The organism is Streptomyces sp. NPDC026575 (genome assembly GCF_055567415.1).
The window spans coordinates 112,113-167,834 of the sequence record NZ_JBVHQM010000019.1 but is presented as its reverse complement, the minus strand read 5'-3'; the positions used below and the strand labels follow the sequence as shown (position 1 = coordinate 167,834).

General features: G+C 71.1%; 54 protein-coding genes, 1 tRNA gene, 1 pseudogene and 1 riboswitch (1 of these 57 cut by a window edge). Of the genes and pseudogenes, 31 read left to right on the top strand and 25 right to left on the bottom strand.

The genetic code is table 11. The features are described 5' to 3' along the window. Positions 1 to 53, bottom strand: the beginning of a protein-coding gene (locus ACZ4NB_RS25865) for a glycine-rich domain-containing protein (protein WP_467665180.1). The gene continues 430 nt to the left of window position 1, outside the view; only the first 53 of its 483 coding nucleotides appear in the window; its start codon is at positions 51 to 53; its stop codon lies beyond the left edge, outside the window. A gap of 650 nt (positions 54 to 703) precedes the next feature. Here ACZ4NB_RS25865 and ACZ4NB_RS25860 point away from each other — a divergent pair. Next, positions 704 to 1,810 carry a helix-turn-helix domain-containing protein gene (locus ACZ4NB_RS25860; protein ID WP_467665178.1) on the top strand — a complete coding sequence of 369 codons (1,107 nt, stop codon included), beginning with the start codon at positions 704 to 706 and terminating at the stop codon, positions 1,808 to 1,810. On the opposite strand, the gene ACZ4NB_RS25855 is transcribed toward ACZ4NB_RS25860, so the two are convergent. Then, the gene (locus tag ACZ4NB_RS25855; RefSeq protein ID WP_467665176.1) at positions 1,807 to 2,262 is read right to left on the bottom strand and encodes a phage terminase small subunit; all 456 of its coding nucleotides are present in this window, start codon (positions 2,260 to 2,262) and stop codon (positions 1,807 to 1,809) included. The genes ACZ4NB_RS25860 and ACZ4NB_RS25855 overlap by 4 nt on opposite strands. A gap of 174 nt (positions 2,263 to 2,436) precedes the next feature. On the opposite strand from ACZ4NB_RS25855, the gene ACZ4NB_RS25850 reads away from it, so the two are divergent. Both ACZ4NB_RS25850 and ACZ4NB_RS25845 read left to right on the top strand, forming a co-directional pair. Beyond that, entirely contained in the window at positions 2,437 to 2,877 is a 441-nt protein-coding gene (locus ACZ4NB_RS25850; protein WP_467665174.1) for a phage tail protein, read from the top strand. 376 nt (positions 2,878 to 3,253) lie between these two features. Then, positions 3,254 to 3,457 (top strand): cold-shock protein, encoded by a 204-nt coding sequence (locus tag ACZ4NB_RS25845; RefSeq protein ID WP_467665172.1) that lies wholly within the window; start codon positions 3,254 to 3,256, stop codon positions 3,455 to 3,457. 39 nt (positions 3,458 to 3,496) lie between these two features. Here ACZ4NB_RS25845 and ACZ4NB_RS25840 read toward each other — a convergent pair. After that, positions 3,497 to 3,928: pseudogene (locus ACZ4NB_RS25840) on the bottom strand (recombinase family protein); the annotation flags it as partial. Between ACZ4NB_RS25840 and ACZ4NB_RS25835 the strand changes: the two are divergent. Both ACZ4NB_RS25835 and ACZ4NB_RS25830 read left to right on the top strand, forming a co-directional pair. Beyond that, positions 3,929 to 4,261, top strand: a complete 333-nt coding sequence (locus ACZ4NB_RS25835) for an antibiotic biosynthesis monooxygenase family protein (RefSeq protein WP_467665170.1) — start codon at positions 3,929 to 3,931, stop codon at positions 4,259 to 4,261. Between the two features lie 159 nt (positions 4,262 to 4,420). Further along, the gene (locus ACZ4NB_RS25830; RefSeq protein ID WP_467665168.1) at positions 4,421 to 4,957 is read left to right on the top strand and encodes a GNAT family N-acetyltransferase; all 537 of its coding nucleotides are present in this window, start codon (positions 4,421 to 4,423) and stop codon (positions 4,955 to 4,957) included. Between the two features lie 82 nt (positions 4,958 to 5,039). Here ACZ4NB_RS25830 and ACZ4NB_RS25825 read toward each other — a convergent pair whose 3' ends face one another. Further along, the gene (locus ACZ4NB_RS25825; RefSeq protein ID WP_467665166.1) at positions 5,040 to 7,127 is read right to left on the bottom strand and encodes an MDR family MFS transporter; all 2,088 of its coding nucleotides are present in this window, start codon (positions 7,125 to 7,127) and stop codon (positions 5,040 to 5,042) included. 380 nt (positions 7,128 to 7,507) lie between these two features. Here ACZ4NB_RS25825 and ACZ4NB_RS25820 point away from each other — a divergent pair, with 380 nt between their 5' ends. Beyond that, positions 7,508 to 8,623, top strand: a complete 1,116-nt coding sequence (locus ACZ4NB_RS25820; RefSeq protein WP_467665164.1) for a peptidoglycan-binding domain-containing protein — start codon at positions 7,508 to 7,510, stop codon at positions 8,621 to 8,623. Positions 8,624 to 8,963: 340 nt separating this feature from the next. Continuing rightward, positions 8,964 to 9,626: an HAD-IA family hydrolase gene (locus ACZ4NB_RS25815; RefSeq protein WP_467665162.1), complete on the top strand. Its 663-nt coding sequence runs from the start codon at positions 8,964 to 8,966 to the stop codon at positions 9,624 to 9,626. Between the two features lie 430 nt (positions 9,627 to 10,056). On the opposite strand, the gene ACZ4NB_RS25810 is transcribed toward ACZ4NB_RS25815, so the two are convergent. Further along, complete coding sequence (locus ACZ4NB_RS25810; protein WP_467665160.1) at positions 10,057 to 10,638, bottom strand: TMEM165/GDT1 family protein; 582 nt, start codon at positions 10,636 to 10,638, stop codon at positions 10,057 to 10,059. A gap of 189 nt (positions 10,639 to 10,827) precedes the next feature. After that, positions 10,828 to 11,586: an ABC transporter permease gene (locus ACZ4NB_RS25805; RefSeq protein WP_467665158.1), complete on the bottom strand. Its 759-nt coding sequence runs from the start codon at positions 11,584 to 11,586 to the stop codon at positions 10,828 to 10,830. 208 nt (positions 11,587 to 11,794) lie between these two features. Here ACZ4NB_RS25805 and ACZ4NB_RS25800 point away from each other — a divergent pair, with 208 nt between their 5' ends. From ACZ4NB_RS25800 to ACZ4NB_RS25770, 7 genes are all read left to right on the top strand, one after another. Beyond that, positions 11,795 to 12,439 (top strand): HNH endonuclease family protein, encoded by a 645-nt coding sequence (locus tag ACZ4NB_RS25800; RefSeq protein ID WP_467665156.1) that lies wholly within the window; start codon positions 11,795 to 11,797, stop codon positions 12,437 to 12,439. 192 nt (positions 12,440 to 12,631) lie between these two features. After that, positions 12,632 to 14,353, top strand: a complete 1,722-nt coding sequence (locus tag ACZ4NB_RS25795; RefSeq protein WP_467665154.1) for an alkaline phosphatase D family protein — start codon at positions 12,632 to 12,634, stop codon at positions 14,351 to 14,353. A gap of 205 nt (positions 14,354 to 14,558) precedes the next feature. Further along, the gene (locus ACZ4NB_RS25790; RefSeq protein WP_467665152.1) at positions 14,559 to 16,520 is read left to right on the top strand and encodes an FAD/NAD(P)-binding protein; all 1,962 of its coding nucleotides are present in this window, start codon (positions 14,559 to 14,561) and stop codon (positions 16,518 to 16,520) included. A 78-nt stretch (positions 16,521 to 16,598) separates the two neighbouring features. Further along, positions 16,599 to 17,063, top strand: coding sequence for a DoxX family protein (locus tag ACZ4NB_RS25785; RefSeq protein WP_467665151.1), 465 nt, complete (start codon positions 16,599 to 16,601; stop codon positions 17,061 to 17,063). 183 nt (positions 17,064 to 17,246) lie between these two features. Next, positions 17,247 to 17,891, top strand: coding sequence for a DedA family protein (locus ACZ4NB_RS25780; RefSeq protein ID WP_467665149.1), 645 nt, complete (start codon positions 17,247 to 17,249; stop codon positions 17,889 to 17,891). 77 nt (positions 17,892 to 17,968) lie between these two features. Beyond that, a complete protein-coding gene (locus ACZ4NB_RS25775; RefSeq protein WP_467665147.1) occupies positions 17,969 to 18,607 on the top strand; it encodes a GNAT family N-acetyltransferase in 639 nt (212 codons plus the stop codon). Between the two features lie 205 nt (positions 18,608 to 18,812). Further along, positions 18,813 to 19,988 (top strand): methyltransferase, encoded by a 1,176-nt coding sequence (locus ACZ4NB_RS25770; protein WP_467665145.1) that lies wholly within the window; start codon positions 18,813 to 18,815, stop codon positions 19,986 to 19,988. A gap of 22 nt (positions 19,989 to 20,010) precedes the next feature. Here ACZ4NB_RS25770 and ACZ4NB_RS25765 read toward each other — a convergent pair whose 3' ends face one another. Next, entirely contained in the window at positions 20,011 to 20,622 is a 612-nt protein-coding gene (locus ACZ4NB_RS25765; RefSeq protein ID WP_467665143.1) for a TetR/AcrR family transcriptional regulator, read from the bottom strand. Positions 20,623 to 20,716: 94 nt separating this feature from the next. Between ACZ4NB_RS25765 and ACZ4NB_RS25760 the strand changes: the two genes are divergently transcribed. Both ACZ4NB_RS25760 and ACZ4NB_RS25755 read left to right on the top strand, forming a co-directional pair. Then, on the top strand, positions 20,717 to 21,175 hold the full coding sequence (locus tag ACZ4NB_RS25760; RefSeq protein WP_467665141.1) for a cupin domain-containing protein: 459 nt from the start codon (positions 20,717 to 20,719) through the stop codon (positions 21,173 to 21,175). An 87-nt stretch (positions 21,176 to 21,262) separates the two neighbouring features. Further along, positions 21,263 to 21,919: a nucleoside/nucleotide kinase family protein gene (locus ACZ4NB_RS25755; protein WP_467665139.1), complete on the top strand. Its 657-nt coding sequence runs from the start codon at positions 21,263 to 21,265 to the stop codon at positions 21,917 to 21,919. Here the strand turns inward: ACZ4NB_RS25755 and ACZ4NB_RS25750 are convergent. Then, entirely contained in the window at positions 21,873 to 22,295 is a 423-nt protein-coding gene (locus tag ACZ4NB_RS25750; RefSeq protein WP_467665137.1) for a hypothetical protein, read from the bottom strand. The two genes, ACZ4NB_RS25755 and ACZ4NB_RS25750, sit on opposite strands and share 47 nt — an antisense overlap. A gap of 115 nt (positions 22,296 to 22,410) precedes the next feature. Between ACZ4NB_RS25750 and ACZ4NB_RS25745 the strand changes: the two genes are divergently transcribed. The 3 genes from ACZ4NB_RS25745 (at position 22,411) to nicT (ending at position 25,496) form a co-directional block, all read left to right on the top strand. Then, positions 22,411 to 23,001: a MarR family winged helix-turn-helix transcriptional regulator gene (locus ACZ4NB_RS25745; protein WP_467665135.1), complete on the top strand. Its 591-nt coding sequence runs from the start codon at positions 22,411 to 22,413 to the stop codon at positions 22,999 to 23,001. Between the two features lie 84 nt (positions 23,002 to 23,085). After that, a complete protein-coding gene (locus ACZ4NB_RS25740) occupies positions 23,086 to 23,934 on the top strand; it encodes an alpha/beta fold hydrolase (protein WP_467665133.1) in 849 nt (282 codons plus the stop codon). Positions 23,935 to 24,097: 163 nt separating this feature from the next. After that, positions 24,098 to 24,313, top strand: a riboswitch (cobalamin riboswitch). A 31-nt stretch (positions 24,314 to 24,344) separates the two neighbouring features. After that, a complete protein-coding gene (nicT, locus tag ACZ4NB_RS25735) occupies positions 24,345 to 25,496 on the top strand; it encodes a Nickel transporter NicT (RefSeq protein ID WP_467665200.1) in 1,152 nt (383 codons plus the stop codon). A 30-nt stretch (positions 25,497 to 25,526) separates the two neighbouring features. On the opposite strand, the gene ACZ4NB_RS25730 is transcribed toward nicT, so the two are convergent. The 3 genes from ACZ4NB_RS25730 to ACZ4NB_RS25720 all read right to left on the bottom strand — a co-directional run bounded on the left by ACZ4NB_RS25730 (position 25,527) and on the right by ACZ4NB_RS25720 (position 27,013). After that, complete coding sequence (locus ACZ4NB_RS25730; protein ID WP_467665131.1) at positions 25,527 to 26,027, bottom strand: VOC family protein; 501 nt, start codon at positions 26,025 to 26,027, stop codon at positions 25,527 to 25,529. A gap of 292 nt (positions 26,028 to 26,319) precedes the next feature. Beyond that, positions 26,320 to 26,547, bottom strand: coding sequence for a tautomerase family protein (locus ACZ4NB_RS25725; RefSeq protein ID WP_467665129.1), 228 nt, complete (start codon positions 26,545 to 26,547; stop codon positions 26,320 to 26,322). Positions 26,548 to 26,941: 394 nt separating this feature from the next. After that, positions 26,942 to 27,013: transfer RNA gene (locus ACZ4NB_RS25720), tRNA-Val, on the bottom strand. Positions 27,014 to 27,154: 141 nt separating this feature from the next. On the opposite strand from ACZ4NB_RS25720, the gene ACZ4NB_RS25715 reads away from it, so the two are divergent. The 7 genes from ACZ4NB_RS25715 (at position 27,155) to ACZ4NB_RS25685 (ending at position 33,654) form a co-directional block, all read left to right on the top strand. Continuing rightward, positions 27,155 to 28,540 (top strand): hypothetical protein, encoded by a 1,386-nt coding sequence (locus tag ACZ4NB_RS25715; protein ID WP_467665127.1) that lies wholly within the window; start codon positions 27,155 to 27,157, stop codon positions 28,538 to 28,540. Positions 28,541 to 28,698: 158 nt separating this feature from the next. Continuing rightward, a complete protein-coding gene (locus ACZ4NB_RS25710) occupies positions 28,699 to 29,445 on the top strand; it encodes a DUF4383 domain-containing protein (protein ID WP_467665125.1) in 747 nt (248 codons plus the stop codon). Positions 29,446 to 29,593: 148 nt separating this feature from the next. Beyond that, positions 29,594 to 30,298 (top strand): FadR/GntR family transcriptional regulator, encoded by a 705-nt coding sequence (locus ACZ4NB_RS25705; protein ID WP_467665123.1) that lies wholly within the window; start codon positions 29,594 to 29,596, stop codon positions 30,296 to 30,298. A 160-nt stretch (positions 30,299 to 30,458) separates the two neighbouring features. Then, positions 30,459 to 31,604, top strand: coding sequence for a galactonate dehydratase (gene dgoD / locus ACZ4NB_RS25700; protein ID WP_467665121.1), 1,146 nt, complete (start codon positions 30,459 to 30,461; stop codon positions 31,602 to 31,604). 127 nt (positions 31,605 to 31,731) lie between these two features. After that, positions 31,732 to 32,352 (top strand): bifunctional 4-hydroxy-2-oxoglutarate aldolase/2-dehydro-3-deoxy-phosphogluconate aldolase, encoded by a 621-nt coding sequence (locus ACZ4NB_RS25695; protein ID WP_467665119.1) that lies wholly within the window; start codon positions 31,732 to 31,734, stop codon positions 32,350 to 32,352. Between the two features lie 65 nt (positions 32,353 to 32,417). Further along, on the top strand, positions 32,418 to 33,413 hold the full coding sequence (locus tag ACZ4NB_RS25690; protein ID WP_467665198.1) for a sugar kinase: 996 nt from the start codon (positions 32,418 to 32,420) through the stop codon (positions 33,411 to 33,413). A gap of 25 nt (positions 33,414 to 33,438) precedes the next feature. Continuing rightward, a complete protein-coding gene (locus ACZ4NB_RS25685; protein ID WP_384427249.1) occupies positions 33,439 to 33,654 on the top strand; it encodes an FmdB family zinc ribbon protein in 216 nt (71 codons plus the stop codon). A 100-nt stretch (positions 33,655 to 33,754) separates the two neighbouring features. Here ACZ4NB_RS25685 and ACZ4NB_RS25680 read toward each other — a convergent pair whose 3' ends face one another. The 3 genes from ACZ4NB_RS25680 to ACZ4NB_RS25670 all read right to left on the bottom strand — a co-directional run bounded on the left by ACZ4NB_RS25680 (position 33,755) and on the right by ACZ4NB_RS25670 (position 36,411). Beyond that, a complete protein-coding gene (locus tag ACZ4NB_RS25680; RefSeq protein WP_467665117.1) occupies positions 33,755 to 34,414 on the bottom strand; it encodes an O-methyltransferase in 660 nt (219 codons plus the stop codon). A 207-nt stretch (positions 34,415 to 34,621) separates the two neighbouring features. After that, positions 34,622 to 35,281 (bottom strand): response regulator transcription factor, encoded by a 660-nt coding sequence (locus ACZ4NB_RS25675; RefSeq protein WP_467665115.1) that lies wholly within the window; start codon positions 35,279 to 35,281, stop codon positions 34,622 to 34,624. After that, positions 35,272 to 36,411 (bottom strand): sensor histidine kinase, encoded by a 1,140-nt coding sequence (locus tag ACZ4NB_RS25670; protein ID WP_467665113.1) that lies wholly within the window; start codon positions 36,409 to 36,411, stop codon positions 35,272 to 35,274. Before ACZ4NB_RS25670 ends, ACZ4NB_RS25675 begins: the two co-directional genes overlap by 10 nt. 109 nt (positions 36,412 to 36,520) lie before the next feature. Here ACZ4NB_RS25670 and ACZ4NB_RS25665 point away from each other — a divergent pair, with 109 nt between their 5' ends. Beyond that, entirely contained in the window at positions 36,521 to 37,159 is a 639-nt protein-coding gene (locus ACZ4NB_RS25665) for a DedA family protein (RefSeq protein ID WP_467665111.1), read from the top strand. Here the strand turns inward: ACZ4NB_RS25665 and ACZ4NB_RS25660 are convergent. From ACZ4NB_RS25660 to ACZ4NB_RS25650, 3 genes are read right to left on the bottom strand one after another with little or no spacing between them, the layout of a single operon-like run. Beyond that, on the bottom strand, positions 37,122 to 37,943 hold the full coding sequence (locus ACZ4NB_RS25660; RefSeq protein ID WP_467665109.1) for an HAD family hydrolase: 822 nt from the start codon (positions 37,941 to 37,943) through the stop codon (positions 37,122 to 37,124). The genes ACZ4NB_RS25665 and ACZ4NB_RS25660 overlap by 38 nt on opposite strands. Beyond that, entirely contained in the window at positions 37,943 to 40,480 is a 2,538-nt protein-coding gene (locus ACZ4NB_RS25655) for a phosphoribosyltransferase (RefSeq protein ID WP_467665107.1), read from the bottom strand. The genes ACZ4NB_RS25660 and ACZ4NB_RS25655 overlap by 1 nt, the downstream gene beginning before the upstream one ends. 15 nt (positions 40,481 to 40,495) lie before the next feature. Further along, entirely contained in the window at positions 40,496 to 41,668 is a 1,173-nt protein-coding gene (locus tag ACZ4NB_RS25650; RefSeq protein ID WP_467665105.1) for an HpcH/HpaI aldolase/citrate lyase family protein, read from the bottom strand. A gap of 217 nt (positions 41,669 to 41,885) precedes the next feature. Here ACZ4NB_RS25650 and ACZ4NB_RS25645 point away from each other — a divergent pair, with 217 nt between their 5' ends. Beyond that, positions 41,886 to 43,010: a TerD family protein gene (locus ACZ4NB_RS25645; protein ID WP_467665103.1), complete on the top strand. Its 1,125-nt coding sequence runs from the start codon at positions 41,886 to 41,888 to the stop codon at positions 43,008 to 43,010. 49 nt (positions 43,011 to 43,059) lie between these two features. Here ACZ4NB_RS25645 and ACZ4NB_RS25640 read toward each other — a convergent pair whose 3' ends face one another. The 6 genes from ACZ4NB_RS25640 to ACZ4NB_RS25615 form a co-directional block, all read right to left on the bottom strand. After that, on the bottom strand, positions 43,060 to 43,806 hold the full coding sequence (locus tag ACZ4NB_RS25640; protein ID WP_467665101.1) for a TerD family protein: 747 nt from the start codon (positions 43,804 to 43,806) through the stop codon (positions 43,060 to 43,062). Positions 43,807 to 43,900: 94 nt separating this feature from the next. Then, complete coding sequence (locus tag ACZ4NB_RS25635) at positions 43,901 to 45,025, bottom strand: DUF475 domain-containing protein (RefSeq protein WP_467665099.1); 1,125 nt, start codon at positions 45,023 to 45,025, stop codon at positions 43,901 to 43,903. Between the two features lie 53 nt (positions 45,026 to 45,078). Next, positions 45,079 to 45,654 carry a TerD family protein gene (locus tag ACZ4NB_RS25630; protein ID WP_467665097.1) on the bottom strand — a complete coding sequence of 192 codons (576 nt, stop codon included), beginning with the start codon at positions 45,652 to 45,654 and terminating at the stop codon, positions 45,079 to 45,081. A gap of 190 nt (positions 45,655 to 45,844) precedes the next feature. After that, the gene (locus tag ACZ4NB_RS25625) at positions 45,845 to 46,420 is read right to left on the bottom strand and encodes a TerD family protein (protein WP_467665095.1); all 576 of its coding nucleotides are present in this window, start codon (positions 46,418 to 46,420) and stop codon (positions 45,845 to 45,847) included. A gap of 169 nt (positions 46,421 to 46,589) precedes the next feature. Then, positions 46,590 to 47,048: a peroxiredoxin gene (locus ACZ4NB_RS25620; RefSeq protein WP_399150725.1), complete on the bottom strand. Its 459-nt coding sequence runs from the start codon at positions 47,046 to 47,048 to the stop codon at positions 46,590 to 46,592. A gap of 150 nt (positions 47,049 to 47,198) precedes the next feature. Next, positions 47,199 to 47,627: a DUF3052 domain-containing protein gene (locus ACZ4NB_RS25615; RefSeq protein ID WP_384427224.1), complete on the bottom strand. Its 429-nt coding sequence runs from the start codon at positions 47,625 to 47,627 to the stop codon at positions 47,199 to 47,201. Between the two features lie 518 nt (positions 47,628 to 48,145). On the opposite strand from ACZ4NB_RS25615, the gene aceE reads away from it, so the two are divergent. After that, entirely contained in the window at positions 48,146 to 50,878 is a 2,733-nt protein-coding gene (gene aceE, locus ACZ4NB_RS25610) for a pyruvate dehydrogenase (acetyl-transferring), homodimeric type (RefSeq protein WP_467665093.1), read from the top strand. Positions 50,879 to 50,955: 77 nt separating this feature from the next. Here the strand turns inward: aceE and ACZ4NB_RS25605 are convergent, their stop codons facing one another. Beyond that, positions 50,956 to 51,369 (bottom strand): peptidase inhibitor family I36 protein, encoded by a 414-nt coding sequence (locus tag ACZ4NB_RS25605; RefSeq protein WP_467665091.1) that lies wholly within the window; start codon positions 51,367 to 51,369, stop codon positions 50,956 to 50,958. A gap of 508 nt (positions 51,370 to 51,877) precedes the next feature. Next, positions 51,878 to 53,479: an MFS transporter gene (locus tag ACZ4NB_RS25600; RefSeq protein WP_467665089.1), complete on the bottom strand. Its 1,602-nt coding sequence runs from the start codon at positions 53,477 to 53,479 to the stop codon at positions 51,878 to 51,880. Positions 53,480 to 53,594: 115 nt separating this feature from the next. Between ACZ4NB_RS25600 and ACZ4NB_RS25595 the strand changes: the two genes are divergently transcribed. Together ACZ4NB_RS25595 and ACZ4NB_RS25590 are read left to right on the top strand one after the other, a co-directional pair. Beyond that, positions 53,595 to 54,254 (top strand): TetR/AcrR family transcriptional regulator, encoded by a 660-nt coding sequence (locus ACZ4NB_RS25595; protein ID WP_467665087.1) that lies wholly within the window; start codon positions 53,595 to 53,597, stop codon positions 54,252 to 54,254. Positions 54,255 to 54,473: 219 nt separating this feature from the next. Next, complete coding sequence (locus tag ACZ4NB_RS25590; protein ID WP_467665085.1) at positions 54,474 to 55,688, top strand: alpha/beta hydrolase; 1,215 nt, start codon at positions 54,474 to 54,476, stop codon at positions 55,686 to 55,688. Positions 55,689 to 55,722: the final 34 nt, after the last annotated feature.

Below are 55,722 nucleotides of genomic sequence, written 5' to 3'. Positions count from 1 at the left end.
GCGACGACACCCCCGAACGCGGCAGGGGTGAGTAACTCGCGTACATCTTGCATGTGCGTACCTCCTTGTTGTGGTTCGTCGATAGCCCGTCCCGGCTGCTGACCTGCCAGGGTTTCCCGCAGCTGGGGCGGGCGTTGGGTGCTCCGGCTGTCCTGGGACCGAAGCGGTTGCCCTCACCGCCCAGACGGCACCCCAGTGAAGGGGCGGACCGGGGCTTCAGCCTGAGCCCGTCAGCTCAGACCGGGCACGTCTGCCCGTGCTCGAAGGCTTGCCGGTCGGGGGGCTTCCGGCCGTCTGCCACTGGGCAGCAAGCCGGCGTATTCGGGCCGGATGGACTGGCTCGGCGAGCTTCACGACGCCTCGCCGTGCCCCCGGCGGTGATTCCTGATCTCCCGCGCCGCAGCGCAGGCGGAAGCCCAGTCGTTCCGCCTCCGGGCCTGGTTTCGTTGGAAGTCCAGGGCGGCGCACACCTTGCATCCGGGCGCCGGAGTGCCATCCAACAGCCAGGCATCTAACGGGAGTTCTACTGGCGGTTGGCTGTACCGAATCGGGTTGTTCATGCCTTCTCGCCGTCCCCTCGCGTGTCGGTGCACGCAGCGTCCCGCCACCCAATGGCACGCCGTAGGGGCATTCCCCGGGGCAAGTGAGCCACCAGCGGGAAAAGTTGATCCACTGGTGTCAGCCGTAGGGGCAAGATGGACTCATGGCCATCGGGGAACTGATCACGGACCTCCGGAAAGCGCGCGGCTGGTCGCAGGGACGGCTGGCGTCAGCGATCAACGATGCCTTCGGCACGAACCTGGACCGGGAGTACATCAGCCGCTGGGAGCGTTCCAAGGTGACGCCGGGGCCGTTCTACCTCCGGTGCCTCTCTGCCGTCCTCGACGTGCCCCTAGCCGTGCTGGAGGGTGAAGTGAAGCGACGTAAGTTCTTGTCCGACGTGGCAGCAACCGCCATAGCGCCTCTCGTGGCCTCGGACCTGCTGGCCGCAGGATTCAGCGCCCGACTCACCGGCGGGCCTTCCGGGGACGACTGGGAAGGCAAGTTGGCCACGTACGGAACCGAGTACATGAGTCTCGGTGCCGCTGACATTCAGCGGCGGGTCTCCGGTGAACTGGTCGTCGTCCAGCAACAACTGGACAACCCGCATCTTTGGTCCGTCGCCTCCCGCCTCATGACCCTGTACGCCAAGACGTTTCCCGGCTCCGACGGCTCCAAGGCCGTGAATTGGTACCGCATGGCCGCCAAGGCCGCCGACCAGTCCGGGGACGATCAGGCCCGGGTGTGGGTCCGGGGGCGGGCTGCCATCGCGCTCGGGTACGAGGGAGCGTCCCTCGGCGTCGCCGACGTACTCGCCGATCAGGCCATGGCCATCAGCGACAAACCGTCGCTGGGACTCCTCAACGCCATCATGGGCAAGGCCCATGCGGCGGCGATCCGTGGCGACGATGCAACGGCGCGGAGGCTGATGAACCAGGGACGCCGCGTCTTCGACAAGGCCGCATCGCATGAACAGACTTCGGACTACGCCGTGCCGTGGTGGCGCATGAACGTCTTCGTCTCGCTGCTGGCTGCGAGGCTCGGAGACGAGGGCACAGCGGTAGCGGCGCAGGATGCGGCCCGGCGGGAGCTGCCCGCCACACTTCCCCGGTTCGCAACGCACCTTGAGATGCATCAGGGGCTCATGCTCGCCCGGTCAGGAGACAAAGCCGGGGGCACCGCGTACGCAAAGGGAGCGCTGGACGCTTTGCCGCCTGAGAAGCATTCGCTGACGTTGCGGCTCCTTATGGCGGAGGTTGAGGCGACCTAAGCGAGCGGACGTACGTCCGAGCACGCGACGCTGCGCGCCGCCTTCCGGTACGCATCCATGAGAGTCACGCGGGCCGCCTCCGCCGGGTCCTCCCCGGCGTCGTCCCTCTCCAGCTCCACGCGGGCCCGACGCCGGGCGCCCTCCGTGGTGAGTAGGTCAGTCATGGCCGACATGACCGACTGAAAAAGTTGGGCACTGAACTTGCCCTGCCCCAGGTTCCGGCTCATGGCCTCCGCGACGTAGACCGCCGTGAGCCAATCCGACTGCTCGTAGAACTGGGCCTGGCCGGAGTCCTTCAGGGACTGGAACCACCGCTTCGCGATGGGGTGCCAGTGGCCGGATGCCCGGGGAATGGTCGGGGCCTTCCCGGCCTCCGCCTTCACCAGGGCCGGGCCGTCCGGCTCGTTGCGCCTCCGGCGCTGATCTGAACGCTTCGGGACAGGGCCCGGCATGGTGTCACCTCCAACAGCGGAGACAGGCAAGGGGGCGGAGTATGCGGGGCGTGGACGTTGCCCCCTTCGGGCGGTGTTGGTTTGTGGTGCGTGTGCCTGCCCGTCCTCGGGGTATTGCTCGGCTGCCCAACAGGTCCGCCAAGGGGCCGCACTAGCCAACAGGGAGTTAGGCCAATGGCCATCGGTGACTCATACTCCGCTAACCGCTTCTCCATCGAACTGGGTTCGTACCAGGTCGAAACGCTCCAGAGCGTCAGCGGCCTCGACATCGCTATCACGGAGATCGAGCAGGTCGCCGCTACCGGCGCAACCGTCACCCAAAAGCAGCCCGCCGGGCAGCAAGCCGCTGACGTCACCGTCACACGCGGCTTGGACAAGAGCACCGCGTTCACGGACTGGATCAACAAGACCATCCAGGAATCCCGCCCCGACGAGGCCCGCCAGAACGTCACCATCGTCATGCACGGCCCCAACAGCAAGCCCATCCGCCGCTGGCACCTGGCCAACGCATGGGCCTCCAGCTGGCAGCAAGCCGACCTCGACGCCACCAACGCCAGCCCGGCGACCGAGACCGTCACGCTCACCAGCGAAGAAATCACCATCGAGTCCTTGTAACACCAGCGGCACAGGCGGTCTGGAACCGCCTCTACCGCCATGTTCGGCACAGACGACCGACAGGGCCCAGTAGGGCGGGGTGCGCGCCTGCACTCCGCCCTTAACGACCTTGGAACCCGTACAGAATCCGAGCCGCTATCACGCTTCGGTCTTCCGGCCCGGCCGATGGGGGGCACCCCCAGGTCAATGCGCCGTCATCGCGGGGCGGGCGGACTCGAACCGCCCCTACCGCCGTGTTCAGCACCGACGTCCAGCCGGGCCTACTAGGGCGGGGGCGCGTCTGCGATGGAGTCCACAGGCCCACCCGTTCGGGTGGCACATGACTGCCTATGAAGAGGTGGGGGAACGGTAGCGGTAAACGAAAGGTGGTGCCGCGATGGCGCAGGGAACCGTGAAGTCATTCAATGCTGAAAAGGGCTTCGGCTGGATCACACCGGACGGTGGCGGCGATGATGTCTTCGTTCACTACTCCGAAATCCAGGGGAGAGGATTCAGGACGCTGGAGGATAATCAGCGGGTGGAATTCGAGATCGGGCAGGGGACCAAGGGGCCGCAGGCCACGGGTGTTTCCGTGATCTGAATTCTCCAATTGGGCGGGCCGCCAGCATGTCAGGGCGGCGATCAGGCCGAAGATGGCGACGCCCACGGGAGTGGAGGTGTCCAGGAACGGTTCCTCGACGGAGACCAGGAGGACGCCGTGCCTCTGTAGCTCCTCTTCGATCTTCATGGCTTCGAAGGCGCCTTGGCGCGTGAGTCGGGAGAGGGCGAACACCACGACGGCGTCCACGTGCCCCGCCCGGACGGCCGTCATCATCTCTTCGAACTCCGGGCGCTGCACATTCGGGTCCCAGCCGGAGCGGCCCACGTCCGCGAAGCTCCCCGCCAGATCCCAGCCCTTCGCCGTGATCAGTGCCTCGCACTTCTCACGCTGGGCCTCCGGACTGGCCTGGGAATCGTCCTCACGACGCTTTGACTGTCTGATGTAGGAAACTGCACGCACTTGGTCGAGATTACGACGCCAGTCCGGCGTCCGGTTTGCGAGAGGTGTCATGTGCCTAGTGTGGTAAAGATCAACGTTCTGACCGTCCCCACCGAGCAGCGTGAGGTCCTGGAGAAGCGCTTCGCGTCGCGCGCGGGCACGGTGGACTCCTCGGACGGCTTCGAGTGGTTCGAACTGCTGCGTCCCGTGGAGGGCACCGACCAGTACCTCGTCTACACCCGGTGGCGGGACGAGGAGTCCTTCCAGGCATGGATGGAGGGGCCGATGAAGGCCGCGCACCAGGGCGGCGGCTCCGAGGGCGGTGAGCGGCCCAAGCCGGCCGCGTCCGGTTCCACCCTCTGGTCCTTCGAGGTGGTGCAGCAGGCCGGCCCGAGGCAGGGCTGAGCGCAGGCGACAGCCCCGCGGAAGGGCCGAGCAGCCGCTACGGCCCAGAGGCAGGGTGAGGACCGGCTGCAGCCCCGAGGCAGGGCTGAGGACCGGATGCGGCCCGGTGTCCCGCAAATCCGTTGCGTGCCGGGCCGCACCGGCCGCGACAATGGCGCCATGAGTGACGCCGCCGCCCTCCGTCTCCCCTTGGCCGTCGCCGCGGAGCCGGTCGACTCGCCGGCCGCCGCGGCGCTGCTGCGCGAGTACTACACCGAGGTGGCGGACCGTTATTTCGAGTTGCACGAGGGCCGCCGGTCGACGCCGGAGGAGATAGCGGAGGGGCTGGCGGAGTACCCCAGCGCCGATCTGATGCCGCCGCACGGCGTGCTGCTGGTGGCCCGCCGCGGCGGGGCGGTGGTGGGCTGCGCCGGTGTGCGGCTGCTGGACGCGCGCACGGCGGAGCTCAAGCAGATGTACGTACGGCCCGCGTCGCGCGGCCTGGGCGGCGCGGGCGGGCTGCTCACGGCCGCCGAGACGGCCGCGGCGCGGCTGGGCGCGGAGCGGATCCGGCTGGACACCCGGCTGGATCTGGTCGAGGCCATCGCGCTCTACCGGAGGCACGGCTTCACCGAGATCCCGCCGTACCACCACGACGACGTCTACGCGGAGATCTTCTTCGAGAAGCGGCTGGACGGGGACCCGGCGGCGAACTAGGAGGTCAGGGGGTATCTCCCCGAACCTCCGTGGGCTCGCGACGCCAAGGACACCCCCAGGCGTCGCCCGCCGCCGGACCGGCCTATTTCGCGAGGTCCGGTGGTCGCGGTGGCCGCGGTGCGCGCGGTGGCGTACGCGGCACCGGCTCGCGGGCATCGCCGTCGCGCGGCTCCTCCGCGTCCGAGCCGCACAGCTCCGCCGTCAGCTCCTGGACGAGTTCGGTGAGGTCGGTCGGCCGGTCCCTGGTCCACCAGTCGCCGAGCATCTGCGCGAGCGACTCCTGACGGGCCGCCGAGAGCCGGTCGGCGACGTCCCGTCCGCTGTCGGTGAGCAGCATCAACAGCCCTTCGCGCGTGGCGAGTCCGCGCCCCTCGACCTGGCGGACGCTCTCGGAGATCACTCCGAGCGGTACGGTGCTGCGTTCGGCGAGCAGCCCCGGTTCCACCGAGCCGTAGCGGTGGATGCGCAGGAGCAGCCAGCTGGCGGCCGGTTTGAGGTCCAGGCCGGCGCGTGCGGTGATCTTCTCGTAGATGTCCTTGCGGCCCTCCATGCTGCCGAGTTTGGACAGTGCGCGGGCGCACTCGTCGCGAGAGGACCGCTCGACGGGGTTGGAGGAGAGCACCTCACTGGTGTCGGGGGCGGTCACGCTGCTGCGCAGCGGCTCCTCCCGGAGGAACCAGGCCAGGGCGAACGCCACCAGGACGACCGGGACCGCGTAGAGGAAGACGTCGGTGATCGAGACGGAGTAGGCGTTCAGGACACCGGCCGCCTGGTCGGCCGGCAACCGGGCGACGGTCCGCGGGTCCTCGGCGACGGTCGACGGGTCCATGCCGGGCGGCAGTTGCTGCCCGGCGAGGGCGTCGGCGATCCGCGGCCCCAGGTTGTTGGCGAAGATCGTGCCGAAAATGGAGACTCCGAACGCGGCGCCGATGGAGCGGAAGAACGTGGCGCCGGAGGTGGCGACGCCCAGGTCCTGGTAGGGGACGGCGTTCTGCACGATGAGCACCAGCACCTGCATGACCAGGCCGAGCCCGAAGCCGAAGACGAAGAAGCAGGCGCTCATCGCGGCGTTGCTGCTGGCCGGGTCGAGCTGGTGCAGAAGCAGCAGGCCGATCGCCACGACGCCGGTGCCGGCGATCGGGAAGACCTTGTAGTGGCCGGTGCGGCTGACGATCTGCCCGGAGCCGGTGGAGGCCAGCAGCATGCCGAACACCATCGGCAGCATGTGCACACCGGACATGGTCGGTGAGACACCGTGTACGACCTGCAGGAACGTCGGCAGGTACGTCATCGATCCGAACATCGCGAAGCCGATGACGAAGCCGATGACGGCGGTGAGCGTGAAGGTGCGGAGCCGGAACAGGCGCAGCGGAATGACGGGTTCGGCGGCCCGGCGCTCGACGAGGACGAACGCCCCCAGGAGGACGACGCCGAGGGCGCCGAAGCCGATGATCTGCCAGGAGCCCCAGGGGTAGGTGACGCCGCCGAGCGAGGTCATCAGGACGAAGCAGGCGGCGACCGCGGCGATCAGGGCGGTGCCCAGGTAGTCGATCCGGTGCGGGGTGCGGTGGCGCGGGATGTGCAGCACGGCGGCGATCACGGCGAGCGCGATGATGCCGACGGGGACGTTGATGTAGAACACCCAGCGCCAGCTGAGATGGTCCACGAACAGGCCGCCGAGCAGCGGCCCGAGGACGCTGGTACCGCCGAAGACCGCACCGAACAGACCCTGGTACTTGCCGCGTTCGCGGGGCGGCACGATGTCCCCGACGATCGCCATCGACAGCACGATCAGACCGCCGCCGCCCAGCCCCTGGACGGCGCGGAAGGCGATCAGCTCGCCCATGTTCTGGGCGACACCGCAGAGCACCGAGCCGATCAGGAAGATCCCGATGGCGGTCTGGAACAGCTTCTTGCGGCCGTACTGGTCACCGAGCTTGCCCCACAGGGGCGTGGCGGCCGTCGCGGCCAGCAGGTAGGCGGTGACCACCCAGGAGAGGTGGTTCAGGCCGCCGAGGTCGCTGACGATCGTGGGCAGCGCGGTGGCGACGATGGTCTGGTCGAGCGCCGCGATGAGCATGCCGAGCAGCAGCGCGCCGATCGCGACGAGGATCGTGCGCCGGGACCGGCCCTCGCCGGGGACGGCAGGAGCGCTGGTGTCCTGCGCCATGGGGCGTCTCCTCCTGTTCCGGGGTGTTCCAGTGCGGCACCGGGCAGTGCGGGGCGCGGTGCCGGGCGGCCGTGGCAGCCGTTGCCGGCCACCCGCGCGCGTCCTGGCTTCCGGCCACCGCTCCGTCCCGGCCATCGGCGACCGCGCCCGTTGCGGGCCGCCGTCGGGCTTATTCCATCCTGGGCGTTTCCATCGGATATGGCCCGCCGAGCGGTGCTCGTCATCCGCGATCGCGCGGTGCCGCGTGAGACGGCGGCCACCTGGGGCGTCGGCTGTGGACTCCCGGGGCATGCCGGACGGATGTCCGCGAGCGCCTGCGCGGGCGGGTGCGGCGTCTGGATAATCGCTGCCGGTTCGAGCCTCCAGGGAGGGGACCGCCCGTGACGGCATTACCGACGTGCCCGCACTGCTCCGCCCCGGTACGCAGCGGCGACCGGCCGACCTGCCTGTGCGCGGCGGCCGACGCGGAGGACTTTGATCCGCTGCGCATACGGCCGTACGTGTCACTGCCCGACGAGCCGTACGTGCCACTGCCCGACGGGGACGGGGACGACGGAGGCGACGCGGACGGCGGGGAAGACGGGCACGGCGACGGCCGTGCGGACGATGGCGGCCACCGGGACCACGACTACTGGGGCGGCGCCCCTTGGGGCCCCGGCGCCTCTTGGGGCGGCCGGGGCGACCACCTGGACGGCTTACCCGGCGAGGACGCGGCCGCCCCCGTAGCCGGAAGCCCGCTACGGTTCCCCGCCGCCCCCGCCCCGGTGTCCGCGACCGACCCCGACTCCGCACCCCCGACCCCCCGGGCGGGTCACGGCCACGGGCCGTCGTCCCGGACGGTCGGCTCGGCCCCCGAGGAACCGGCGGCCGGCGCCTCCGGGCGCTCCGCCCCCGCCTCGTCCCGCCGCAGGCGCGCCCTACCGGCCGCACTGGTGGCCGCCGGCGCGGCGGCGGCCGCCACCGCCGTCCTGATCGGCTCCGACGCGCTGTCCGGCGGCACCCAGGACCGGGCGGCACCCCCCGACGGCGGTCGGGCCTCCGCCACCGCCGCCCTCCCCACCGGGGGCGAAGCCACCCGCACGCCGAGCGGCACCCCCTCGCCGCCCGCCGCACGTCCCTCTCGTTCATCGGGCCCGACCGGCGCCGGCAGCCCGGCGGCCACCGCGCAGCGCCACCGGACCGCGACAGCGCCTCCGCCCGCCCCCACCCGGGCCTCCGGCAGCGTCACGGAGTCCCCCGACAGCCACGCCCCCAGCCCGGCGCCCACCGGGCCGATCGCACTGCGCGAGGGTTCCAGCGGCCCGGAAGTGACGGAACTCCAGGGGCGGCTGCGGCAGCTGGCCTTCTACTCGGGGGCGGCGGACGGCGAGTACGACGCGGAGGTGCGGGACGCCGTATCGCGCTATCAGCAGACGTACCAGGTGGCGGGTGATCCGGACGGTGTCTACGGCCCGCAGACCCGGGCGTCCCTGGAGTCGCGCACCCAGGAGCCGTAGACCGGGCGGGCCCTTCGACCCCTCCCTGGCACCGCGCCCCCGCCTCGGCCCGCCCCGGGACCGCGCGCCTGCCCGGCCCGGCACACACCGCGCCCCCGCCTCGACCTGCCACCCGGCACCGACCCTCGCCGGCCGGGCTCTGACCAGCTCTGACCAGCGCCGACCAGTCTTTGACCGGGGCCGGTTGTCGGCACCCGGAAACGTTTTGTATCGTAGGAGAACAAAGTGGTCCTGCCCGCACTCCCTGACCAGCGGGCGGGGCCACTTGTCCTTCTTGTCTGCCCTTCTCGTTCGTACGGCCCGTACCGTCCGTTCGCCCGTTGCGCACAGGAGCCCGCCGATGACGGCAACCACCACGCTCACTACCCGCGCCCTCCTGCTGGACATGGACAGCACGATCGTGAACTCCGAGGCCGTCGTCGAGCGGTGCTGGCGCCGCTGGGCGGCCGAGCAGGGGCTGGACGCGGACGAGGTCCTCAAGGTCGTCCACGGCAGGCAGGGCTGGGCCACGATGGCGGCACTGCTGCCGGACCGCCCCATGGAGCTCAACCTCGCCGACAACCGCCGGATGCTGGCCCAGGAGACGTCCGACGTGGACGGCGTGGTGCCGGTCCCCGGCGCACCCGCCTTCATGGCATCCCTGGCCGGGCTTCCGCACGCCCTGGTGACCTCCGCCGACATACCACTCTCCGACGCCCGGATGGGCGCGGCAGGGCTGCCCATGCCCGCCGTGCGGATCACGGCGGAGAGCGTGAGCGCCAGCAAGCCCGACCCGGAAGGGTTCCTCAAGGGCGCCGCGGAGCTGGGCTTCGCCCCCGAGGACTGCCTGGTCTTCGAGGACTCCGAGGCCGGCATCGAGGCCGGCCGGGCGGCCGGTATGCGAGTGATCGGCATCGGCGGGCGCGCGGCCGCGTTCGCCCCCACGGCGCAGGTGGCCGACCTGACCCAGGTCCGGGTCGAGGCGAGGCCGGACGGCGTGATCGCGGTACACATCGAGGGCTGAGCACCGCTCCCCCGGGGGCTGTGCCACGGGGCGCGGTACCACTGGCGCGGTGGCACGGGCGCGGCGCCACGGGCGCGGGGGCACAGGCGCGGAGGCACGGGCGCGGGCGCGGTGGCAGGTTGCCCCGCCCCGCAGGACAGTGACCCGCTACGCGCCCCGCCCCTCCCTGGCTCAGCGCTACGCGCCCCGGGCCACCACCTGGATCAGCGTCACACGCCCCGGGCCCCCCGATCAGCACCACACGCCCCGGGCCGCCCGCGCCCGGACCTGGCCGGGGCTGGCCCGAACCTCTCCTCCACACCCGCCCACCCCCCGTAGGGGGGTGGGCGGCGGGGAAAAGACCCCCCGGCGGGGAAAAGACCCCCGCGGAAAAGCGCCCCGCCCCGGGCAGAAGCCCCCACCCGGGAAGAAGCCCCCCAACGAAGCCCCCTCACCCCACGATCGCCTCATACAGGCTGAACCCCGCCAGCAGTGCCATCACGGCCGCCGCGATCTTGGTGATGAGCTTGAGCGGGACGTGCTTCATGAGGGTGCGGCCGCCCAGGATGCCCAGACCGGCCACCGCCCACAGGGCGAGTACGGCACCGACACCGACCGAGACGGGGTCGTCGTAACGGGCCGCGAGGTTGGCGGTCATGATCTGGGTCAGATCGCCGAACTCGGCGACCAGGATCATGGTGAAGCCCGCCCCGGCGACCTTCCAGAAGCTCTGGTCATCGGGCTTCTTCACCTCCTCCTCGCCGTCGTCCTTCTTGAACAGCAGCACGGCGGCGCCCGCCAGGAAGAGCACCCCGACCACGGCCTGGACCACACGGTGCGGGAGCAGCGTCAGCACGCTGCCGGCGGCGATCGCGAGTGCGACATGGACGAGGAAGGCGGCCGCGACACCGACGAAGACGTACGAGGCGCGGTAGCGGGTGCCGAGCATCAGGCCGGCCAGAGCGGTCTTGTCGGGCAGCTCGGCAAGGAAGATCACGCCGAAGACGACGGCGGCGATGGTGAAACTGAACACGGGGTGGGATACCTCGATCGGTCGGGCCGCGCCAGAGGGCCCGGGAAAGGCGTCGCTTCGGCACGGCAGCGTCGAACACTGCGGCCGAAGGTCTCGCTGGCGCCGTACGCATGCGTACCGCGCTCCGGGCGCCGGCTCACCTCGTCGTCGGGCGACGGGCGGGCAGTATGTCGACGGTCCGGCAGAGAGCTACTCCCCTTCTGCTGCCGACGAGGATACGCGGTGCAGACGTCCGCGCGCGACCAGCTCCAGCACCACCGCGCACGCCGCCGCCTGCACCGCCAGCAGGGCGACCAGCACGAACAGCTGTACCGCGCCTGCCTGGACGGGGGAGGCGCCACCCAGCAGCATGCCGACGAAGGCCCCGGGGAGCGTGACCAATCCCACGGTCCGGGTCTGGTCGAGCCCGGGCAGCAGCGCGTCGGATGCGGCCGGGCGGGCGACCTCCATCCGCGCGTCCCGGTCCGGCAGCCCGAGCGCGAGTCCCGCCTCGAACTCCCCGCGCCGCGTCTCCAGCTCGTCCAGCGCCCGCCGCCCGCCCAGGACGGTGGCGGTCAGCGCGCCGCCGATGAGGATGCCGGTGACGGGGATGACGGTGAGGCCGCGCGGCGGCAGCAGACCGGTCGCCAGCAGCAGACCGACGACCGGCGCGACCCCGGTGGCGATCGGTGCGGCGGCCCACCACCAGGTGCGGTTCCGGGTGATCCGGCGGCCGGCGGTCCGTACCGCCACCGCGAACATCAGCGCCAGGAAGCACAGCAGCCACGGGAGCGCGCGCACCACGACGCCGATGAGGGCGGAGACCGCGGCGAGTTGGGCGGCCGCGCGCACCCCTGCGACGGCGATGGCCCGGGCATGGCCGAGGTGCGCCAGCGCGGCGACGGCCACCGCGGCGACCAGTAGGACGGCGAGGACCACCCCGAGCGTGATGTTGACCGGCAGCAGCACACGCCCACTGTAGGACGGAGACGGGGTGCGCAGCTCCCGTGAGCGGGTCAACCGGAGTGCCGGAGAGTACTTCTGGCGCCCTGTCAACCCTTGAACTGACGTGGGCATGTCGTCACCCTGTTACCTGGTGCCCACCCCATGGAAACCCCACAACGCCACCATGGGCCCGCACCGCACGGCAACTTCCCCCCACATCAAGGGAGTTTCGATGGCAAAGGTCTACGCGCGTCGCGTCACCATCGCCGCGGGTTCGGCCGCGGCTCTGGTCTGCACGCTGGCGCTGAGCTGCCAGTCCGCCCAGGCTGCGCCGCCCAGCCCGCCGGACGCGGCCACCGCACGGACGTACCTCACCCAGATCAAGGAGCAGGCCGAGGGCCCGCAGGACGGCTACAGCCGCGACAAGTTCCCGCACTGGATCGACCAGGGGAACAACTGCAACACCCGCGAGGTGGTGCTCAAGCGCGACGGCACGGACGTACAGCAGGACGGCGGCTGTGCCGCGGTGAGCGGCAAGTGGGTCTCGGCCTACGACGGCGCGACCTGGACCCAGCCGGCCGACCTCGACATCGATCACGTCGTCCCGCTGTCGGAGGCATGGAAGTCGGGCGCCGCCCAGTGGACCACCGAGCGCCGCAAGGAGCTCGCCAACGATCTGACCCACTCCCAGCTGATAGCCGTCACCGACAACGTCAACCAGGAGAAGGGCGACAAGGACCCGGCGAAGTGGCTGCCGCCGAAGACCTCGTACCACTGCGAGTACGCCCGGATGTGGGTGTGGGTCAAGCACGAGTACGGCATGACCGCGGACTCCGCCGAGAAGGCCGCGCTGAAGAAGATCCTGGACGGCTGCTGAGCGGCCGCCGCCCCCGCTAGAGCGTTCACCCGTGGCCTGCCATCGGACTCCGCGCACCGCCCGGCGTCCGACGGCAGGCCCCGGCGCGCCCGCAGGCCACAATCCGCCGGCCCGCGGGCGCGCCGTCGTACCGGTGGACCGCCGCCCCGGTTGTGCTCTTATCCTCTGAGCCACGACAACCGGGAGGCACCGATGGCCGGACTGCGCTTGGGGCCGCTGCTGCGCTACGTCGACACGGACAGCGCGACGGTGTGGGTGGAGACCGACCGGCCGTGTGTGGTGCGCGTGCGCTGCGACAGCGGGGCGTCCGGTGCGCAGCACACCTGGCAGGTGGCCGGCCACCACTACGCGCTGGTCCCGGTGACCGGCCTCGCGCCCGGCAGCGAGACGCCCTACCAGGTCCTGCTGGACGAGCGGCAGGTCTGGCCGCTGCCCGACGACCGGTTCCCGCCGAGCACGATCCGTACGCTCGCGGCCTCCGGGCAGGCCCCGCTGAGCCTCGCCTTCGGCTCCTGCCGCTGGTCCGCGACCCCCGCCGCCGCCCACGACCCGGTCGGCCCGGACGCGCTCGACACCCTCGCCGCCACCCTGGCCGCCGATCCCGCCCGCGAACGCCCGGACGTGCTGCTGCTGTTGGGCGACCAGGTCTACGCCGACCAGACCTCCGAGGCGACCGCGCGGAAGCTGGCCGAGCACCGCGACCTCAGCCGGCCGCCGTGGAAGCAGGTCGCCGACTACGAGGAGTACACCCACCTCTACTACGAGTCCTGGCTCGCCCCGGAGGTGCGCTGGCTGCTGTCCACCGTCCCCAGCTGCATGATCTTCGACGATCACGATGTGATCGACGACTGGAACACCTCCGCCGCGTGGCTGAGCCGGATGCGGGCGACGTCCTGGTGGCACGAGCGCATCCTGGGCGGCCTGATGTCGTACTGGGTGTACCAGCACCTGGGCAATCTCCCGCCCGCCGAGCTGGCCGCCGACGAGCTGTACGCCCAGGTGCGGGCGGCGGACGACGGCACGGACCTGGTGCGGGAGTTCGCGGCCGGCGCGGACGCCGATCCGGCGGGCGCCCGCTGGAGCTACCGCCGCGACTTCGGCCGGGTGCGCCTGGTCATGATCGACACCCGCGCCACCCGCGTCCTGGACGAGGGCGGTCGCGCGATGCTCGACAAGGCCGAGGGCGAATGGCTGCGCCAGGCCGTGCTGGACGGGCGCGGCGGCTACGACCACCTGCTGCTGGGCAGTTCGCTGCCCTGGCTGCTGCCGCATCTCATCCATGCCGCGGAGGGCTGGAACGCCGCGCTGTGCGCCGGCGAACGCGGGCCCCGCTGGGCCCGGGCCGGCGAGTCCCTGCGCCAGCGGGCCGATCTGGAGCACTGGGCGGCGTTCCCCGGTTCGTTCGCCGCGCTCACCGATCTGATCGCCGAGGCGGGCTCCGGCGCGAACGCCCCGGCGACGGTCTGCGTGCTGTCCGGGGACGTGCACCACGCGTACGTGGCGGAGCCGCGCTGGCGCGGGGCCGGGCGGCGGCCCACGAGCCGGGTGCTGCAGCTGACCTGCTCCCCCGTCCACAACAGCATCCCCGGTTCGCTGCAGGCCGGCTTCCGGTTCGGCTGGAGCCGTGCCGGCCGGTGGCTGGGGAAGCTGCTGGCCGGGCACGGCCGGGTCGGGCGGCCGCCGGTGAAGTGGCGGCGTACGGGTGGCCCTTGGTTCGGCAATCAGCTGATGACGCTGACGCTGGCGGGCCGTACGGCGCGGATCGCGCTGGATCAGGCCCGCCGAGAGAAGCGGAGCGGAAGCGTCCGGCTGGTCACGGTGTGGCGTGAGATGGCGGCCGATGCCCGGGTGGGCGGAGAAAGCGGTGATGCGGGCGAGTCCGTCCCCGGGACCGATCGCCCGAATCATGGATGACCCGGGCGGCCCGGAATCCGCGGCCGGTTGACCGGCCGTCAGCCGGCCGCCGTCCGGCCTGCCGATGCGGCCGAATTCTTTGCCCACCTGGGTGCTGCGCCTGGGGGTCGGCCGGTGATGATGGTGCGCACCTCTGCTCGTCGCCCGAACTTCTGGGCGGCCGCGCCCGCGCGCCGGCCGCCCGCCGCCCCAGGGAGAGCCCCACTTGGCCGCCGACCACATCGCCGACCGCCACCGCCCCGCCATCGCCGTCGTCGGCGCGGGGCCGCGCGGAACGAGCGTGCTGGAACGCATCTGCGCCTCCGCCGCCGAACTGGCCCCGGGCGCCCGCCTGACCGTCCATGTGATCGACCCCGCCCCGCCCGGCGCCGGCCGGGTATGGCGCACCGCCCAGCCGCCCGAGCTGCTGATGAACACCGTGGCGTCGCAGGTGACGCTGTTCACCGACGAGAGCGTCGAGTGCGCGGGTCCGATACGCACGGGGCCGAGCCTGTACGCCTGGGAGGGGTGCGAGGTCGGCCCGGACGACTATCCGGGGCGCGCGCTGTACGGCCGCTATCTGGAGTGGGTGTTCCGGCACACGGTGCGCACCGCCCCCGAGGAGGTGACCGTCGTGCCGCACACCGCCCGCGCGGTGCGGCTGACCGAGGCCGCCGACGGCACGCAGTCGCTCACCCTCGACGACGGCCGGGAACTGTCCGGCCTGGGAGCCGTCGTGCTCACCCAGGGCCATCTGCCGACCACCCCGGGCCCCGAGCAGCGGCACCTCGCCGACTACGCCGCCGGGCACGGTCTGCACTATCTGCCGCCGGCCAACCCCGCCGACCTCACCACCGATCTGGCCGCGCTGGTGCCGGGCCGCCCGGTGCTGCTGCGCGGTCTCGGGCTCAACTTCTTCGACCACATGGCGCTGTTGACGACGGCGCGCGGCGGCCGGTTCACGCGGGGCGCGGACGGCGCGCTGAGGTATCTGCCGTCCGGGCACGAGCCGAGGCTGTACGCGGGCTCCCGGCGCGGCATTCCGTACCACGCGCGCGGCGACAACGCCAAGGGCGCGCACGGCCGCCATCTGCCGCTGCTGCTCACCGCGGACGTGATCGCCGCCTTCCGCAAGCGCGCCGGGTCCGGCGATCTGCCCGACTTCCTGGCGGAGGTCTGGCCCCTGGTGGCCAAGGAAGTGGAGGCGGTCTACTACGAGGCGCTGCTGGCGCGGCGGGAAACGGCCGGCACGTTGGACGACTCGTTCCGCGACCGCTTCCGGGAGCGCTTCCTGGGGAGCGCCCACCGCAGCCCCGAGGAGGCCGCCGCGCTGGACGCCTTCGGTATCGCGCCCGCCGAGCGCTGGGACTGGGAGCGGGTCTCCCGGCCGCACGCGGGGCGGTCGTTCGCCGACCGGACCGCGTTCCGGGAGTGGTTGCTGGGCCATCTGCGCGCGGACGTCGCACACGCCCGGCTGGACAATGTGTCCGGGCCGGTCAAGGCGGCCCTCGATGTGCTGCGGGATCTGCGCAACGAGCTGCGGCAGATCGTCGACCACGGCGGGCTGGCCGGCCCGTCCCGCCGCGACCACCTGGACCGCTGGTACACCCCGCTCAACGCCTTCCTGTCCATCGGGCCACCACGGCGCCGGATAGCGGAGATGGTGGCGCTGATCGAGGCCGGGGTGCTGGAGGTGGTCGGCCCCCGGATGGTGGTCCGGCCCGGCGCCGCGGACGGTCACGGGCCCGGTTTCACGGCGTACTCCCCGGACGTCCCGGGGTCGCGGGTGACGGCGGCGGCACTGATCGAGGCGCGACTGCCGGAGCCGGATCTGCGGCGTACGGCGGATGAGCTGCTGGCCCGGCTGCTGGCCGACGGCGGCTGCCGGCCGCACTCCGCGGACGGCTACGAGACCGGAGGGCTCGATGTGTCGCCGAGCCCGTACCACCTGATCGAGGCCGATGGGCGGCGCCATCCGCGGCGGTTCGCGATCGGGGTGCCGACGGAGGGCGTGCACTGGGTGACGGCGGCGGGGGCGCGCCCGGGGGTGGGCTCGGTCACCTTGGCCGATACGGACGCGGTGGCGCGGGCGGCGCTGCGGACCGCGGTCGGGACCGGCCCCGCGGGCTCGGGCGCGGCGGTTTCGGAGGAGGCTTCGGTCCAAAGGTCCCATATGACCAAAGCTTGAACTTGCAAGTACCTTTAGGGTTCCCTAACCTTTGCCTCCACGGTTCACCTCGTCCCCAGAACCCGTAGGAGTCCCCACATGTCCGCACCGTTGAACTCGTTCACCCAGAGAACGGCACCGCACGTCCTCGCGCTGTTCCGCGTCGTCACCGGGCTGCTCTTCGCCTGCCACGGCGCGTCCTCGCTCTTCGGCGTTCTCGGCGGCGCGATGGGGCAGGGCGGCACCGTGCCCACCGGCTCCTGGCCGGGCTGGTACGCCGCCGTCATACAGCTGGCCGGCGGCGTCCTGGTGATGCTGGGCCTCGGCACCCGCGCCGCGGCGCTGGTCAGCTCCGGCTCGATGGCGTACGCGTACTTCTCCGTCCACCAGGCCGGCGCGCTGTTGCCGATCCAGAACGGCGGCGAGTCCGCCGCGATGTACAGCTGGGCCTTCCTGCTGATCGTCTTCACCGGCCCCGGCGCCTGGGCGCTGGACCGCGTCTTCTTCGGCGGGCGCGAGCAGGAGGCGGCCCCGAGCGCGCAGCGGGAGCCTTCCGCCGCCTGATTCCGGCGTGTCCCGCACGGCCCGTACGGCAGCTGCGCCGTACGGGCCGTGCCGTCTTCGCGGGGGCCGGCACCGCCACCCCGCACCGCCCGGCGGAAGGGCCGGGCGTACGCTGTATGGCGCTAGAGCCGCCCCTGCCGCACCGAGCGACGTCGCGGCGGGGTCCGGAGCGGGAGAAACACGTTGTTGGAAAGCCTGGGGTCGCTCAGCGGGACCCCCTGGGTGTACGTGATCGTCAGCCTCTCGATCGTCCTCGACGTGTTCGTCCCGATCCTGCCCAGCGGGGTCCTGGTGATCGCCGCGGCCACGACGGCCGCCGGCACCGAGACCGCGGCCGACGCCGTCGATGTCGCCTCGTCCGTCCACGGCGGCGCCCATCTGGCCGAGCTGCTCTCCCTGGTGCTGTGCGCGGCCACCGCCTCGGTACTGGGCGACATGGTGGCCTACCGGCTCGCCTGGCGCGGCGGCGACCGCTTCGACCGGGCCATCGGCCGCTCGCGCCGTCTGACGGCGGCGCAGAAGCGCCTCGGCACGGCGCTGACGCGGGGCGGGGGCGGCATCGTCGTACTGGCCCGCTTCGCCCCCGCCGGCCGGTCCGTGGTCAGCCTGGGCGCCGGCGTCGCGCACCGTACGGTCCGCGAGTTCCTCCCCTGGTCCGCGCTGGCCGGCTTCGCCTGGGCGGCGTACAGCGTGAGCCTCGGCTACTTCGGCGGCCACTGGCTCGGCACGTCCTGGGTGAGCACCGCGCTCTCCGTCGTCGCCCTCTTCGCCGCCGGATCGGCCGCGGCGTTCCTGGTGCGGCGGCCGGAGCGGCGTACCGCGCACTGACGTACCGCCGCGCGCGGGCACGGAGCGGCACGGAAACGCCGTGGCCGGATGTCAGACCCGGCTGCGACCATGGCGACATGAGCGGTACGAACGACACCGACGGCACGAAGCGCTCCGGCGGCCCGGAGGGCTCCGGCGGGACATCCGCTTCCGGCGACGCACCCGGCAACGGCGCGGGGACGACGGCGCCCGCGCCCGCCGCGGTCCGCCCCTGGCAACCCCGCCCCGAGACCGCCGAGGACATGGCGTCCGTCCGCCGGATCAATCTCGCCGCCTTCGACACGGCCGCGGAGGCGGACCTCGTCGACGCCCTGCGCCGCGACCCCGCCGCCTGGCTGCCCGGGCTCTCGTACGTCGCCGACGCACCGGACGGCACCCCGGCCGCCCATGCCCTGCTGACGCGCTGCCATATCGACGAGGTCCCCGCCGTCGCGCTCGCCCCGTGCGCGGTGCTGCCCGGGTATCAGAAGAGCGGTGCGGGCAGTGCGGTGATCCGCGCCCTGCTGGAGGCCGCTCGGGCCGCCGGCGAGCACACCGCGATCGTGCTGGGCCACCCGCCGTACTACCCGCGCTTCGGGTTCGTGCCCGCCGCCGCCCGCTTCGGCATCCTGCCCCCGCAGCCCTGGCCGGACGATGCCTTCCTGGCGCTCTCCCTGGACGGCTCCATACCCCCGCGCGGCACGGTGCGCTACGCGAGGGCCTTCGGCATCGACTGACCCCGGCCCGCGCCGCCGGTCTCCGCGCCCGGTGCCGCGCGCGGGCGCGACCAAGCCCGATGGCGATACGGAGTAAAGTCGACCGTCACACCACCCGCCCGCCGCCACCCGAGCGCACCGCGCCCTCCACAGGAGCGTGCCGGACCGCCGCGCCGCAGCGGCACCCCACGGGACGGGCCGAACCACACACACGAGGCACACTTCGGTGAACGCACCACCGGTCGTCGAATGGACCGAGGCCGACCGGCCCCGCTCCGCCCGTTGGCGTTCCGAGAACGGCTCCCCGCCGCCCCGCCGGATCGTCATCGCGGACGACCGGACGCGGGCCGACGACGCCTACAAACTCGCCTGCGAGGGGACCGCGCTGCTGTGGCGCGGCGACTTCCACAACGCCCGCCAGCTGCTGACGGCGATGGCCCGCCGCATCGACCGCCGCCCGCGCAAGGCGCCGCCCGCCGATGCCACCCAGGCGTTCCATCTGCACCGCGCCGCGCAGAACCAACGCGCCCGCATCCTGGGCATGCTGCTGGTCCCGCTCGACGCCGGCCACGCCGTCCCGCTGCACCGCGCCCCCGATGTCCGCGAGGCATGCACCAGGGCATACGGCCCCGGAGAGCCCGCTCCCGGGCAGACCTCCGACGACGAGGGCCCGACCCCGGCCGCCTCGCTGGTGTCGCTGCGTGAACTCCTCGCCCTGATCGGCGCCAACGAATGGCGCAGGAAGGGCGTGCAGATCCCGGCGCTCGGCGGCGACCGCATCCACCCGCACTACGGCGTCTTCTCACCGGCCCGCGGCGAGTACGTCGATCTGGTCGCCGAGGCGCCGCTGCCCTCGCAGGACCTGGCGTTCGACATCGGCACCGGGACCGGCGTGCTGGCCGCGGTGCTCGCCCGGCGCGGCGTGCGCAGGGTGGTGGCCACCGACCAGGACCCGCGCGCGCTGGCCTGCGCCCGCGAGAACACCGAGCGCCTGGGTGTCGCCGGGCAGGTGGAGGTCGTCGAGGCGGACCTGTTCCCGGCCGGCCGCGCCCCGCTGGTCGTCTGCAACCCCCCGTGGGTGCCCGCGAAACCGACCTCACCGGTGGAGCGCGCGGTGTACGACCCCGGCAACGCGATGCTGCTCGGCTTCCTCAACGGCCTCGCCGACCATCTGACCCCGGGCGGCGAGGGCTGGCTGATCCTCTCCGACCTGGCCGAACACCTCGGCCTGCGCCCGCACGCCGAGCTCCTCGACGCCTTCGCCAAGGCCGGCCTCGCGGTCCTGGGCCGGCTCGACATCGCCCCGCGCCATCCGCGCGCCCGCGATACCTCCGACCCGCTCTATGAGGCCCGCGCGGCCGAGGTCACCTCGCTGTGGCGGCTGGGCGTCGCGGACGGGTAGCCCGCCCGGCCGCGACCCGGCCTCAGACCTGGTGCGCCCCCGCACCACCGGTCGCGCCCTGGGGCCGTAGCCCGGCACACGCGTTGCGGACGTAGCGGCGCCAGTCACCGGCGTCGTGGCGGATCACCGCCGCCAGTCCGCACACGATCATCACCACGTCGCCCACCTCGGCGTCCGCGCGCACCGCGCCCTCTTCCTTGGCGCGGGCGAGCAGTTGGCCCGCGACCGCCTCGGCCTGCGTCCGGCCCTCCCCGGTCGGCTCGGTGGAACCGAACGCCGCCTCGATCGACGCGGACAGCCCCCGCTCGGCGTCCAGCACCTCCCCGATGTGCTCGACATAGGCGGCCAGCCCGTCGGCGGCCGCGGCGCTGGGCAGACAGCGGGTGCGCCCGAACTCCACGATCTCCGCCTGACGTTGCTCCCCCACGGCGGCGATCAGTGCCGCCCTGCTGGGGAAGTGCCGGTAGACCGTTCCGACGCCCACCCCCGCCGCCCGGGCGACCTCGGGCATCTGCGCCTCGTCGCCGCGGGCGCGGAACACCTCCCGCGCGGCGTCCAGCACACGGGTGCGATTGCGCTCGGCATCGGCGCGCGGCCTGCGATGCGGGCTGGGGGAGGTCGAAGAGGCTGCCACATCGCCGATGCTACTGCTACGCTCATCAAGCGGAATCGGATTCCGATTCCGTTTATGCCGCTGCGCATCGACCAGAAGAGGACCGGCGATCACCATGCCCAAGGAGCGATTCTTCGTCCTGCAGCCCCGCGAACGGCGCCCGGGCCGTGTGCCCCTGCCGCCAGGATTCGGCGTCAAGGCCCGCACGAGCGACACCGAGGGCCGCCTCGCCATCCTGGAGAACCAGCTCGACGTCGACATTCCGCCGCATGTCCACCACCACGCCGATGAGTTCGTCTACGTCCTCGAAGGCGAGATGGAGGTCGACTTCGACGGCACCACACACCGCCTGACCCCGGGCATGTGCGTCCTGCTCCCCCAGGGCGTGCCGCACGCCCTGCGCAACGCCTCCCAGCCGCCCGCCCGCTGCCTGCAGATCTCGTCACCGGGCGGCTGGGAGGAGTTCGTGGAGGACATGTTCGAGGCCGGGCCGGTGGCCATGAAGGGCGGCCACCCCGATCTCGACCGCCTCAACGCGATCGGCGCGAAGTACGGCATGGAGTACTTCGACTGAGCGGCATGGAGCACCACGGCCATGACGCGAAGGAAGCCGGGCCGATCCACCGCCATCCGGCCGCCGATCAGGCACGATGGACCCATCATGGATCTCCGGCACCTTCTCTCCCGCGCCCGCCGGCTCGCCGGCTCCGCGACCCCCGCACGACGCCGGCTGCTCGGCATCACCGGCCCACCGGGTGCGGGCAAGTCCACCCTCGCCGCCCACCTGGTGGCGGAGCTGGCCGGACGGGCGGCGCTGGTCCCGATGGACGGCTTCCATCTCGCCGAGGCGGAGTTGCGCCGCCTCGGCCGCACGGGCCGCAAGGGCGCGCCCGACACCTTCGACCCCGCCGGGTACGAGGCACTGCTGGCGCGTCTGCGCGCGCCGGACCCGGACGCCACCGTCTACGCCCCGGCCTTCGACCGCCGCATCGAGGAGCCGGTCGCCGGCAGCATCGCCGTGGCACCGCATATCCCGCTCGTCGTCACCGAGGGCAACTACCTCCTCCTCGACTCCGCGCCCTGGTCACGGGTCCGCGCGCTGCTCGACGAGGTCTGGTACGTGGAGTTGGACGCCCCGGAGCGGATCCGCCGGCTGATCGACCGCCACGAGCGCTTCGGACGCGCACACGCCGATGCCGAACGGTTCGTGCACTCCTCGGACGAGACCAACGCCCGGGTCGTGGCGGCCACTCGCGACCGCGCCGACCTCGTCATCTCCTTCGCCCCCGAAGAGGCCCCGCTCCCGTCCGGCGACTGACCCCCTGCCGCCGCCCGCCGGCCAGCAGCCCGACCACCGACAGCGCACCCCACCCCACGGACACCGCGGCCGCCTTCACCCTCCGATCCCGGCCCGGCAGCGTCGCACCGACCAGGACGGCGTCCCCGAGATCGGCCGCGATCCTTATATACGCGGCGGTGCGCAGCGCCGGGCCCTCGGGCGCCAGCGCGAGCGAGAGCCCGCTCGCCACCTCCCGCCAGGCAAGTGGCCGCAGCGAGATCCGGGTGGCCCGCTCGATCCTCCCCTCACCGTCGACCAGCCCCGAAGGCCGCGCCAGCAGATCGGGCACCGCCGTCACCGCCACCCCGTACACCGCCGTGGCCACCCCGACCGCACGCAACAGACCGACCTTCATCCGCCCTCCCGCTCTCCCTCGCCGACGCCTTCCGCCAGCACCTGCCTGCCTCGCATCAACTCCTTTCCGCATCAAGCCCCTTCCCAAACGACATCATCGATGTCATCATGACATCATGAGTGTCAATGAGGGGGGTGCCGCAGAGCATGACACCGGCGAAAACGGCGCCGGAGCGCACAGTTCCGCCGCGCAGGACACCGACAGGGAGGGCACAGAGGGGCTCACGCCCGCCGAAGACCTGCTGTACGGCGTCATCAGACGCCTGTGGCCGCTGCACCGGACGGTGGTCCGCGCGGTCGAGCGTGAGCTGACGGGTACGGGCATGACCGCCGGCGAACATGCACTACTGGACGCCCTGCACAGCGAAGGCCCCAGGACCGTGCCGCAGTTGGCCCGCTCGATGGGGCTCGACAGACAGCCGGTGCAGCGCTGGGTGAACCACGCCGCGGAGCTGGGCCTGGTCGTGACGGCACCCAACCCCGCACACCGCCGCTCCTCCCTGATCGAGCTCACCACCGAGGGCGCGGCGGCGATACGCGGAATCCAGGAGTTCGAGGCGACGGAGCTGCGGCGCCGACTGGCCGACCTGCCCGCCGAGGACGTCCGCACGACCCTGCATGTACTCGACCGACTCGGCGAGGAATTCCGGCACCTGGCGAACGGCTCACACGTTCCACCGGAGAATGCCGACATCAACGACAAGTAATGATGACGGCGACACCAGATCCATAAGCAACAATCACGCCAGTACCACCACCCACCACACAAACGCCAAAGGACGGTCCGGAGCATGACCCGAGCGATCACCGACTGGTCCGAGGTCGACAACGGCCTCGTGCCGGTCGACGACGGCGAGCTGTTCTACGAGACGGCCGGGTCGGGCCCCGCGGTGGTACTGCTGCACGGCGGCATGCTCGACCAGCACATGTGGGACGAACAGTTCACCTGGCTGGTGAACTCCGGCCTCCGCGCGATCCGCTACGACTTCCGCGGCCACGGCCTGTCCTCCACGGTGGAGGGGGACTACGCCAACCACGACGACCTGTGCACCCTCCTGGACGCTCTCGACGCCCCGAGCGCCGTCCTCGTCGGTCTCTCACACGGTGCGCGGGTCGCCCTCGACACCGCGATAGCCCACCCGGCCCGGGTGACGGCCCTCGCGCTCGCCTCCCCCGGTATCAGCGGCCGCCCCTTCACCGACCCCTTCGTCCTGGCGCACATCAAGGAGCAGGTGGCGGCCATCGGCGCTCCGGACGGCGCGGAGCGCTATGTCGAGCACTTCCTGCGGATGTGGGTGGACGGTCCGCATCGCGAACCATCCGCCGTGCACCCGGGGTTCCGTGAGCGGATGCGCGCCTCCGCCGAGGCCAATGTGGAGGTGCATGCCGACGGGCTGGGCGCCGGGATGCCCCTTGAGGTCGGGGCCGCGGACCGTCTGAGCGAGGTCCGGGTGCCGACGGTGGTGCTCGACGGCGACCTCGACAGTACGGACATCTCCGCCAACGCCCATGCCATAGCGCTGACCGTCCCCGGCGCCCGAAGAGTCCGCATACCGGGCGCGGCCCATATGGTCAATCTGGAGAACACCGCGCTCTTCGACCGCGAACTGCACGCCTTCCTCTCGTCCTTGGACTACTGATCACCCTCGGACCACCCCGTGATGCCCCGGCACCCGGCACCCTGGCACACCAGCCCCACCGCGCACCGCGCACCGCGCGCCGGAACTGCGGCTCTCCCGGCGGCCATCGACCGTGAGAGCGCCGCGGCCGCCGGTCCGCACCCCCGCCCGTCCTCCTCGGCAGATAGAGTGATCGAGCCGTGGTGTTCGGGAAGACCGGTGCCGGACCTTGTGGTCCCAGGCCGGAGCGGCCCTCGCCACTGTGATCGGGGAGTTTCCAGCCCTTTCCGTAGGCGCACGGCGCGCCTACGGCGCCACTGACCGCAGCCCGCGGCCGGGAAGGCGGGGACGGACGCGTGCACCCGTAAGCCAGGAGACCGGCCACGGCATCTCACGAACTGATCCACGAGGTGCTGGAGCGTGACCGCCGGATGGCCCTGTCCACCGATACCCCGAACACCCCTGCCCCCGCCGCGTTCCGCTGGCGTCGGCAGGACACCGTCCGCACCGCCGGCCTGATGGCCGTCATAGCCGGTCTGCACATCGTCGCCTTCGGTGTGCTCTTCCTGCTCGTCGTCCCGCACCACTACGCCGTCGGAAGCCAGGTCTTCGGCGCCGGACTCGGCATCACCGCATACACCCTCGGTATGCGGCACGCCTTCGACGCCGACCACATCGCCGCGATCGACAACACCACCCGCAAGCTGATGGCCGACGGCAAGCGGCCGGTCTCGGTGGGCTTCTGGTTCGCGCTCGGCCACTCCAGCGTGGTGGTCGCGATGGCGGCTCTCGTGGCCGGCGGCGCCCAGCTCGCCGGCACCCTGCTCAACGACGAATCCCGTACCCACCAGGTCCTCGGCACCATCGGCACCACGGTCTCGGGGACGTTCCTCTACCTCATCGCCGCCCTCAACCTCATCGCGCTGGCCGGGATCTGGCGGGTCTTCCGCGGTATGCGCGACGGCCGTTACGACGAGGCCGAGTTGGAGCAGCGCCTGGATTCGCGCGGCTTCATGAACCGCCTCCTGGGGCGCTTCACGCGCTCGATCTCCCGCCCCGGCCAGATGTTCCCGCTCGGCTTCCTCTTCGGGCTCGGCTTCGACACCGCGACCGAGGTGACCCTGATGGTGATGGCGGGCAGCGGCGCCGCGGCCGGCCTGCCGTGGTACGCGGTCCTGTGCCTGCCGCTGCTGTTCGCCGCCGGGATGAGCCTGTTCGACACCCTCGACGGCACGTTCATGAACTTCGCCTACCAGTGGGCGTTCTCCAACCCGGTGCGCAAGGTCTACTACAACCTCACCATCACCGGTCTGTCGATCGCCGTCGCCTTCTTCATCGGCACGATCGAGCTGGTGACCGTGCTGCACGACAAACTCGCCCTCAACGACCCGCTGACCGGCTGGATCTCCACCCTCGACCTCGACAACGTCGGCTTCATCATCGTCGGACTGTTCGTCGTGGTGTGGGCCGCGGCGCTGGCGTACTGGCGACTGAGCGGTGTGGAGAAGCGCTGGGCGCAGCGAGCGGAGGAGGCAGACCGGGCGAAGGCGACAGAGCGGACGGCACCGGCGTCGAGCTCCTGAGGCACGGCGCGCGGGCCGCGCCTCCTCACCTCAGGTGGCCGAACCGGCGGCGGCGCCCGTCACCAGATCCGGCCCCCAGCGCTTCATTGCGACCGCAAGATCCAGCGGTCGCAGCCGGTCCGCCTCCTCCGGCCCCGGCCAGTCCTCCCGCGGAACCCGCCACATCACCTCGAACTCGTTGCCGTCCGGGTCCTTGGCGTACAGGGACTTGGAGACGAGGTGGTCGGTGGCGCCGACCAGCGCACCGCGCTCACCGAGCCGCGCCTTCGCCGCGGCCAGTTCACCGAGCGTGCCGACCTCCCAGGCCAGGTGGTACAGCCCGACCCGCCCGGCCTCCGGCCCCGGCGCGTCCGTCCCCACCGCGAACAGCCCCAGATCGTGATCGTTGAGCGAGCCGGGCGCGCTGAGGAAGGCCGCCCGCCCCGGTATCTCCACATCCACGCTGAGCCCCAGCGCCTCACCGTAAAAAGCAACAGCCCGCGCCACATCCCGGACATACAGCACCGCGTGATTGAGCCGCCGTACGGCCATGAACCCGCTCCTGTTCTCCCGCCACGCCATCGCGTGACCGCTCACCGACCACTTACTTGAAACTTCAAGATACTCTGGAACGATACACAGCCTCCCCACCACAAACAACCGCCCCGAACACGCCCAGCCCCGCCCCTCCCCCGCCCCCCGGGCACGAAGAAGGCCCCCGACTCGAACGAGTCGGGGGCCACGGGGTCGACAAGCGCGGAGCGCATCAGCGCCGGCCCGCCCTTGGGCCCGCTCCGGTCACGGATGTGCTGCTGCCCGGCGATCGGCAGAAACTCGAAGACACCTACCGGCTGCGCTGGCCAGCCCTCTTGGCCTGCACGTCTTCGGCTGTCAGGGCCTTACCGCCGATCGCCCATGCGCCGCTGGGCGTCTCGGTGACCACGACATGTGTCACCGGCCGCAGGGCCTCGCCTTCGATGGCGATCAACGCCTCGGAGACATCCTCGACCATCTTCTGCTTCTCTTCGAGCGTGAACACTCCTGCGATCACCTTGATGTCGATGAATGGCATCGGATGCCTCCCACATGAGGGTGAGATCGAGCCGTCATGCCGCTCGGATACCAGGGCCGAATGCGGTGGGGCTGCGCCTCCTCTTCGGGGAGAAGGGTGCCGGCGATGACGCGCCGCTTGTCGCGGCCTAACGGAGCAGCACCCGTAGGCGGCGCCCGGCCCTCGTCCGACTGGCCCGGTTCACGGTGAGCGGCGACGCTGATGCCGACCGCTGCCATCAGTCCTGCGGTGCCGGCATGCTTCTGTCCAGTCTCGCAGATCGACCTCGGTGAAGGGCGGCAGCGCGGTTTCGCGACGGCCCCTGCCCGCCCCTGTCCGCAGCAGAAAATGATCAAGGCCCAGGAATCCGATTTCACCTCGGATGACCTGGGCCTTCGTCGTTCTACGCAAGGAGTGGGCACAGACGGATTTGAACCGCCGACATCTGCTTTGTAAGAGCAGCGCTCTACCGCTGAGCTATGCGCCCTGGTCGAGCCGACAGACTACCTTGCCATCAGGGCTGAACTGCAAACCAGTGCGCGAAGTGCGAACTTACCGGCCGGTGTGTTCGTTTCCGGTGAGTGGGAGAATGGCATCCGTCCTGGGGCGATGTGATCGGGAGAGGGAAGTGACGGCGACACACACGCAGCCGCATGAGCAGCGAGAACGCCGTCGCACGCGTGGGGGCCCGGTCCGGGATGCGGTGACGCTCGCGTTGCTGCCGTTGCCGTTGCTGATCGCGATGGCTCCGTTGGCGTTCGCCGGCGGGGGGACTCGTCGCTGGTTCGGGCGCGGGGAGAGCCAGCGGGCCGATGCGCAGGCCGCGAAGGACGCCGCGGCGTCGGCGTTCTACGAGCTGGACACCGCGCACCGGGACCTGCGGATCTCCATAGAGACGATCACCGCGGTGGACAGTTCCCCGCAGGCGCAGCGGGCCGCGGCGGACTACGAGGGCTTCGGACGGCGGATCGACGAGGTGAGTCACGGCTATATCACCGCGGTCGACTCCCATGATCTCGACCGTGATGATCTGGACGGCGCCGCGATGGCACGGGCGCGGGCCGATCTGACGCGGGCCAAGGAGGAGCTGGACCGGGTCAAGGGCGATCTCGACCGGTTCGCGCAGGGGTTGGGGCCGCTGCTGCAGTCCGCCGAGACGCAGCTCGCGCAGCTCGCCCCGGCGGTGGAGCGGGCGCGGCAGGCGCTGCTGGCGGCGAGCGATGCGCTGGACACGGTCCGGGCCCAGGGCATACGGGCGGACGATCTCGCGGCCCGGCTGGCGGCGCTCGGGCCGGAGCTGACCAAGCTCAATCAGGGCGCCGGGCAGCATGGCGTACAGGAGACCATCCGGCGCGCCGACGACGTGCTGCGCAGGTCGGAGGGCATACGGGCCGAGGCCGAGCGGTTGCCGGCGAAGGCCGCGGAGATCGACAAGCGGCTGGTGTCGCTGCGGACCCGGGCGCAGGCGATCACCACCCGCGCCGGGAAGGTCGATCCGGTCCTCAGCGAGCTGCGGCGGCGCTACAGCGCGGCATGCTGGCAGGACCTGCAGCACGTACCGGAGCAGGCGGCGCAGTCCGTACAGCAGGCCGAGGTCAAGCTGCGGGAGGCGCAGCAGGCGCGGGACGAGCAGCGCTGGGCGGACGCCACGAGCCGGCTGGCGACCGTGCGGGCGCTGCTGGACGCCACCGACGAGGCGGTGTCGGCGGCCGGCGACCGGCTGCGGCGGCTCGATGCGGTCTCGTTCGACCGGCAGAAGGAGGTCGACCGGACCCGCTTCGCCCTCCGGGACGCGCAGCGGCTGGCGATGGCCGGGCGCAGCACCCCCGACCCGCGGCATGCCCGCCCCCTGGACGACGCGGTGGCCCGCCTCGATCGCGCGGTCGCCGGTCTGGAGGGGCGGCATCCGGACTGGTGGCACTTCCTGACGGAGACGGAAGCGGTACGGCAGACGGCGGCACGGGTGGTGCAGGAGATCCGGGACGCCAGGGGCGCGGCGGGGACCGGCGGCTGAGGCTGTCGGCCGCGCCCGGCGGAGGCCGTCGTACGGCCCAGGAATGGCCTCGCTTCTGGAGGCGTTCTTCCAGGCGCGATGGCGTGAAGCGGCCCTTGGGCGGATCCTGGAGATTGAGTACGGCCCAGGGCGGCACATCTGCGCGAAGGAGGCCGGACATGGCTACTGGGGCTACTGGCCAGACCCTGCACGGGCCCATGGGGCACCTCCACCGGGCCAAGAGGCACCGTCGTGCCCGGTTGGACGAGCATCTGCCCGTGGATCACGGGCTCAGCAAGGTCTACCGCGTCGGCGCCGGGCTGATGGGCCTGGTACTGGTCGCATTCGGCATCCTCGGACTGACCCACCACATCGGCTTCTTCGACACCGGCGGCGACACCGTCGCGGGGCTGAACACCAACGGTTCCCTGAGCGTGCTGTCGATCGTCGTCGGCGCGATCCTCTTCGCCGGCATGGTGATCGGCGGGAACTTCGCCTCGACCCTCAACATCGTCTTCGGCGGCCTCTTCCTGCTGAGCGGGTTCGTGAACCTGGCGCTGCTGGACACCGGCGCGAACTTCCTCGCCTTCCGCATCCAGAACGTCCTGTTCAGCTTTGTGGTCGGGCTGATGCTGCTGGTCTTCGGGATGTACGGACGGGTCAGCGGCGGTCTCCCCGAGGACAACCCGTACTGGCGCGCCCGGCACCCGGAGGAAGCGGATCAGTTCGCCCGCGGGCAGGCCCATCCGGTGGCCGGCATGACGGCCGGCCGGCTGGTGGCGCGCCGGAAGATGCAGGGCGCCCCGCATGCCGGGCGCGGCTCGTTCGGCCCCGGTACCAGCTCCAGCATCAGCCGAGGAAGCACCGGTGCCGGCTCCGGGAGCACGGGCACCGGCGCGGGCGACTCCGGCGGCAGGGGGACCTGAGCCGGGGCGCGGGACACGTCGGGGCGTACCGAGGTGGGATTGGGGTGCTCGGTACGCCCTGACGACCGGTGTCGGCAGGCGCCGGCGGGCGGTTCGGGGGCATGGGGAGGCGGGATCACGGGGGCCAGGGGGAGCAGGGAGCAGCACCATGAGCCGGTCGGAGCGCGCCGCCTCCGCCGCGGGCCACGGAGCGCACGGCGCGACGGTCGAGGCGCTCGCCAGGCGGATCCTCAAGGGCACCTACGGCGAGGGGGAGACCCTGGTCGTGCCGGAGCTGATGGCGGAGCTGGACGTCAGTCAGACCGTGCTGCGTGAGGCGGTCAAGGTGCTGACCACCAAGGGGCTCCTCGGCACCGATCAGACCCGCGGCACCTTCGTCCGCCCCCGGGAGGAGTGGAATCTCCTGGACACGGACGTGCTGCGCTGGAAGCTGGCGGCCGGGGTGTCCTCGGACTTCTTCGCCGACGTGCTCGAACTGCGCCGCTCCATCGAGCCCGCCGCGGCCGCGCTCGCCGCCGAGCGCCGTACCGATGACGATCTGGCCGCACTGGACGCCGCACTGAGCGCGATGGCCGCGACCGACGACGATCCGGTGCTGCTCGTACGCGCCGACGCCTCCTTCCACACGGCGATGCTGATCGCGTCGAACAACCGGTTCTACGCGCAGATGCACCGGGTGATCGTGCCCGTGCTCGTCGAGCGCGACCGGGAGGTGCTCGCCGCCGACCGCGCCTTCGAGCATCCGCATGCGGTGCACGCGGCGGTCGTCGAAGCCGTACGGAACCGGGACGTCGACGGCGCGTACATGGCGATGCTCGAACTACTGGACAAGTCGGCGCGGGAGCATCCGTAGGGCCGGCCGGGCGGGGTGCCGTCGCGATCGCGCCCGCAGTCCATCGGGACAGCCCTCCCCGTTACGGCGACGTCCCCTGCGGGCAGGAGATCGCGCACGGGCCCGCCGCCGGACCCACGTCCCGCCGTACGCCGCGCACGCCGAAAGGACGGTCCGGTCCATGAAGATCAGCCGCATCGAGACGTTCCTCGCCCCGCCGCGCTGGATGTTCGTACGGGTGGAGACCGATGAGGGACTCGTCGGCTGGGGTGAGCCGGTGGTCGAGGGGCGGGCGGAGCCGGTCCGGGCGGCCGTGGAGGTGCTGGCCGAATACCTCCGGGGGCAGGATCCGGCGCGTATCGAGGACCACTGGCAGGTCATGACCAAGGGCGGCTTCTACCGGGGCGGGCCGGTGCTGTCGTCCGCCGTCGCCGGCTTGGACCAGGCGCTGTGGGACATCAAGGGCAAGCGCCACGCCGTGCCCGTCCACCAGTTGCTGGGCGGGCCGGTCCGGGAGCGGATCCGCGCCTACGCATGGGTCGGCGGCGACGAACCGCAGGCCGTCCGGGAGGCGATCACCGCGCAGATCGAGGCGGGCTTCACGGCCGTCAAGATGAACGGCTGCGGCCGGATGAGCCCGGTGGCGACCCGCGCCGAGGTGCGCGCATGCCTGCTCCGCGCCGAGACCGCACGCGAAGTCCTCGGTGCGGAACGGGACTTCGGCCTCGACTTCCATGGCAGGGTCTCCCCCGCCAACGCCCGCAGGCTCCTCCCCCTGCTGGCCGAGACCGCACCGATGTTCGTCGAGGAGCCGGTGCTCGGTGACTACATGCAGGCCCTCCCCGATCTCGTCAATGCCTCCAACATCCCCCTCGCACTGGGTGAACGTCTCTACACCAGGCGGGAGTTCCTGGCTCCGCTGCAGTCCGGCGTCGCGATTCTCCAACCCGATGTGTCGCATGCGGGCGGGATCTCCGAGCTGCGCCGGATCGGCGCGCTCGCGGAGGTGTACGGGGCGCAGCTCGCCCCGCACTGCCCGCTCGGCCCGGTGGCGCTGGCCGCCTGCCTCCAAGTCGCCTTCACCACACCGAACTTCCTCATCCAGGAGCAGTCCATCGGGATCCACTACAACCGGGGCGCCGAGCTGCTGGACTATGTCGCGGATCCGGAGCCGTTCCGCTTCCACGGCGGGTCGCTGCTGCGGACCGAACGCCCCGGGCTCGGTGTGGAGGTCGACGAGGCCGCCGTACGGGCGGCGGACAAGCGGGGGCACGCCTGGCGGAACCCGGTGTGGCGCTACGAGGACGGGGCTTTTGCGGAATGGTGACAAGGTGCCGGCCGAAGCGGTCCGCCCAGGCGACCGGGCCGGAATAATCAAAGGCACCACCCGCGCGCCCGAACGACCCGCCCGCGCGTCACACGCGCAGCGGGGAGCGGAGAAAGCAGGAAACGCCATGGACTTCAGCGAAGCGCTCCGCACCGACCGGCTGGTCGCCATCATCCGGGGCAGGGATGCGGAGGCGTCCTTCCGTACGGTCATGGCACTTGCGGAGGCGGGCCTTCCGCTGATCGAGGTCTCCCTCAGCGGCAAGGATGCGCTGAGCGTGATCCGGCGGGCCCGCGGCGAACTCGGCGATGCCGCCTGGCTCGGCGCGGGCGCCGTCCTGACCGGCGACGATGCCCGGCGCGCCGCCGAGGCCGGCGCGAATCTCATCGTCACGCCCGGTCTGGGCGCGGGGCTGGAGGAGTCCGTACGGCAGGGGCTGCCGACGCTCGCCGGGGTGATGACGCCGTCCGAGGTGATCGCCGCGGAGGCACTGGGCGTCTCGGCGTTGCAGCTGTTTCCGGCGTCGGCCGGCGGACCGGCGTATCTGCGGGCGCTGCGCGCGCCGTTTCCGGAGCTGCCGTTCGTACCGGTCGGCGGGGTGGACGCGGCCGTCGCCCCGGCGTACTTCGATGCCGGAGCGGTGGCCGTGGGCGTCGGTTCGCCGCTCATCGGGGATGCGGCGGACGGCGGCGACCTGGACGCGCTGCGCAAACGGGCGGCGGAGTTCAAGGCGGTGTGCGCACGGTGACGGGGCGGCCGCCGACCTCCGGGACCGGGAGGGAGCAGCACGGCGGCGAGGCTCCCGAGGGCGCATTGACGTCCTCCGGGCTCCCGGGGGAACGGGGGCGCCCGGACGTCTTCACCATCGGCGAGACCATGGTGGCCCTGCGCGGCAGCGGTCCGCTGAGGCTCGGCGGCACGATGCAGGTCTCCATCGCCGGGGCCGAGAGCAATGTCGCGATCGGGCTGGCCAGACTCGGGCACGACGTCCACTGGGCGGGCACGGTCGGTGACGACGAGGCCGGAGCGCTGGTGCTCCGTACGCTGCGGGCGGAGGGCGTCGAGGTCTCCGGCGCCACCACCGACCCCGGTGCCCCGACCGGGCTGCTGCTCTTCGAGCCGCGGCTGCCGGAGGTCACCCGGGTGCACTACTACCGCGCCGGATCGGCCGGCTCCCGGCCGGCGGCGGACGCCGTCGACCGCGCCTTCCGCGCCGCCCCGCCGCGCGTCCTGCACCTGACGGGCATCACCCCGGCGCTGGGCCCCACGGCCCGCTCCGCGGCCTACCGGGCCCTCCACCTGGCACACCGGCACCGCTCGACGGTCTGTCTCGACGTCAACTTCCGCGCCCGCCTGTGGACCGCCGAGGAGGCCGCCGCGGTCCTGCGGGAATGGCTCCCCTACGTGGACGTCCTGATCGCCTCCGACGACGAGCTGCCGCTCTGCCTGCCCGGAGGCGCGGGCACAGTGGCGCCGGACCACGCGGACCAGGCCCGGCTTCTGCTGGAGCAGGGTGTCGGTGAGGTCGTGGTCACACTCGGCGCGGCGGGGGCGACGGCCTTCACCCCCGGCGGACGTGTGCACCGGCCCGCCAGGGCGGTACGGGCCGTGGACGCCGTGGGTGCCGGCGACGCCTTCGTGGCGGGGTACCTCTCGGCGCTGCTGGACGGCAAGGGGCCGGCCGGGCGCCTGGAGCGCGGCGTCACGACCGGAGCGTTCGCGATCGCCTCGCACGGCGACTGGGAGGGTGCACCGACCCGTGCGGAACTCGGCATGCTGGGCGCGCCACCCGGCACCGTCGTGCGCTGATCAGCGTCACGGTTAATCTGTGGCCATGCCTCGTTACGAATACCGGTGCCGCCCCTGTGGCTCCCTCTTCGAGCTGAACCGGCCGATGGCCGAGTCCTCCGCCCCGGCCGTCTGCCCTGAAGGCCACGAGGACACCGTGAAGCTGCTCTCCACGGTCGCCGTCGGCGGGTCCGCGGCCGCCCCCGCACCGAGCGGTGGGGGCGGAGGCGGCGGCTGCTGCGGAGGCGGCTGCTGCGGCTAGGAGGCGGCGCTTCCACCTCCGTGGGCCGGCGGGGGCGACGCGCCCTGGACGGCGGCCGCGTGCGCTGCGGGAAGCGGCGGCCGCGTCCGTCGATCGCGGGCTACCGCTTGCGTGCCAGCGTCAGGCCGTCCGCCACGGTGAGCAGCACCGACTCCATGCGCCGGTCCGCCGCCACATGGTCGTTGAACGCCCTGATCGCCAGAGCCGACCCGGTCGCCGCCGGGTCGGCGACCTCACCCCGATACAGCACGTTGTCCGCGACGATCAGGCCGCCGGGCCGCAGCCGCGGCACCAGCTCTTCCCAGTAAGCGATATAGCCCCCCTTGTCCGCGTCGAGATAAGCAAGATCGATATGCGGTTCGCCCGGCATCGCCCGCAGCGTCTCCAGCGCGGGCGCGATCCGCAGGTCGATGCGGTCCGCGACACCGGCCCTGGACCACGCCTCCCGGCCGTACGCCGTCCACTCCTCGGACACGTCGCAGGCGATCAGCGTGCCGTCCGCGGGCAGGGCCTGAGCCATGGACAGCGCCGAGTAGCCGGTGAACGTCCCCACCTCGACCACATGCCGCGCCCCGATCAGCCGCACCAGGAACGCGAGCAGCGGCCCTTGCTCCTCCGCCGACTGCATCCCCGCGGCCTTGGGGAACTGCTGCCGGGTGAGCTCCACGATGCCCCGCTGCGCCGGGTTCAACTGAGGATTGTGGGCGAGAACGTAGTCGTACAGCTCCGGCGTGATCGGTGTGCTCTTGGACTCAGCCACGTGCTCTCCTCTTGATCAAGGATCGCGGTCTCGGCCGATCACCGGACGGTGCAGCCGCCCGCCTCGGCGAGACTAGCCGAGCCACTTCGCCGCCAACGGCTTTTCCACACCTCCCTTCACGAGTCACCAGCCTTCGCTCGTCCCGTCCGTTCCTGCATCACTCCCTTCCTGCCACGGCCCACCCATTCCCTGTCCACGGCCCGCCGGTCACGTTCCCAAGTACCGCAGCACCGCCAGGACCCGGCGTGAATACCCGGACGTACCGATCAGACCGAGCTTGTCGAAGATCGCGTTGGCGTGTTTCTCCACGGCGCTCTGCGAGATGTGCAGCCGGACGGCGATCGCCGCGTTGGTGTGGCCCTGTGCCATCTCCGCGAGCACCTCCCGCTCGCGTGCGGTGAGGGTGCCCAGCGGATCCGAGCGGCGGGTACGCGTCAGCAACTGCCGTACGACCTCGGGGTCGAAGGCCGCCTGGCCTGCGCCCACCCTCTCCAGCGCGTCCAGGAACTCGTCCACCTGGACCACCCGGTCCTTGAGGAGGTAGCCGACTCCCTCATCGTCGTCGGTCAGCAGCTCCGTCGCATAGCGGCGCTCGACATACTGCGAGAGCACCAGCACGCCGACACCGGGCCAGCGCTCCCGGATCTGCACCGCCGCCCGCAGCCCCTCGTCGGTGTGGGTCGGGGGCATCCGGACGTCCACGACCACCGCGTCGGGCTTCGCCCCCGTCTCCGCCGCACGCTCCAGCACGGCGATCAGCTGATCGGCGTCACCGACCGCGGCGGCCACCTCGTGTCCTTCCTCGGCGAGCAGCCGCACCAGGCCCTCCCGCAGCAGGGTCGAATCGTCGGCGAGCACTACGCGCACGGCAGCTCCGCGGTGATGGTGGTCGGTCCGCCGGCCGGGCTGTCGACCCGGAACCGGCCGTCGAGGGCGGCGACCCTGCGGGCCATCCCGAACAGGCCGCTGCCGGAGGCATCCGCGCCGCCCAGTCCGTCGTCCTCGATGCATACGAGCACGGCGTCCTCACCACGGGCGACGCGGACCGTTATCAGCCCGGCGCCCGAGTGCTTGACGGCGTTGGTGACGGCTTCGCAGACCACGAAGTAGGCGACCGTCGCCACCGTGGCCTCGGGGTCGGTGGAGAGTTCGTAGTCGAGCCGCACGGGGATGGCCGAGCGCTCGGCGACGGTCTCCAGGGCCGCCCGCAGCCCTGCCTCGTCCAGCACCGTCGGATAGACCCGCCATGCCACTTCACGCAGCTCGGCCAGAGCCTGTCCGCTCTCTTCGTGGGCTTGGCGCAGGAGTTGCCCGGCACGCTGCTGGTCCTGGCTGCGCAGCGCGCGGCCGAGCAGCATCCCCAGCGCCACCAGCCGCTGCTGGACGCCGTCGTGCAGATCCCGCTCGATGCGGCGGCGCTCGTCGTTGACGGCGGCGACGACGCCGGCCCTGCTGGCCGCCAACTGCTCGATGCGGCGCTCCAGTTCCTCCTGGTGGCTCGGGCCGAGGTAGCGCCGCGCCAGCCTGGCCTCCAGGCCCGCGACCCCGAACGCGCCCTGCATGCTGAGGAAGAGAAGGAAGAGGCCGCCGATGCCGGAGATGACGACGGTGTCGACGTGCCGGACCTCTCTGAACAGCAGGATGAAGACCCATGCGGTGCCGTACGCCGCTCCGAGCAGGGCGGCGCTCAGCACAAAGATGCCCAGCAGGCCCAACGACCAGCGCAGCGAGAGATATTGCAGGGCGCGGTGGTCGGCGTAGGCGTCGGAGGTCTCGGTCGTGATGTAGTCGCGCAGACGTCGTCGGTTGGCCTCGGTCAGGGCCCGTCCGCCGGCCGCCACCGGTTGGAGGACCGCACGGCGGCCGCGCGGCCAGGCGAGTACGAGCAGCAGGGACAGCCCGGACAGCACGACGAAGGGAAGCTCGGCGGCGGACATCACCGCGCCGAGCACCAGTCCTGTCGTCAGGCGCAGTCCGCGCCGTGCGATTCCCCACATGATCGAAACGCTAGCCGCACCGCTCGGCCCCGCACACTGCGGAAAACCGCAGTCTTTTGTGCGGTCTTCCGCAATGTGCGGGCGGATCAAGATTCATAGCTTTGAAAACATGTTCGAGAGCATCGGAAACACCGCACCAGGCTGGATCACCGACCTCATGGACGCGCTCGGCGCGCCCGGCGCGGGTCTGGCGATCGCCGCCGAAAATCTCTTCCCGCCGCTGCCGAGCGAGGTGATCCTGCCGCTGACGGGCTTCGCGGCCGGCCGCGGCAGTATGCATCTGGCGTCCGCGCTCGCCTGGACCACCCTCGGCTCCGTGACCGGCGCCCTGGCGCTGTACGGCGTGGGGGCGTTGCTCGGACGCGAACGTACGGTCGCGATCGCCTCGAAGCTGCCGCTGGTCAAGGTCTCCGACATCGAAAAGACGGAACGCTGGTTCCAGCGGCACGGGACGAAAGCGGTGTTCTTCGGCCGGATGATCCCTCTCTTCCGCAGCCTCATCTCGATCCCCGCCGGCATCGAGCGCATGCCGATACCGGTCTTCCTCGCCCTGACCACCCTCGGAAGCCTGATCTGGAACACGATCTTCGTCCTCGCCGGCTATCTGCTCGGCGAACGATGGGAAGAGGTGACGGGATGTGTCGACGTCTATTCCAAGGCGGTCCTCGCGGCGGCCGCGCTGGCGGTGGCGGCCTTCGTATCGGTACGGGTCAGCCGGCGCGGCCCTGGGATACGGCGCCGCGGATGAAGGCTCGCGTGATCTCCTCGCCGGCGGCGACACCGCGTTCGCCGAGCGCCGTGACGTGCGGCGCCTGCCAGCCGGAGTCCGCCAGCTCACCGTGGCCCGGGCGCCATCCCCGGTCCGCGGCCAGCAGCAGATCGGCGTCGAGCAGGGAGTCGCCGGCCGCGAGGACCTGCGACGCCCCGGTGCGGCGGGCCACTTCCGCCACGGCTGCGCTCTTGGTCAGCGGCCGCGGTACGGCATAGATCTTGCGGCCCTGCAGGGAGACGGTCCAGCCACGCGGCTCCGCCCAGTCGGCGAGGTCCTTCACCCAGGTCTCGGGCAGCAGCGGCCGCTCCACGACGAGATAGGCGAAGAGATCCTCGGCGACCCGCTCCTTGAGCAGCCATGCCGCGTCGGCGGTGCGGACGAGGTGCGCACGGATCTCGTCCAGCGGCGCACAGTGCGAGGCGAGCCGCTCGGCGACCGTGCGCTGCCAGTCCGGGTCCGACTCGCCCCGCACGAGCAAGTGGCCGCCGTTGGCGCAGATCGCGAACTCCGGTGCGGGGCCGGGGAGGTGGATGCGGCCGTACTGCTCACGGGTGCGGGTGGTGGTCGGCACGAAGGTGGTGCTGCCCGCCAGTTCGGCGAGCAGCCGGGCGGCCGTCTCCGTCATATAGGACAGCGGCTTGCGCTGGTAGGTCTCGACGCACAGCAGCCGGGGGGCCTCGGCGTCGGGCATGGCGAGGTCCAGGGCGGCCGCCGAATAGATCAGGGTGCGGTCGAGGTCGCTGGCGACGATCGTGCTCATCAGCCGGCCACCGCCTTGCCATCGGCGCCCGTCGCCCCGCGAGTGAAGCGGGGGTGGATCAATCCGACACAGGTGTAGGGGAGTTCGTCGACCTCTTCGACGGGCACGCCCCTTTGTTCAGCCAGGAGGCGCACATGATCGAGATCGGCTCCGGCGCCCTGCCGGGCCAGAATCTTCCAGGGGACCCTGCGCAGCAGCACCCGCGTGGTCTCGCCGACACCGGGCTTCACGAGATTGACGTCGTGGATGCCGTACTCCTCACTGATCCGCTCGACGGCCGCCCAGCCCGCCCAGGTGGGGGCGCGGTCGGCGGCGGCCAGCTCCTTGACCTTGGCGGCGACCTCCCCGGCGACCTCGTCGAAACGCGCACCGACCGCGTCCAGGAACGCGCGCGACACATCGGACGTGGCCAGCTCGCGGTAGAACTTCGCGCCGTGGAAGTCGTCCGGTCCCACGAGGTCGTCGCGCAGGACCGTGCGCGATATGAGGCCGGAGACGGTGGAGTTGAGGCAGGCGGACGGGATGAGGAAGTCGTCGCGGGTGCCGTAGGTCTCGACGCAGCCGCCGGGGTCGGCGAGCACGGCGATGCGCGGGTCGAAGCCGGGGAAGTCCTCCAGAGCCTGGGCGAGTTCGCGGGTGATGGCGCCCTTGCCGGTCCAGCCGTCCACGAACACGACGTCCGCCGGATCGTGGTGGGCGGCCAGCCAGCGCAGCGCGGTGGTGTCGATGCCCCGGCCGCGGACGATCGAGACCGCGTAGTGCGGCAGGTCCAGGCCGTGTGCGTGCTGCGCCCAGCGCCGCATCAGCACCCCCACGGGCGTACCGGCCCGCGCCAGCGACACCAGCACGGGGCGCCGGCTGCGTTCGGCGAGCACGGTCTCGGTGACGGTCCCGACGGCGCAGGCGATCCGGTGCGCGGAGGCCTGCAACGCGCTGTGAAACAGCGCCTGGTACTGCTCGCTCGGCTGGTATTCGACCGGCAGCGACTCGGCGTAGTGGGCGCCGCCGCGCTGGATCGCCTCCTCGCGTTCCTCGGTGGGCGCTTCCAGGGTGATGTCGGACAGGTCCTGCAGCAGCCAGCCGACCTCGTCGGCGTCGTAGGAGGAGAAGGCAGGGCCGCGCAGCGGCTCGGGGAGGGACATGGACCGGGCCTGGGGTTGCGGGGCGTACGAGGGGACGACGGCGAGCAGCAGCCGGTCGGCGTGCTCGGCGAGACGGTCCAGCAGACCGCCGGCGGCGTGCAGTTCGGGGAGGTCGCCGTGCGAGTCCACGACGGCGACGATGGCGTCGAAACGGCGTGCCGGGTCGGTACCGGCGGCGACGTTGTAGGCGTACCGCTCCCCCGGCCCGTCGGCGGGCCGGTCGTGGGCGGGGAAGGACAGCCGGGTCCGTATCGCGTAGCCGGGGTCGTCCACGGCGAGCACGGGCGAACGGGTGGTGGTCGAGAAGTAGACGCCCGGGCCCTCGGTCGACTCGGACGGCTCGCCGGTCCGAGCCGCGCCGTCCTCCTGTCCTCCCTCCGTGAGCAGGGCGTCCAGCGCGCCGGCTATTCGCAGCGGCGCGTACATCAGCTCTTCGTTGCCCAGGACGAGGATGCGGCGGGCGCCGTCCAGGTGCCGCGCGATCCGGGCCGCCATGCCCGGCAGACCGGCCTCCAGCCACTCGCGGTGCGCGGGGGTGAAGCCGTGCCGCCCGCCGTCGGGCAGCCCGGCGGGCCAGCCGAGGTCGATCCGTACGGCGTCCGCGCGGTGGCTGCCGACGGGCGCCTCCGCGCCTCCGGGTGCAGCCGTCGATCCGCGTGCCGCGAGGGCCTCATGTTCGGCGACGAGTTCCTGGCCGCGGACCAGGACATCGTCGGGCAGGCGTACGCCGCCCGCGGCCAGCGCCACGAGGTCGACGCGGGCGCCCAGTTCCGCCGCGAACTTCTCCAGCCGGCTGCGGTCCTCGTCGGAGCGCATATCGACCAGGGCCACGACGACGTACCGCTCACGCGGGAAGTGGGCGTGCAGCGCCTTGATGGTGTTCAGGACGGTCCGGCCGGTGGAGAACTCGTCGTCGACGAGCACCAACGGCCCGTCGCCGGCGAGGAGTTCGCGGTCCTCGGGGAGCAGCAGGTGCGAGGTGGCGTGGCTGTGCTCCTCCTCGAAGCCGCCCGCCTGCGCCACGCCTTCGACCGGTCGGCGGGTGGAGTGCAGATAGGGCGCGAGCGCCAGGCCGTCCGCCACGGAGTGGCCCAGGCCGGTGGCGGTCTCTGCGTAGCCCAGGACGACGGAGCGGGCGGCGGCCTCGTCTCCGAGCAGCTCGCGTACCCGGCGCCCCAGCCCGAATCCGGCGCCGTGGACCACGTCCGGTCGCTGTGGCACATGCTTGCCCAGCACGTTCGACACGAGCAGATGGGCCCGCTTGGGGTTGCGCCGCAGCGCCAGCCCGAGCAGTTCCGGCAGCTCGTCCCCGCCGCTCAGCGAGACCCCGAGCCGACCGGCGACCCATTCTCCCGTCCACACCACGCGTTCCGTCTCCTCCGTCGTACCGTTCATGTCGTTCGCCGTATCTCAGGTCTGCGGCAGGCTTGCCGTCAGCAGCTCCACGAAGCCGATGCCCTCCCGGGCGACCCCGAAAGCCTCGGCGCGCAGCAGGGTCCGTTCGGCCCAGGCGCGGTGCGGCTTCACCTCGTTCATCTTGTTCGTGTAGGCGGAGCGCAGGACCCCGCCGTCGCACCGCTCGGGCCGCAGGATGTCCGCGGCGTCGCTGAACTCCTCATGGCTGACGACCGAGAGGGCGTGCACCGGCGCGACATGCGAGGGGTGGATGCAGGTCTTGCCCTGCAGTCCGTTGGCCCGGTCCAGTTCGATCTCGCGCAGCAGACCGTCCATGTCGTGCTCGATCAGAGCCGTACGCAATTCCTCGGCGCGTCCGAGGAACGGGCTGCGCCGCAACTGCGGCTTGAACATCCGCTCGTGCAGCCGGAAGTACTCCCACACCGGGCCGGTGACCGTGAAGCCCGTGCCGTCCGCCCGGCCCAGCACGTTCACCACGTCGGAGATCACGGAGGCGACGATCTGGACGTCGTAGGCGGTCATGTCGGGCGGTCTGCGCAGACCGTAGGCGGAGCAGAAGTCCGTGACCCCCAGCCGCAGGGCAAGGACCCGGTCCCGGTACTTGTCCACGGTCCTGGCGATGCCCTGAAGGGTCTCCGCGCGGCTCTCCAGATGCAGCAGCTGGGGGGATTCGAGCACCGGCATCGCGAACAGCCGCCGACCGCAGGCCGACTCGGTCGCGGTCAGCGCCTCAAGGAAGGGGACTCCACGCTCTTCGGTGAACTTCGGAAGTACAAATCCAGACAGCCTGCGTACCGCCGGCCCCAGACGGTGCACCAGGTCCGGTATCTGGCCGGGGGTGCGGACGCGGATGAACAGCAGCGGAAGGTCCCCTCCCGCGTCGGCGGCCTCGTCGAGCAGACCGAAATGCCGCACGAGGTTCGCCTCGCCGGCCTCGACGTCCCCGTCCCCTATGGAATCCTCAAGACACAGCACCATGGACATCACGCCGCGCCCGGCCTGCTTGAGGACATCGGCGGCGAGCCGCGGGCGGGTGGCGGGGCTGTAGAGCGTGGCACCGAGGGCGACCGCGAGCGTGCGAGCCGGGGAGTCGGCGGTGAACTCCACCGGCTCCTGGTGGAACAGCGTCTTCCGAATATCAGGCGGAAGGTACCCAAAGTGCCGCATATATCTCCCCGTATAGATGCGGGACCGGGCACCCCCGCTGCGTCTCGCTGTCTGGATCCAGCCGGTAATCGTACGTGCGTGGGGGTGTGGTTAGTTCCCGCGTGCGTGAAAATCACGTAACCCGCATGGGGCCTTCAGATGTCCGCGATCGATCTCCATGCACCGCACCGCGGCCCCCGCGTTGTCCCTGCGACCTCCGGGAAGGCAGGATTGCGGCATGACGCACGCGATGCTGAAAGGGTCGAACGTACCCCTCGATGCCACGGCTGTTCGGGCCGTCCTGCGCTGGACGCCCGGCGCCGGAGTCCCCGATGTCGATGCCTCGGCCCTGTTGGTGGGACCCGAGGGAAGCGTGCGCTCCGATGAGGACTTCGTCTTCTACAACCAGCCGCAGCACCCGAGCGGCCTGGTCCGGCATCTGCCCAAGGCCCGGACCGCCGACAGCCTGACGGAGACCATCGAGGCGGAGCTGGCCACACTGGATCCGTCGGTCGACCGGGTCGTGCTGGCCGCATCGTCGGACGGCGGGCCCTTCGCGGACGTAGCGGATCTGCGGGTCCTGCTGTACGACGCGGCGGAGAGCGACGGTGAGCCGCTTGCGGTCTTCGACGTGGTGCCCGAGACCGGCGACGAGACGGCTCTGATCTGCGGGGAGTTGTACCGCCGCGGCGAAGGCTGGAAGTTCCGCGCCCTGGGGCAGGGATACGAGACCGGCCTGGTCGGCCTGGCGACCGAGTTCGGGATCTCGGTGGAGGAGAAGGACACCGACGCCGGGAGCGAGGCCGCACCGGCCCCGGAGGCACCGTCGACGCCGCCCTCGACGCCGCCCGGCTCGGAGCCCACCGAGGCCCTCCCCGCACCCCCGCGGAGCGAGCCCGCCACCCCAGTGACCCCACCGCCGAGCACTTGGCCGGAAGAGGCCGTCGGGCCGCCCTCCGCGGCCGGTCGGCAGACCTCCGCCCCCGACCCGCAGGCACCCGCCCCGTCGAACCCCGACGCCGTCACCCAGCATGTGCCGGACGCGATGCCGGAGCCGTTCTCGGCCGCACCGCTGCCGCCTGCCGCCGCGACCGCCCCGGCGCCCGCGCCCACCAGCGGTGGCTACGGCTACCCGCACAACGTTCCGCCGCCGCCCGCCCAGCCCCCGGCCCAGCCCGCCTACGGCTACCCGGGGCCGCCGCCCCAGTACCAGCCCCAGCAGCCGCCGCCCGCCGCGTACGGCTATCCGCAGCAGCAGCCGCACCCGGCGGCGACGTACGGCTATCCGATGCAGCAGCCGCCGTTCGTGCCGGACCCGTCGTTCGTCCTGCCGCCCCAGGGCCCGCAGTTCCAGCGCCGTTAGGGGACGGCCGCGGGGCGCCTCCTGACGGCGGTGCCCCTGCGCCGGCGGGTCACACCTTCGACTTGTACCCCCGCCCCCACTGCAGCCCCCAGCCGTACAGCCGGTCGAGCTCCGCCTGGAAGCCGTAGACGTACTTCACCTCGCGGCGCACCGTCAGCTCGCCCTTGTTGTTCTCCAGCATGAAGATCGCGCAGGAACGGGCCTGTGGCGCCCGTTCGTCGAGCTTGATCTCCATCCGCGGGCCGTTGCTCGGGTAGAGCGTCACGACCGCGTGCGTACGGTCGAAGGCGGGCGTGCCGTCGTAGATGTAGACGAAGATCAGCATCCGCTTGATCTCGTCGCGCTGGTCCATGTTGATGTACAGCGTCTCGCCGGACGGGGAGCCGAAGCGGTCGTCGCCGCTGAGCTTCACGAACGGCGCGGCGTTGAGATCGCCGAGGAAGTTGCCCAGCGGCTGCACCACGCCCTTGGTGCCGTCCTTGAGCTCGTACAGGCAGGCCAGGTCCAGGTCGATCTTGACCACGGCCGGTCCCTGCGCCTGGACGATCTCGGGCTTGAACAGCTTGCCCGGGTGACGCAGCAGACTGCCCTTGCTCTGCCCGCCCCGCTCATGGAGGTCCGAGGTCCGCATCTGCCAGTGCAGATTGACCCGCAGATGCCCCGTGGCCGCCCCCTGCTTGGTCAGGGAGATGACCGGATTGCGTTTCGTCAGCTCGACGACGTAGGACGCCCCACCGCTGTCGAAGTCCATCTTCTGCGCGCCACCGCGCCACAGGTTCCCCAGGAACGACACCATGCCCACCCCATTGCTCGGCCCCAATTACCGCGGGGCGGCCCGAGGTCCGTACCCCAGGCCGCCCCGCAGAGAGCGTTCCTCAATCAGCGCCGCGTCACACTCCGGACGCCACTTCCGACCGCGCCCCGCCTTCGGCTCCTGGTTTGCCCTCGCGCTTGTTCCTCACCACGGAGGACCAGTAGGACAGGGCGATCAGCACGACACCGATCAGGCCGGTGACGACCTCGGGGATCTCGTACTTGATCGTGATGAGCAGGATGACCGCCAGCGCGCCGATCGCGTAGTGCGCGCCGTGCTCCAGATAGACGTACTCGTCCAGCGTGCCCTTGCGGACCAGGAAGACCGTCAGCGACCGGATGTACATCGCGCCGATGCCCAGACCCAGCGCCATCTCGAAGATGTCGTTGGTGATGGCGAACGCGCTGATGACGCCGTCGAAGGAGAAGGACGCGTCGATGACCTCAAGGTAGAGGAACATGAAGAACGCGGCCTTGCCGGCCAGCCCGACGGCCGCGCCGGTCCCGCTCTTCGCGGGCGCCACGGCGCCCTCCTCGTCCTCTTCCTCGTCCTCCAGCTTGTCCTCGAAGTAGCCGGAGACGCCGCCGACGACGAGGTACGTGATCAGACCGGCGACGCCGGACAGCAGGACCGTGGCGCTCTTGTCACCGCCGCCGTGCGCGACGTCGGTGGCCACCGTCATGGCGCTCACCAGCAGCGCGACCAGCGCGATGATGATCGAAAGCGTGTCGAGCTTGCCCAGCTTGGCCATCGGCCGCTCGATCCAGGCCAGCCACTTGTAGTCGCGCTCCTCGAAGATGAAGTCGAGGAAGATCATCAAAAGGAACATTCCACCGAAGGCCGCGATGGCCGGGTGGGCGCTGGTGACCAGCTCCTCGTAATGCGCCTTGTTGTTGATGGCGAGATCGACCGCTTCGATCGGACCGATCTTCGCGGTGATGGCGACGATGACGACCGGGAACACCAGCCGCATGCCGAATACCGCGACGAGGATGCCGACGGTCAGAAAGATCTTCTGCCAGAAGGCGTTCATCTTGCGCAGGATGCCTGCGTTGATGACGGCGTTGTCGAACGAGAGCGAGATCTCCAGGATGGACAGGATCCCGACAATCGCGAGCCCTTGCCACCCCCAGAGCACGCCGGCCAAGGCGAGGCCGACCACCGTGACGGCGAACGACCAGCCAAAGGTTTTCAGGAGCACTGCCTACCCAATCCCTCGCTGTATGGGGTCCCCCGCGCGCAGCGCGCGGCGCTTTACGAAACGTTGACCCCGAAGTCTAGAGCGATGCCCCTCAGGCCCGACGCGTACCCCTGGCCTACCGCACGGAACTTCCATTCGCCGCTGTGGCGGTATACCTCGCCGAAGATCATCGCGGTTTCGCTGGAGGCGTCCTCGCTGAGGTCGTAACGTGCGAGCTCGCTGCCGTCGGCCTGATTGACGATCCGGATGAAGGCGTTGCCGACCTGGCCGAAGCTCTGACCGCGCAGATCCGCCTCATGGATCGAGACCGGAAAAACGATCTTGTCGACCTGCTCGGGCACCTGCGAGAGGTCCACCAGGATCGACTCGTCGTCGCCGTCCCCCTCGCCGGTCAGATTGTCCCCGGTGTGCTCGACGGAGCCTTCGGGGCTCTTGAGGTTGTTGTAGAAGACGAAGTACTGGTCCCCCAGCACCCGCCCCGACTGGCACAGCAGCGCGCTGGCGTCGAGGTCGAACGGTGCTCCGGTCGTGGACCGCGCGTCCCAGCCGAGGCCGACCATGATCTGCGTGAGATTCGGAGCGGCCTTGGACAGGGAGACATTGCCCCCCTTGGCGAGCGTGACGGTCATCGTGCGCATCCTCCCCGGTATCGGTACGGGCCACGCCAGGCGCGGCCCGCCTCTTTCTCAAGCGCGTCCGGCGCCGCACTCCCCCGGACGGGGGCGTACGGCGCCGGACGCGGTTGCTCTGCGGCACGGGCGATCACCGCGGTGGCGCCGCCCTGCCGGAAGTCGACGATCGGATCCCGGATCCGGTCGGTCAGACGTTGACGCCGAAGTCCTGTGCGATACCGCGCAGGCCGGAGGCGTAGCCCTGGCCGATGGCCCGGAACTTCCACTCCGCGCCGTTGCGGTACAGCTCGCCGAAGACCATCGCGGTCTCGGTCGAGGCGTCCTCGCTCAGGTCGTAGCGCGCCAGCTCATTGTTGTCGGCCTGGTTGACCACGCGGATGAAGGCGTTGCGGACCTGGCCGAAGCTCTGCTGGCGGTTCTCGGCGTCGTAGATCGACACCGGGAAGACGATCTTGGCGACATCGGCCGGCACGGCGGCCAGATTCACCTTGATCTGCTCGTCGTCACCCTCGCCCTCGCCGGTGATGTTGTCACCGGTGTGTTCGACCGAACCGTCCGGGCTCTTCAGGTTGTTGAAGAACACGAAGTTCTGGTCGTTGGCCACCTTGCCCTGGTCGTTCGTCAGCAGGGCGCTGGCGTCCAGGTCGAAGTCCGTACCGGTGGTGGTACGCGCGTCCCAGCCCAGACCGACGATGACGGCGGTCAGATTGGGGGCTTCCTTCGTCAGCGAGACGTTGCCGCCCTTGCTGAGGCTGACTCCCACGAGTCCTCCCATAGATTCGAGGGGTACGTAAGTTCTGCGCCCCCGTCGTGCATGGCATCGGATCAACGAATTGATCCTAGTGACCGGTTCCCGCCGATTGCAGTCATCGCGCCTGGATCAGTGCGGATGTCGGCCGGCGGGGCGCCGGTGCGTCCCGGCGCGCGCCGGCTCAGAGGGTCCCGAGGGCCTTGACGTAGTCGTTCAGGTCGCGGGCGTCGGGCAGGCCGTTGACGACCGTCCAGCGCACCACGCCCTCCTTGTCGATGATGAACGTGCCGCGCACCGCGCAGCCCTTCTCCTCGTCGAAGACGCCGTACGCCCGCGAGGCCTCGCCGTGCGGCCAGAAGTCCGACAGCATCGGGTACTCCAGGCCCTCCTGCTCGGCGAAGACGCGCAGCGAGAACGGGGAGTCGTTGGAGACCGCCAGCAGCTGGACGTCGTCGTTGACGAACTTCGGCAGCTCGTCGCGGAGCGCGCACAGCTCACCGGTGCACACGCCGGTGAAGGCGAAGGGGTAGAAGAGGAGGACGACGGCCTTCTCGCCGCGGAAGTCGGAGAGCCTGACCAGCTCGCCGTGCTGGTTCTTCAGCTCGAAATCCGGAGCCTTCGTGCCGACCTCGATCGCCATGGGGGTGCTTCCCTTCCGCTCACGCTCAACAGAACGCGACCAACCCTACGCGCCGGGGTGAGCGGCGGGGGAACCCGTGCGGAACAGCTCCGAGCCCCCTCCGGAACAGGGCGGGAGGGGGCTCGGCGGCGAACGTCGAAGCGGCGGTGCTCAGCGCTTGGACTTGGGCGTCACCAGTCGGCTGCCGGCCCAGTCCTTGCCCGCGTTGATGCTCTTCGTCTGGGACAGACCCGCGGTCTGCGCGGCCTCATTGATGTCGCTCGGCTCGACGTAACCGTCGCGGCCGGTCTTCGGGGTCAGCAGCCAGATCTGCCCGCCCTCGTCGATCAGGCCGATGGCGTCCACCAGAGCGTCCGTGAGGTCACCGTCCTCGTCGCGGAACCACAGCAGCACGACGTCGCAGACGTCGTCGTAGTCCTCGTCGACGAGATCCTGGCCGATCACGGTCTCAATGCCTTCGCGGAGATCCTGATCGACGTCGTCGTCGTAGCCGATCTCCTGGACCACCTGTCCGGGCTCGAACCCCAGCCTGGCGGCAGGGTTGGTCCGCTCCTCCGCGTGGTCCGCGGTCGCGCTCACGGATTGCCTCCTGTCATGTTTCGGGAAATGCTCGGGGACCCCGCGCGTGCGCGGAGCATTGGGCGTAGTCCACACGGGCCGGGCGGATCGCGCAAGTACCCGGCGGTCCAGACCGCCGAAACGGTGACGTTTGGAGGCGTCTCACCGCAACTACGACCCCAACAGGACAGGCTGAAGTGATTCACGCCACAGCGTTCTGCGGGGGATATCGGGTAGTCGCGCGCGACTGGTCCCTTCGGGGGGCGGCGAGTGCCGTTCCGGATCTCCATTCGAGGCCCGTGCGTCCGTGCGCAAGGCGCTTTCGACATGGGCGTATGGTTGCGATTTGGCCGACCTGAGAAAGCGGCCTTTTCAGCGCCCTCTCCCAGCGGGTGGTTACCCATCGGTAGAGGTGACGTATCCCTGTGGCTCGGTACACGATGGAAGACGGCGCGACACCAAGGCATAGACAACATTCGTCCCGTGCGCAGCAGCAATAGCGTGCAGAGCACGACACGACCCGAACACGAAGGAACAGCGTGGCTTCCGGATCCGATCGAAACCCGATCATCATTGGCGGCCTTCCCAGCCAGGTCCCGGACTTCGATCCCGAAGAGACCCAGGAATGGCTCGACTCGCTCGACGCTGCCGTTGACGAGCGAGGCCGGGAACGTGCCCGCTATCTCATGCTCCGGCTGATCGAGCGGGCCCGCGAGAAGCGTGTGGCCGTGCCCGAGATGCGCAGCACGGACTACGTCAACACCATCGCGACCAAGGACGAGCCGTTCTTCCCCGGCAACGAGGAGATCGAGCGCAAGGTCCTCAACGCGACCCGGTGGAACGCCGCCGTCATGGTCTCCCGCGCCCAGCGTCCGGGCATCGGCGTCGGCGGCCACATCGCCACCTTCGCCTCCTCCGCCTCCCTCTACGACGTGGGCTTCAACCACTTCTTCCGGGGCAAGGACGAGGGCGACGGCGGCGACCAGATCTTCTTCCAGGGCCACGCCTCGCCCGGTGTCTACGCCCGTGCGTTCCTCCTGGACCGACTGAGCGAGGCGCAGCTCGACGCCTTCCGCCAGGAGAAGTCCAAGGCCCCCTACGGCCTGTCCAGCTACCCGCACCCGCGGCTGATGCCGGACTTCTGGGAGTTCCCGACCGTCTCGATGGGCCTCGGCCCGCTCGGCGCGATCTACCAGGCGCGGATGAACCGCTACATGGAGGCGCGCGGCATCGCCGACACCTCCAAGTCGCACGTCTGGGCCTACCTCGGCGACGGCGAGATGGACGAGCCGGAGTCGCTCGGCCAGCTGTCCATCGCCGCCCGTGAGGGCCTGGACAACCTGACCTTCGTCGTCAACTGCAACCTGCAGCGCCTGGACGGCCCGGTCCGCGGCAACGGCAAGATCATGCAGGAGCTGGAGTCGCAGTTCCGCGGTGCCGGCTGGAACGTCATCAAGCTGGTGTGGGACCGCAGCTGGGACCCGCTGCTCGCGCAGGACCGCGACGGCATCCTGGTCAACAAGCTCAACAGCACGCCCGACGGCCAGTTCCAGACGTACGCCACCGAGACCGGTGCCTACATCCGCCAGCACTTCTTCGGCGACGACCACCGCCTGCGCGCGATGGTCGAGAACATGACCGACGACCAGATCCTGCACCTGGGTCGCGGCGGCCACGACCACAAGAAGATCTACGCGGCGTACGCGGCGGCCAAGGCGCACAAGGGCCAGCCGACCGTGATCCTCGCGCAGACCGTCAAGGGCTGGACGCTCGGCCCGAACTTCGAGGGCCGCAACGCGACCCACCAGATGAAGAAGCTGACGGTCGCGGACCTCAAGGGCTTCCGCGACCGGCTGCACCTGCCGATCCCGGACAAGGACCTGGAGGACGGCCTGCCGCCGTACTACCACCCGGGCCGCAACTCCGAAGAGATCCAGTACATGCACGACCGCCGCAAGTCGCTGGGTGGCTATGTGCCCACCCGCGTCGTGCGCGCCAAGCCGCTGCAGCTGCCGGACGACAAGGCGTACGCCGGCGCCAAGAAGGGCTCGGGGCAGCAGAAGATCGCCACGACCATGGCGTTCGTGCGGGTCCTGAAGGACCTCATGCGGGACAAGGAGATCGGCAAGCGCTTCGTGCCGATCGCGCCCGACGAGTACCGCACCTTCGGTATGGACGCGTTCTTCCCGTCGGCCAAGATCTACAACCCGCTGGGCCAGCAGTACGAGTCCGTCGACCGCGAACTGCTCCTGGCCTACAAGGAGTCGCCGACCGGCCAGATGCTGCACGACGGCATCACCGAGGCCGGCTGCACCGCCTCGCTGATCGCCGCGGGCTCGGCCTACGCCACGCACGGCGAGCCGCTGATCCCGGTCTACGTCTTCTACTCGATGTTCGGGTTCCAGCGCACCGGTGACCAGTTCTGGCAGATGGCCGACCAGCTCTCGCGGGGCTTCGTGCTCGGCGCGACCGCCGGCCGTACCACGCTGACCGGTGAGGGTCTGCAGCACGCCGACGGCCACTCCCAGCTGCTGGCCTCGACCAACCCGGCCTGTGTCTCCTACGACCCGGCCTACGGCTACGAGATCGCGCACATCGTCAAGGACGGTCTGCGGCGGATGTACGGCGAGAACTCCGAGGACGTCTTCTACTACCTGACCGTCTACAACGAGCCGATCCAGCACCCCGCGGAGCCGGCCGACGTCGACGTCGAGGGCATCCTCAAGGGTCTGCACCGCGTCAAGGCCGGCGAGAAGGGCGAGCACGCCGCCCAGATCCTCGCCTCGGGTGTCGCGGTGCCGTGGGCGGTCGAGGCCCAGCAGATCCTCGCGGACGAGTGGAACGTCAAGGCCGACGTCTGGTCGGCGACCTCCTGGAACGAGCTGCGCCGCGAGGCCGTCGAGGTCGAGGAGTACAACCTTCTGCACCCGGAGGAGGAGCAGCGCGTCCCGTATGTGACGCACAAGCTCCAGGGCGCCGAGGGCCCGAAGATCGCGGTCTCGGACTGGATGCGTTCCGTCCCGGACCAGATCTCGCGCTGGGTTCCCGGCACGTACCAGTCGCTGGGCGCCGACGGCTTCGGCTTCGCCGACACCCGCGGCGCGGCCCGTCGCTTCTTCCACATCGACGTGCAGTCGATCGTCCTGAGCGTGCTCACCGAGCTCGCCAAGGAGGGCAAGGTCGACCGGTCGCTGCTGAAGCAGGCCATCGACCGCTACCAGCTCCTGGATGTCGCGGCCGCCGAGGCCGGTGAGGCCGGCGGCGACGCATAGCGTCCCCGCGGCGTACCGCACCGCCTGTCCGACGCCCCCGGCAGCACCCCGCTGCCGGGGGCGTCGCATGTCCGCGCTCAATGTTCCCAGACCTTGAACGCCCGTACCCGGTACGGAGACCGGGGTACCCAGCTGCCGCTGCCCGGATAGGTGTCGAACTCGGCGGTCTCGGCGCACTCCGCGCTCTGGTACGTGGTGACCGGCCGGCCCATGCGGTTGGCGAGCGAGGCGGCGGTCGCCCCCTTGGGCAGCGGCACACAGCTCTCGATGTCGATGCCGGACAGCTCGTAGGCCCGCCGCTCACCGGCGAAGTCCGGCTGCCGCCAGAGGCAGAGTTCGCCTGCGCCGCAGCCGCCCGTCGCGGCGGCCCGGTGCCGGCCGGCGGCCGCGTGGGCGGCCGGTGTGCCGAGGGCGGGCGGCAGGGTGAGCGCGGCGGCCAGCGCGGTGAGGCCGGTGAGGAGCGCGGTGGTGCGGGACGGACGCAGGCGCATAGGAATCTCTCCCCCGTGGAGTGGGTCGACGGTGCCCCGCGGTGGGCCGGTGGGCCGCGGCGGGTTCGTGATCGAGCTTCGCGAGGGTGCGGCGCGGTTGCCAAGGCCGTGGCGTCCCTGCCACCCGGATCAGGTATGTGGACAGGCGCGATGCGCCGGACCGGGGTGCCGGTGCGCGGTGTTGACGCGGGGCGGGTGGCGCGGGCGGGCCGCAGAAACCGTTCTTCCGGGGCCTGGCGCGATGCGGTGCGTACCGGCGGCTCCTGGAATGCCGTGCGCGGGGCGTCCGGTTCCCGCGACGGCTCATCCGGATGAGGGATTCGGCTCGGCGACGGGGCCCAACTGCCGCCGAGCATACGGCGGGTGGGACCAAATGCGGGTCGTCGGCGGTGGTTGACGGTCGAGGCTGACGTCCGGCGCCCGCCTCCGGGCACGACAACGGCGCGCGGCCGCCCGAGGGGACTCCTCGGGCGGCCGCGCGCCGCGCTGGCGTAAGGAACGAAGTCGGTCAGATGTGGCCGACGCCGGCGCCCGCCTCGGCGTTGGCGCCGCGCTTGGTGAAGATCGCGACGACGGCCGCGAGGATCGCCACGCCGCAGGCGACCGTGAAGGCCAGGCCCATGCCGGACACGAAGGTGTCATGGGCGGCGGTGGTGATCTTCTGGGCGAACTCCGGCGGGGTGCCCTTGGGGACCGGCGCGATACCGGCCGAGACGGCGTCGGACAGCTCGGACGCCTTGGCCGGCGGGACCGGCGGGAGACCGGCCGACCGCCAGTTGCCCGGCAGCTCGCTGTCCACGCGGGAGGCCATCACCGCGCCGAGCACGGCCGTACCGAGGCTGCCGCCGACCTGCATCGCGGCCTGCTGGAGACCGCCGGCGACACCCGAGAGCTCCAGCGGGGCGTTGCCGACGATGACCTCGGTGGCGCCGACCATGACCGGGGCGAGGCCCAGGCCGAGCAGGGCGAACCACAGCGACATGGGGCCGGTGGTGCTGTCGGTGTCCAGGCCGGACATGCCGTACATGGCGACGGCGGTCAGGACCATGCCGCCGACCAGCGGGATGCGCGGGCCGAGCTTGGTGATCAGCGCGCCGGCGAGCGGCGAGCCCACGATCATCATGCCGGTGAGCGGCAGGAGGTGCAGACCGCTGTCGACGGGCGTCATGCCGTGCACGTTCTGGAGGTAGAACGTCACGAAGAACAGGCCGCCCATGAAGGCGAAGGCCATCAGCACCATCAGGACCGTGCCGGCGGTCAGCGGCAGCGAGCGGAACATCCGCAGCGGGATGAGCGGTTCGCGGACCTTGGTCTCCAGGACGGCGAACAGGGCGAAGAGGACCACCGCGCCGATCAGGAAGCCCCAGGTCTTCATGTCGCCCCAGCCCCACTCCGTCGCCTTGATCAGCGGCCAGATGAGGCAGAACATCGCTCCGGAGAGCAGCGCGATGCCGGGGATGTCGAACGAGCGCGGGGCGTTCTCCGCGCGGTGGTCCTTGAGGATCACCAGGCCCAGTACCAGGGCCAGCACACCGACCGGGACGTTGATGAAGAACACGGACTGCCAGTTGACGTGCTCGACCAGCAGTCCGCCGACTATCGGGCCGCCGGCCGTGGAGGCGCCGATGACCATGCCCCAGATGCCGATCGCCATGTTGAGCTTCTCGGCCGGGAACGTGGCGCGCAGCAGGCCCAGCGCGGCGGGCATCAGCAGCGCGCCGAACAGCCCCTGCAGCACCCGGAAGAAGATGACGAAGGCGACCTCGTGCGAGAAGCCGATGGCGCCGGAGGCGGCGGCGAAGCCGAGGATGCCTATCAGGAAGGTCTGGCGGTGGCCGAAGCGGTCACCGAGCTTGCCCGCCGTGATCAGCGAGACGGCCAGGGCGAGCATGTAGCCGTTGGTGATCCACTGCACGTCGGCGAGCGAGGCGCCGAGGTCCTGCTTGATGGCCGGGTTGGCGATGGCGACGATCGTGCCGTCCAGGGCGACCATCATGACGCCGATGGCGACGGAGAAAAGAGTCAGCCACGGATGGCCTCGCAGCCCCTTCGGGGGCTCCGGTACGGGAAGTTCCGGCGCGGCGTCGGCGACCGGGGTCTGAGTACTCATAGGACGACACTAATGTCAGCCACTGACAGTTGACAAAGCAATTCATGAGTCGGTAACTGTCATCTCCCTCACAGGTAATCTGAGCAGCGCGAACTCCACGGAAAGGCGGCGCAGGATGGCGACCCCGACGCCGCAGACAGCCCTCGCCGGCGGCCTGCGCGAACGCAAGAAGCAGCGCACCCGCGACGCGCTGATCCGCGCCGCCCTGGAGCTGTTCACGGAGCAGGGGTACGAGGCGACCACGATCGACGAGATCGCGGAGGCGGTGGACGTCTCCCAGCGCACGTACTTCCGGTACTTCGCCAACAAGGAAGACGTCGTCTTCGCCGTCCCGGAGATGGTCGAGGCCCGCTTCCTCGACGAGTTGACCGCGCGGCCGGCGACGGAGGCCCCGCTGACCGCGCTGCGCAGCGCGGTGATGGCCGCCTGGGACGACATCGGCAGCGCCATCGAGTCGGTGATCCCGGTGGAGTTGCACATGCGCTCGTACCAGATGATCGAGTCGACGCCCGCGCTGGTCGCCGTGCATCTGCGGCGCTCCTCCGAACTGGAGGAGCAGATAGCGCGGCTGATCGCCGGGCGCGAGGGGCTGGACGTGGACGCCGATCCGCGGCCGCGGGTGCTGGTCGCCGCGTTCAGCGGAGTGATGCGGGTGGCGGGCAAGGTCTGGGGCGAGGGCCAGGACTGCAGCGTGGCGGCCATCCGGGAGCTGACCCAGTCCTATCTGGACCACATCGGGCCGGCCATCGACGACGACTGGCGGGCGCGGCGCTGAGGAGACCCCGGCCCGCTGCCCGCTGCCCGCTGCGGCAACCCTGGGTAACGGACATCGGCCACCGCGCAACCCATTAATCTCCCCATGAGACCGCTCCTGCACGACTGAGCACCGGATTTCGACAATTCATGTCCGATTTGGTCGAATTACCCACCCTGAAACGTGAGATCACTCACGGCCGGACCAGCCGACCTGCCGCGTCTCCTAGGGTGGCTCGCGGTGAATTCCTTCTCGGGCCTCGGCCCCTCCTCCGGTTTCCTGCAGTCCACCGCCTGGCGTGCGGCACTCGCCTTGGTGGTGGTGTTCGTGATGCTTGCCCTGACCGGTTGGACGGCCATCAGAGGAACGAAGGAAGACGCCAACCCCCTGGCCACGGCCAAGGCCGCCTGGAAGCACGCCACCTTCCTCGGACGCCCGCTGCCCGACCCCAACGGCTCGCCGTCCGCGCTCAGGGCCTTCTTCGCCGGCCTCGGCCGCGCCGAGCAGCGGCAGCTCGCCACCCGCTATCCCCTGGTCGTCGGCAACATGGGCGGCGCCCCCGTCGCCCTGCGCTACCAGGCCAACCGGATGGCGATCGACGACGCCCGGGCAATCGAGAAGAAGCGCATGACCGACCACCGGCTCACGCCCGTCGGCCGCCAGGAAGCGGGCCGGTTGATGCACCGCCTCGAATCGCTGATGAGCCCCGGCCGGCAGATCCTGGCCTTCGACCCGGCCTACGGCGGCCGGGCCGCCGAGGTCTTCGGCAACCTCCCGCGGGCGGACCGGGTCTCGGTCGTGGTGCCCGGTGTGGACACCAATCTCGCCACCTTCGAGCGCACCGCGCGGGCCACCAGCGCCCCCGTCGGCATGGCCCAGGCCCTGTACCGGGCCGAGCGGGACGCCGCCCCGCGCACCCGTACCGCCGTGATCGCCTGGGCCGACTACACCTCGCCGTCCGGACTGGGCGTCGAGGCCGCCACCGGGCAGCTCGCCAAAGCCGGCGCGGTCCGGCTGCGCGCCCTGGTGACGTCGCTGCCGTCGGCCGACTCCGTCTCGCTGTTCTGCCACAGCTACGGCTCCGTGGTGTGCGGCGTCGCCGCCCGCGACCTGCCGGCCAACGTCGAGGACATCGCGGTGGCGGGCAGCCCCGGCATGCGGGCCGGCAGCCGCGCCGGTCTGGACACCCGCGCCCGGGTCTGGGCGATGCGGGACTCCGACGACTGGATCCAGGACGTGCCGTACCTGGAGGTCGGCGGGCTCGGCCACGGCGCCGACCCGGTCGATCCGTCCTTCGGATCCCGGATCCTGTCCGCCGACGGCGCCGTCGGACACGCCGGCTACTTCACGCCCGGCACCCGCAGCCTGCGCAACTTCGCGCTGGTCGGGGTCGGTGCGATCGGCTCGGTGGACTGCGCCTCCGCCGATCCGCAGTGCAGCACGGACCTGGCCTGAGGGCCGGACCGCGCCACAGCCGGTTCCCGCAGGC

Bases quoted from the DNA above. Each gene is read 5' to 3' on its own strand.
- ACZ4NB_RS25655 (WP_467665107.1), bottom strand. From the start codon at position 40,480: ATGAACGGTACGACGGAGGAGACGGAACGCGTGGTGTGGACGGGAGAA.
- ACZ4NB_RS25670 (WP_467665113.1), bottom strand. From the start codon at position 36,411: ATGTGGGGAATCGCACGGCGCGGACTGCGCCTGACGACAGGACTGGTG.
- ACZ4NB_RS25695 (WP_467665119.1), top strand. From the start codon at position 31,732: ATGGACTTCAGCGAAGCGCTCCGCACCGACCGGCTGGTCGCCATCATC.
- ACZ4NB_RS25750 (WP_467665137.1), bottom strand. From the start codon at position 22,295: ATGAAGGTCGGTCTGTTGCGTGCGGTCGGGGTGGCCACGGCGGTGTAC.
- ACZ4NB_RS25745 (WP_467665135.1), top strand. From the start codon at position 22,411: ATGAGTGTCAATGAGGGGGGTGCCGCAGAGCATGACACCGGCGAAAAC.
- ACZ4NB_RS25755 (WP_467665139.1), top strand. From the start codon at position 21,263: ATGGATCTCCGGCACCTTCTCTCCCGCGCCCGCCGGCTCGCCGGCTCC.
- ACZ4NB_RS25660 (WP_467665109.1), bottom strand. From the start codon at position 37,943: ATGAGCACGATCGTCGCCAGCGACCTCGACCGCACCCTGATCTATTCG.
- ACZ4NB_RS25620 (WP_399150725.1), bottom strand. From the start codon at position 47,048: ATGGCGATCGAGGTCGGCACGAAGGCTCCGGATTTCGAGCTGAAGAAC.
- ACZ4NB_RS25815 (WP_467665162.1), top strand. From the start codon at position 8,964: ATGACGGCAACCACCACGCTCACTACCCGCGCCCTCCTGCTGGACATG.
- ACZ4NB_RS25600 (WP_467665089.1), bottom strand. From the start codon at position 53,479: ATGAGTACTCAGACCCCGGTCGCCGACGCCGCGCCGGAACTTCCCGTA.
- ACZ4NB_RS25825 (WP_467665166.1), bottom strand. From the start codon at position 7,127: ATGGCGCAGGACACCAGCGCTCCTGCCGTCCCCGGCGAGGGCCGGTCC.
- ACZ4NB_RS25855 (WP_467665176.1), bottom strand. From the start codon at position 2,262: ATGCCGGGCCCTGTCCCGAAGCGTTCAGATCAGCGCCGGAGGCGCAAC.
- ACZ4NB_RS25605 (WP_467665091.1), bottom strand. From the start codon at position 51,369: ATGCGCCTGCGTCCGTCCCGCACCACCGCGCTCCTCACCGGCCTCACC.
- ACZ4NB_RS25630 (WP_467665097.1), bottom strand. From the start codon at position 45,654: ATGACCGTCACGCTCGCCAAGGGGGGCAATGTCTCCCTGTCCAAGGCC.
- ACZ4NB_RS25775 (WP_467665147.1), top strand. From the start codon at position 17,969: ATGAGCGGTACGAACGACACCGACGGCACGAAGCGCTCCGGCGGCCCG.
- ACZ4NB_RS25760 (WP_467665141.1), top strand. From the start codon at position 20,717: ATGCCCAAGGAGCGATTCTTCGTCCTGCAGCCCCGCGAACGGCGCCCG.
- ACZ4NB_RS25830 (WP_467665168.1), top strand. From the start codon at position 4,421: ATGAGTGACGCCGCCGCCCTCCGTCTCCCCTTGGCCGTCGCCGCGGAG.
- ACZ4NB_RS25640 (WP_467665101.1), bottom strand. From the start codon at position 43,806: ATGGTGTCGTTCCTGGGGAACCTGTGGCGCGGTGGCGCGCAGAAGATG.
- ACZ4NB_RS25730 (WP_467665131.1), bottom strand. From the start codon at position 26,027: ATGGCCGTACGGCGGCTCAATCACGCGGTGCTGTATGTCCGGGATGTG.
- ACZ4NB_RS25795 (WP_467665154.1), top strand. From the start codon at position 12,632: ATGGCCGGACTGCGCTTGGGGCCGCTGCTGCGCTACGTCGACACGGAC.
- ACZ4NB_RS25710 (WP_467665125.1), top strand. From the start codon at position 28,699: ATGGCTACTGGGGCTACTGGCCAGACCCTGCACGGGCCCATGGGGCAC.
- ACZ4NB_RS25595 (WP_467665087.1), top strand. From the start codon at position 53,595: ATGGCGACCCCGACGCCGCAGACAGCCCTCGCCGGCGGCCTGCGCGAA.
- ACZ4NB_RS25645 (WP_467665103.1), top strand. From the start codon at position 41,886: ATGACGCACGCGATGCTGAAAGGGTCGAACGTACCCCTCGATGCCACG.
- ACZ4NB_RS25860 (WP_467665178.1), top strand. From the start codon at position 704: ATGGCCATCGGGGAACTGATCACGGACCTCCGGAAAGCGCGCGGCTGG.
- ACZ4NB_RS25665 (WP_467665111.1), top strand. From the start codon at position 36,521: ATGTTCGAGAGCATCGGAAACACCGCACCAGGCTGGATCACCGACCTC.
- nicT (WP_467665200.1), top strand. From the start codon at position 24,345: ATGGCCCTGTCCACCGATACCCCGAACACCCCTGCCCCCGCCGCGTTC.
- ACZ4NB_RS25725 (WP_467665129.1), bottom strand. From the start codon at position 26,547: ATGCCATTCATCGACATCAAGGTGATCGCAGGAGTGTTCACGCTCGAA.
- ACZ4NB_RS25740 (WP_467665133.1), top strand. From the start codon at position 23,086: ATGACCCGAGCGATCACCGACTGGTCCGAGGTCGACAACGGCCTCGTG.
- ACZ4NB_RS25800 (WP_467665156.1), top strand. From the start codon at position 11,795: ATGGCAAAGGTCTACGCGCGTCGCGTCACCATCGCCGCGGGTTCGGCC.
- ACZ4NB_RS25705 (WP_467665123.1), top strand. From the start codon at position 29,594: ATGAGCCGGTCGGAGCGCGCCGCCTCCGCCGCGGGCCACGGAGCGCAC.
- ACZ4NB_RS25850 (WP_467665174.1), top strand. From the start codon at position 2,437: ATGGCCATCGGTGACTCATACTCCGCTAACCGCTTCTCCATCGAACTG.
- ACZ4NB_RS25650 (WP_467665105.1), bottom strand. From the start codon at position 41,668: ATGCGGCACTTTGGGTACCTTCCGCCTGATATTCGGAAGACGCTGTTC.
- ACZ4NB_RS25845 (WP_467665172.1), top strand. From the start codon at position 3,254: ATGGCGCAGGGAACCGTGAAGTCATTCAATGCTGAAAAGGGCTTCGGC.
- dgoD (WP_467665121.1), top strand. From the start codon at position 30,459: ATGAAGATCAGCCGCATCGAGACGTTCCTCGCCCCGCCGCGCTGGATG.
- ACZ4NB_RS25785 (WP_467665151.1), top strand. From the start codon at position 16,599: ATGTCCGCACCGTTGAACTCGTTCACCCAGAGAACGGCACCGCACGTC.
- ACZ4NB_RS25685 (WP_384427249.1), top strand. From the start codon at position 33,439: ATGCCTCGTTACGAATACCGGTGCCGCCCCTGTGGCTCCCTCTTCGAG.